This is a genomic window from Ancylobacter koreensis (genome assembly GCF_023016525.1).
Taxonomy (GTDB): Bacteria; Pseudomonadota; Alphaproteobacteria; order Rhizobiales; family Xanthobacteraceae; genus Ancylobacter; species Ancylobacter koreensis.
In genome coordinates this window covers 1-55,690 of sequence record NZ_JALKCG010000009.1, presented here as the reverse complement: position 1 = coordinate 55,690, position 55,690 = coordinate 1, and the positions used below count along the sequence as shown (strand labels likewise).

General features: G+C 68.1%; 54 protein-coding genes, 1 tRNA gene and 2 pseudogenes (1 of these 57 cut by a window edge). 38 read left to right on the top strand and 19 right to left on the bottom strand.

The annotated features are described in order from the left end of the window. Together MWN33_RS17500 and gor are read right to left on the bottom strand one after the other, a co-directional pair. Positions 1-640, bottom strand: partial view of a class II 3-deoxy-7-phosphoheptulonate synthase gene (locus MWN33_RS17500; RefSeq protein WP_247202337.1) — the start only. 746 nt of this gene lie to the left of the window's left edge; only the first 640 of its 1,386 coding nucleotides appear in the window; its start codon is at positions 638-640; its stop codon lies off the left edge, out of view. 247 nt (positions 641-887) lie between these two features. Continuing rightward, positions 888-2,297 (bottom strand): glutathione-disulfide reductase, encoded by a 1,410-nt coding sequence (gene gor, locus MWN33_RS17495; protein WP_247202336.1) that lies wholly within the window; start codon positions 2,295-2,297, stop codon positions 888-890. A gap of 233 nt (positions 2,298-2,530) precedes the next feature. Between gor and MWN33_RS17490 the strand changes: the two genes are divergently transcribed. From MWN33_RS17490 to MWN33_RS17480, 3 genes are all read left to right on the top strand, one after another. Then, positions 2,531-3,496 carry a Bug family tripartite tricarboxylate transporter substrate binding protein gene (locus tag MWN33_RS17490; RefSeq protein WP_247202335.1) on the top strand — a complete coding sequence of 322 codons (966 nt, stop codon included), beginning with the start codon at positions 2,531-2,533 and terminating at the stop codon, positions 3,494-3,496. A gap of 84 nt (positions 3,497-3,580) precedes the next feature. Then, positions 3,581-4,063, top strand: coding sequence for a tripartite tricarboxylate transporter TctB family protein (locus tag MWN33_RS17485; RefSeq protein WP_247202334.1), 483 nt, complete (start codon positions 3,581-3,583; stop codon positions 4,061-4,063). Positions 4,064-4,073: 10 nt separating this feature from the next. Continuing rightward, complete coding sequence (locus tag MWN33_RS17480) at positions 4,074-5,585, top strand: tripartite tricarboxylate transporter permease (RefSeq protein ID WP_247202333.1); 1,512 nt, start codon at positions 4,074-4,076, stop codon at positions 5,583-5,585. Between the two features lie 81 nt (positions 5,586-5,666). On the opposite strand, the gene MWN33_RS17475 is transcribed toward MWN33_RS17480, so the two are convergent. From MWN33_RS17475 to MWN33_RS17465, 3 genes are all read right to left on the bottom strand, one after another. Then, entirely contained in the window at positions 5,667-6,212 is a 546-nt protein-coding gene (locus MWN33_RS17475) for a DUF2059 domain-containing protein (RefSeq protein WP_247202332.1), read from the bottom strand. 24 nt (positions 6,213-6,236) lie between these two features. Continuing rightward, positions 6,237-6,965: a ribose-5-phosphate isomerase RpiA gene (rpiA, locus tag MWN33_RS17470; RefSeq protein ID WP_247202331.1), complete on the bottom strand. Its 729-nt coding sequence runs from the start codon at positions 6,963-6,965 to the stop codon at positions 6,237-6,239. A 102-nt stretch (positions 6,966-7,067) separates the two neighbouring features. Then, a complete protein-coding gene (locus MWN33_RS17465) occupies positions 7,068-7,583 on the bottom strand; it encodes a hypothetical protein (protein WP_247202330.1) in 516 nt (171 codons plus the stop codon). 184 nt (positions 7,584-7,767) lie between these two features. Here MWN33_RS17465 and MWN33_RS17460 point away from each other — a divergent pair, with 184 nt between their 5' ends. The 6 genes from MWN33_RS17460 to MWN33_RS17435 all read left to right on the top strand — a co-directional run bounded on the left by MWN33_RS17460 (position 7,768) and on the right by MWN33_RS17435 (position 14,319). Then, positions 7,768-8,454: an HAD-IA family hydrolase gene (locus tag MWN33_RS17460; protein ID WP_247202329.1), complete on the top strand. Its 687-nt coding sequence runs from the start codon at positions 7,768-7,770 to the stop codon at positions 8,452-8,454. A gap of 90 nt (positions 8,455-8,544) precedes the next feature. Then, positions 8,545-8,619: transfer RNA gene (locus MWN33_RS17455), tRNA-Val, on the top strand. 111 nt (positions 8,620-8,730) lie between these two features. Beyond that, entirely contained in the window at positions 8,731-9,450 is a 720-nt protein-coding gene (locus MWN33_RS17450) for an SOS response-associated peptidase (protein WP_247202328.1), read from the top strand. Between the two features lie 103 nt (positions 9,451-9,553). After that, a complete protein-coding gene (locus MWN33_RS17445; protein ID WP_247202327.1) occupies positions 9,554-11,473 on the top strand; it encodes an acyltransferase family protein in 1,920 nt (639 codons plus the stop codon). Between the two features lie 104 nt (positions 11,474-11,577). Beyond that, positions 11,578-13,527, top strand: a complete 1,950-nt coding sequence (locus tag MWN33_RS17440) for an acyltransferase family protein (RefSeq protein WP_247202326.1) — start codon at positions 11,578-11,580, stop codon at positions 13,525-13,527. A gap of 192 nt (positions 13,528-13,719) precedes the next feature. Beyond that, complete coding sequence (locus tag MWN33_RS17435; protein WP_247202325.1) at positions 13,720-14,319, top strand: L,D-transpeptidase; 600 nt, start codon at positions 13,720-13,722, stop codon at positions 14,317-14,319. A gap of 66 nt (positions 14,320-14,385) precedes the next feature. On the opposite strand, the gene MWN33_RS17430 is transcribed toward MWN33_RS17435, so the two are convergent. Next, complete coding sequence (locus MWN33_RS17430) at positions 14,386-14,766, bottom strand: gamma-butyrobetaine hydroxylase family protein (RefSeq protein WP_247202324.1); 381 nt, start codon at positions 14,764-14,766, stop codon at positions 14,386-14,388. 250 nt (positions 14,767-15,016) lie between these two features. On the opposite strand from MWN33_RS17430, the gene moaA reads away from it, so the two are divergent. The 3 genes from moaA (at position 15,017) to MWN33_RS17415 (ending at position 18,416) form a co-directional block, all read left to right on the top strand. Further along, on the top strand, positions 15,017-16,063 hold the full coding sequence (gene moaA / locus MWN33_RS17425; protein ID WP_247202323.1) for a GTP 3',8-cyclase MoaA: 1,047 nt from the start codon (positions 15,017-15,019) through the stop codon (positions 16,061-16,063). A gap of 144 nt (positions 16,064-16,207) precedes the next feature. Further along, positions 16,208-17,407: an MFS transporter gene (locus tag MWN33_RS17420; RefSeq protein ID WP_247202322.1), complete on the top strand. Its 1,200-nt coding sequence runs from the start codon at positions 16,208-16,210 to the stop codon at positions 17,405-17,407. Positions 17,408-17,483: 76 nt separating this feature from the next. Beyond that, positions 17,484-18,416, top strand: a complete 933-nt coding sequence (locus MWN33_RS17415; protein WP_247202321.1) for a DMT family transporter — start codon at positions 17,484-17,486, stop codon at positions 18,414-18,416. Positions 18,417-18,441: 25 nt separating this feature from the next. Here the strand turns inward: MWN33_RS17415 and MWN33_RS17410 are convergent, their stop codons facing one another. The 4 genes from MWN33_RS17410 to MWN33_RS17395 all read right to left on the bottom strand — a co-directional run bounded on the left by MWN33_RS17410 (position 18,442) and on the right by MWN33_RS17395 (position 23,400). Continuing rightward, positions 18,442-19,542 carry a TRAP transporter substrate-binding protein gene (locus tag MWN33_RS17410; RefSeq protein ID WP_247202320.1) on the bottom strand — a complete coding sequence of 367 codons (1,101 nt, stop codon included), beginning with the start codon at positions 19,540-19,542 and terminating at the stop codon, positions 18,442-18,444. Between the two features lie 130 nt (positions 19,543-19,672). Next, on the bottom strand, positions 19,673-20,770 hold the full coding sequence (locus tag MWN33_RS17405) for a TRAP transporter substrate-binding protein (protein ID WP_247202319.1): 1,098 nt from the start codon (positions 20,768-20,770) through the stop codon (positions 19,673-19,675). A gap of 147 nt (positions 20,771-20,917) precedes the next feature. Continuing rightward, positions 20,918-22,006 carry a TRAP transporter substrate-binding protein gene (locus MWN33_RS17400; RefSeq protein ID WP_247202318.1) on the bottom strand — a complete coding sequence of 363 codons (1,089 nt, stop codon included), beginning with the start codon at positions 22,004-22,006 and terminating at the stop codon, positions 20,918-20,920. A 176-nt stretch (positions 22,007-22,182) separates the two neighbouring features. Then, positions 22,183-23,400 carry an Mrp/NBP35 family ATP-binding protein gene (locus MWN33_RS17395; protein WP_247202317.1) on the bottom strand — a complete coding sequence of 406 codons (1,218 nt, stop codon included), beginning with the start codon at positions 23,398-23,400 and terminating at the stop codon, positions 22,183-22,185. Between the two features lie 266 nt (positions 23,401-23,666). Between MWN33_RS17395 and MWN33_RS17390 the strand changes: the two genes are divergently transcribed. The 3 genes from MWN33_RS17390 (at position 23,667) to MWN33_RS17380 (ending at position 25,995) form a co-directional block, all read left to right on the top strand. Further along, complete coding sequence (locus MWN33_RS17390; RefSeq protein WP_247202316.1) at positions 23,667-24,443, top strand: ABC transporter substrate-binding protein; 777 nt, start codon at positions 23,667-23,669, stop codon at positions 24,441-24,443. 80 nt (positions 24,444-24,523) lie between these two features. After that, entirely contained in the window at positions 24,524-25,246 is a 723-nt protein-coding gene (locus tag MWN33_RS17385) for an ABC transporter permease (protein WP_247202315.1), read from the top strand. Beyond that, positions 25,246-25,995: an ABC transporter permease gene (locus MWN33_RS17380; RefSeq protein WP_247202314.1), complete on the top strand. Its 750-nt coding sequence runs from the start codon at positions 25,246-25,248 to the stop codon at positions 25,993-25,995. Before MWN33_RS17385 ends, MWN33_RS17380 begins: the two co-directional genes overlap by 1 nt. 194 nt (positions 25,996-26,189) lie before the next feature. Here MWN33_RS17380 and MWN33_RS17375 read toward each other — a convergent pair whose 3' ends face one another. The 3 genes from MWN33_RS17375 to cobT form a co-directional block, all read right to left on the bottom strand. Further along, positions 26,190-26,825: a uracil-DNA glycosylase family protein gene (locus MWN33_RS17375; protein ID WP_247202313.1), complete on the bottom strand. Its 636-nt coding sequence runs from the start codon at positions 26,823-26,825 to the stop codon at positions 26,190-26,192. A 121-nt stretch (positions 26,826-26,946) separates the two neighbouring features. Then, positions 26,947-27,465, bottom strand: a complete 519-nt coding sequence (locus MWN33_RS17370) for a thermonuclease family protein (RefSeq protein ID WP_247202312.1) — start codon at positions 27,463-27,465, stop codon at positions 26,947-26,949. Then, positions 27,462-28,484 carry a nicotinate-nucleotide--dimethylbenzimidazole phosphoribosyltransferase gene (gene cobT / locus MWN33_RS17365; RefSeq protein WP_247202311.1) on the bottom strand — a complete coding sequence of 341 codons (1,023 nt, stop codon included), beginning with the start codon at positions 28,482-28,484 and terminating at the stop codon, positions 27,462-27,464. Before cobT ends, MWN33_RS17370 begins: the two co-directional genes overlap by 4 nt. A 123-nt stretch (positions 28,485-28,607) precedes the next feature. Between cobT and bluB the strand changes: the two genes are divergently transcribed. The 4 genes from bluB to MWN33_RS17345 are packed head-to-tail and all read left to right on the top strand — an operon-like array spanning position 28,608 to position 31,013. Then, a complete protein-coding gene (gene bluB, locus MWN33_RS17360; protein ID WP_247202310.1) occupies positions 28,608-29,297 on the top strand; it encodes a 5,6-dimethylbenzimidazole synthase in 690 nt (229 codons plus the stop codon). Positions 29,298-29,302: 5 nt separating this feature from the next. Next, complete coding sequence (gene cobS, locus MWN33_RS17355) at positions 29,303-30,091, top strand: adenosylcobinamide-GDP ribazoletransferase (RefSeq protein WP_247202309.1); 789 nt, start codon at positions 29,303-29,305, stop codon at positions 30,089-30,091. Continuing rightward, positions 30,088-30,288 (top strand): DUF1289 domain-containing protein, encoded by a 201-nt coding sequence (locus MWN33_RS17350; protein ID WP_247202308.1) that lies wholly within the window; start codon positions 30,088-30,090, stop codon positions 30,286-30,288. The genes cobS and MWN33_RS17350 overlap by 4 nt, the downstream gene beginning before the upstream one ends. Beyond that, complete coding sequence (locus MWN33_RS17345; RefSeq protein WP_247202307.1) at positions 30,285-31,013, top strand: retropepsin-like aspartic protease family protein; 729 nt, start codon at positions 30,285-30,287, stop codon at positions 31,011-31,013. Before MWN33_RS17350 ends, MWN33_RS17345 begins: the two co-directional genes overlap by 4 nt. Before the next feature lie 5 nt (positions 31,014-31,018). Here the strand turns inward: MWN33_RS17345 and MWN33_RS17340 are convergent, their stop codons facing one another. Both MWN33_RS17340 and dusA read right to left on the bottom strand, forming a co-directional pair. Next, a complete protein-coding gene (locus MWN33_RS17340) occupies positions 31,019-31,825 on the bottom strand; it encodes a sulfite exporter TauE/SafE family protein (protein WP_343313488.1) in 807 nt (268 codons plus the stop codon). Between the two features lie 29 nt (positions 31,826-31,854). Next, entirely contained in the window at positions 31,855-32,856 is a 1,002-nt protein-coding gene (dusA, locus tag MWN33_RS17335) for a tRNA dihydrouridine(20/20a) synthase DusA (protein ID WP_281493841.1), read from the bottom strand. A gap of 230 nt (positions 32,857-33,086) precedes the next feature. Here dusA and MWN33_RS17330 point away from each other — a divergent pair, with 230 nt between their 5' ends. Further along, positions 33,087-33,260 (top strand): hypothetical protein, encoded by a 174-nt coding sequence (locus MWN33_RS17330; protein WP_247202304.1) that lies wholly within the window; start codon positions 33,087-33,089, stop codon positions 33,258-33,260. After that, positions 33,257-33,859 carry a site-specific integrase gene (locus tag MWN33_RS17325; protein ID WP_343313536.1) on the top strand — a complete coding sequence of 201 codons (603 nt, stop codon included), beginning with the start codon at positions 33,257-33,259 and terminating at the stop codon, positions 33,857-33,859. Before MWN33_RS17330 ends, MWN33_RS17325 begins: the two co-directional genes overlap by 4 nt. On the opposite strand, the gene MWN33_RS17320 is transcribed toward MWN33_RS17325, so the two are convergent. Continuing rightward, positions 33,856-34,944, bottom strand: coding sequence for an LLM class flavin-dependent oxidoreductase (locus MWN33_RS17320; protein WP_247202303.1), 1,089 nt, complete (start codon positions 34,942-34,944; stop codon positions 33,856-33,858). The genes MWN33_RS17325 and MWN33_RS17320 overlap by 4 nt on opposite strands. A 114-nt stretch (positions 34,945-35,058) precedes the next feature. Here MWN33_RS17320 and MWN33_RS17315 point away from each other — a divergent pair, with 114 nt between their 5' ends. The 7 genes and pseudogenes from MWN33_RS17315 to MWN33_RS17285 all read left to right on the top strand — a co-directional run bounded on the left by MWN33_RS17315 (position 35,059) and on the right by MWN33_RS17285 (position 40,547). Continuing rightward, complete coding sequence (locus tag MWN33_RS17315) at positions 35,059-36,069, top strand: ABC transporter substrate-binding protein (RefSeq protein ID WP_247202302.1); 1,011 nt, start codon at positions 35,059-35,061, stop codon at positions 36,067-36,069. Between the two features lie 4 nt (positions 36,070-36,073). Further along, the gene (locus MWN33_RS17310) at positions 36,074-36,946 is read left to right on the top strand and encodes an ABC transporter ATP-binding protein (RefSeq protein ID WP_247202301.1); all 873 of its coding nucleotides are present in this window, start codon (positions 36,074-36,076) and stop codon (positions 36,944-36,946) included. Beyond that, positions 36,939-37,751, top strand: a complete 813-nt coding sequence (locus MWN33_RS17305; protein WP_247202300.1) for an ABC transporter permease — start codon at positions 36,939-36,941, stop codon at positions 37,749-37,751. Before MWN33_RS17310 ends, MWN33_RS17305 begins: the two co-directional genes overlap by 8 nt. A gap of 97 nt (positions 37,752-37,848) precedes the next feature. Then, positions 37,849-38,337, top strand: coding sequence for an RrF2 family transcriptional regulator (locus tag MWN33_RS17300; RefSeq protein WP_247202299.1), 489 nt, complete (start codon positions 37,849-37,851; stop codon positions 38,335-38,337). Between the two features lie 74 nt (positions 38,338-38,411). Next, a pseudogene (locus tag MWN33_RS17295) lies at positions 38,412-39,545 on the top strand (IS3 family transposase). Between the two features lie 52 nt (positions 39,546-39,597). After that, positions 39,598-39,804: pseudogene (locus MWN33_RS17290) on the top strand (cysteine ABC transporter permease); the annotation flags it as partial. Continuing rightward, the gene (locus MWN33_RS17285) at positions 39,801-40,547 is read left to right on the top strand and encodes an amino acid ABC transporter ATP-binding protein (protein ID WP_247202298.1); all 747 of its coding nucleotides are present in this window, start codon (positions 39,801-39,803) and stop codon (positions 40,545-40,547) included. The pseudogene MWN33_RS17290 and the gene MWN33_RS17285, both read left to right, overlap by 4 nt. 68 nt (positions 40,548-40,615) lie before the next feature. On the opposite strand, the gene MWN33_RS17280 is transcribed toward MWN33_RS17285, so the two are convergent. The 3 genes from MWN33_RS17280 to MWN33_RS17270 form a co-directional block, all read right to left on the bottom strand. Next, positions 40,616-41,365 (bottom strand): transporter substrate-binding domain-containing protein, encoded by a 750-nt coding sequence (locus tag MWN33_RS17280; protein WP_247202297.1) that lies wholly within the window; start codon positions 41,363-41,365, stop codon positions 40,616-40,618. Positions 41,366-41,448: 83 nt separating this feature from the next. Then, a complete protein-coding gene (locus MWN33_RS17275) occupies positions 41,449-42,948 on the bottom strand; it encodes a tripartite tricarboxylate transporter permease (protein ID WP_247202296.1) in 1,500 nt (499 codons plus the stop codon). Then, complete coding sequence (locus MWN33_RS17270) at positions 42,948-43,409, bottom strand: tripartite tricarboxylate transporter TctB family protein (protein WP_247202295.1); 462 nt, start codon at positions 43,407-43,409, stop codon at positions 42,948-42,950. Before MWN33_RS17270 ends, MWN33_RS17275 begins: the two co-directional genes overlap by 1 nt. A 90-nt stretch (positions 43,410-43,499) precedes the next feature. On the opposite strand from MWN33_RS17270, the gene MWN33_RS17265 reads away from it, so the two are divergent. From MWN33_RS17265 to MWN33_RS17220, 10 genes are read left to right on the top strand one after another with little or no spacing between them, the layout of a single operon-like run. Beyond that, entirely contained in the window at positions 43,500-44,483 is a 984-nt protein-coding gene (locus MWN33_RS17265) for a Bug family tripartite tricarboxylate transporter substrate binding protein (RefSeq protein WP_247202294.1), read from the top strand. A gap of 20 nt (positions 44,484-44,503) precedes the next feature. Continuing rightward, a complete protein-coding gene (locus tag MWN33_RS17260) occupies positions 44,504-45,838 on the top strand; it encodes an LLM class flavin-dependent oxidoreductase (RefSeq protein WP_247202293.1) in 1,335 nt (444 codons plus the stop codon). Between the two features lie 35 nt (positions 45,839-45,873). After that, positions 45,874-47,022, top strand: coding sequence for an ABC transporter ATP-binding protein (locus MWN33_RS17255; RefSeq protein ID WP_247202292.1), 1,149 nt, complete (start codon positions 45,874-45,876; stop codon positions 47,020-47,022). Beyond that, the gene (locus MWN33_RS17250; protein ID WP_247202291.1) at positions 47,019-48,752 is read left to right on the top strand and encodes an ABC transporter permease; all 1,734 of its coding nucleotides are present in this window, start codon (positions 47,019-47,021) and stop codon (positions 48,750-48,752) included. Before MWN33_RS17255 ends, MWN33_RS17250 begins: the two co-directional genes overlap by 4 nt. A 14-nt stretch (positions 48,753-48,766) precedes the next feature. Next, positions 48,767-50,326 (top strand): FAD-dependent oxidoreductase, encoded by a 1,560-nt coding sequence (locus MWN33_RS17245; RefSeq protein ID WP_247202290.1) that lies wholly within the window; start codon positions 48,767-48,769, stop codon positions 50,324-50,326. 8 nt (positions 50,327-50,334) lie between these two features. Continuing rightward, the gene (locus MWN33_RS17240) at positions 50,335-51,723 is read left to right on the top strand and encodes an LLM class flavin-dependent oxidoreductase (RefSeq protein ID WP_247202289.1); all 1,389 of its coding nucleotides are present in this window, start codon (positions 50,335-50,337) and stop codon (positions 51,721-51,723) included. A gap of 23 nt (positions 51,724-51,746) precedes the next feature. After that, a complete protein-coding gene (locus MWN33_RS17235) occupies positions 51,747-52,820 on the top strand; it encodes an ABC transporter substrate-binding protein (protein WP_247202288.1) in 1,074 nt (357 codons plus the stop codon). A gap of 58 nt (positions 52,821-52,878) precedes the next feature. After that, complete coding sequence (locus MWN33_RS17230; RefSeq protein ID WP_247202287.1) at positions 52,879-54,474, top strand: rhodanese-like domain-containing protein; 1,596 nt, start codon at positions 52,879-52,881, stop codon at positions 54,472-54,474. 20 nt (positions 54,475-54,494) lie between these two features. After that, a complete protein-coding gene (locus MWN33_RS17225) occupies positions 54,495-55,259 on the top strand; it encodes an SDR family NAD(P)-dependent oxidoreductase (protein ID WP_247202286.1) in 765 nt (254 codons plus the stop codon). 53 nt (positions 55,260-55,312) lie between these two features. Continuing rightward, the gene (locus MWN33_RS17220) at positions 55,313-55,639 is read left to right on the top strand and encodes a hypothetical protein (RefSeq protein WP_247202285.1); all 327 of its coding nucleotides are present in this window, start codon (positions 55,313-55,315) and stop codon (positions 55,637-55,639) included. The last annotated feature ends 51 nt before the right edge of the window (positions 55,640-55,690 follow it).

Here is a 55,690-nt window from a genome sequence, read left to right as displayed (position 1 = left end):
GCATGAAGTCGAGCGCCTCGGTGATGCGGTCGGCGAGCGCCTGGTAGCGGCCGGACTGCGGAGAGTCCTTGATGAAGCCGAGCATCCACTGATGCGCGTTGCCAAGGCTCGCATAGCCGCCATTGGCGAAGGCGCGCAGCAGGTTCAGCGTCGCCGCCGACTGGCGGTAGCCCTCAAGCTGGCGGCGCGGATCGGGAATGCGCGATTCCGGCGTGAAGTCGATGTCGTTGATGATGTCGCCCCGGTAGGACGGCAGCTCGACGTCGCCGATCTTCTCCATGGGCGCCGAGCGCGGCTTGGCGAACTGGCCCGCCACGCGGCCGACCTTCACCACCGGCAGCGCGCCGGCATAGGTCAGCACCACCGACATCTGCAGAAAGACGCGGAAGAAATCGCGGATGTTGTCGGCCGAATGCTCGGCGAAGCTCTCGGCGCAGTCGCCGCCCTGCAGCAGGAAGGCTTCGCCATTCGCCACCTTGGCGAGTTCGCGCTTCAGCCGGCGGGCCTCGCCGGCAAAGACCAGCGGGGGAAACGAGGCAAGCTGACGCTCCACCGAAGCCAGGGCTTCGGCGTCCGGATAGTCCGGGACCTGCTGAATGGGCTTGGCCCTCCAGCTTTCCGGCGTCCAGCGTTCAGACATGATTGCCTCCACGAATGTCACGCCGCCGGAGCTCGTCCCCGGCGGGAAAGGCCGGCCTTATACACCCAAGCCCGAGCGCCGCGCCAGTGCACCTCCGCAAGGTCAGGCATGCCGGAAGCGGGGCTCGCCCGACCACATCGTCATCCCGGCCGAAGCGCCGCGCAGAGCCGGCATCGCTCTCCATTCGGGATGCGATCCCGGATCGGCCTTCCGGCCGTCCGGGATGACATTGGAGAGGATTCCGGCCTCAGATCGCCGGCGTCGCCTCGGTCGAGACCTCGGGGATCACCTGATCGCTCGAGGTGTGCTTCGAGCGCAGCGTCACCAGCTCCTCGGAGCTGGAGGGGTGGAGCGCCATGGTGCGGTCGAAATCCGCCTTGGTCGCGTTGAGGTTCATGGCGATGGCCGCCATCTGCACGATCTCGCCGGAACCCTCGCCGATGAGGTGGACACCGAGCACCCGGTCGTCCGCCTGGTCGACCACCAGCTTCATGAACACCCGCGAGGCCCGGCCCGACAGCGTCGCCTTCAGCGGGCGGAAGTCGGTCTTGTAGATGTCGAGCCGCCGCCCCTGCGCGCGCGCCTCGGCCTCGGTCAGCCCGACCACGCCGATCTCCGGCTCGGTGAACACGGCGGTCGGGATCACGTCGTAATTCACCTGCCACGGCTTGCCGCCGAACACCGTGTCGGCGAAGGCGTGGCCCTCGCGAATGGCGACGGGGGTGAGGTTGGCGCGGTCGGTGACGTCGCCGACGGCGTAGATCGAGGGCACGTTGGTGCGGGAATCCGCGTCGACCGCGATGGCGCCGGCCTCGTTGAGATGCACGCCCACCGCGTCGAGCCCCAGCCCGACCGTGTTCGGCACCCGGCCGATGGCCAGCATCACCTCGTCGGCGAACAGGTCGCGCCCGTCGCTGAGGCGGACGCGCTTGCCGCCCTCGATGGCGTCGATCGAGGCGATGGTGGCGTTGAAGGCGAAGCTGACGCCGTTCGCCTCCATCTCGCCGACGATGCGCGCGCGGATGTCCTCGTCGAAGCCGCGCAGCAGCGTGTCGCCGCGATGCACCACCGTCACCTGCGCGCCCAGCCCGGCGAACAGGCTGGCGAATTCGAGCGCGATGTAGCCCGCCCCCTGCACCACGACGCGGGCGGGGAAGCGTTCGAGATGGAAGGCCTCGTTGGAGGTGATGCCGAGGTCGCGGCCGGGAAAGTCGAGCCCGATATTCGGCCGCCCGCCGGTGGCGATCAGGATGGTGCGCGCGGTGACGCGCGTGCCGTCGGCCAGGCGCACCGCGTGCGGGCCCTCGATGACCGCGCGCTGGGGCACGATCTCGACACCCGAGCGGTCCAGATTGGCGCGGTAGGCGCCTTCCAGCCGGGCGATCTCCTTGTCCTTGTTGGCGATCAGCGTCGGCCAGTCGAAGCTTGTGCCCTCGACGTTCCAGCCGAAGCCGGCGGCGTCCTCGAATTCATGGGCGAAGCGGGCGGCATAGACGAACAGCTTCTTGGGCACGCAGCCGCGGATCACGCAGGTGCCGCCGACGCGGTATTCCTCGGCGATGCGGACCTTCGCCCCGTAGCCGGCCGCGATGCGGGCGGCGCGCACGCCGCCGGACCCCGCGCCGATGACGAAGAGGTCGACGTCGAATGGCTCCATGGCGGGCTCCCCAGGCTGGCGGACGGACGGCGGGGCGCGGATCGCCCGGTGGCCGGATGCTGCCCTCGCATGTCGCCCCGTGGCCCGTCCGCGTCAAGCCGGTGCATGGCTGCGATGCGCATTCTCTCATCCATGAGGGGAACTCGACTTGGCCGGCCATGCGCACTAGCTTCCTTGCCGCGTTCAAGCGGCGGCCTGCCTCAAATGCGCCCCGCTCATCCTTGGAGGAAACGATGAATCACATGCTTCGCGGTGCGCTGCTCGCCGCCGCCTTCACCGCTGCGTCGCTCGGCACCGCATCGGCGCAGGTCGGCGACCTCAAGATTATCGCCCCGGCCGCGCCCGGCGGCGGCTGGGACCAGACCGCCCGCGCCATGCAGCAGGTGCTGCAGTCCGAGAAGCTGGCGGCCAATGCGCAGGTCATGAACGTGCCCGGCGCCGGCGGCACCATCGGCCTCGCCCAGTTCGTCAACGGCAGCAAGGGCGACCCGAACGTGCTGCTGGTCGGCGGCTATGTGATGGTGGGCGCCATCATCACCAACAAGTCGCCGGTGAACCTGTCCATGGTGACCCCGATCGCCCGCCTGACCGGCGAGTACGAGGCCATCGCCGTGCCGGCCAACTCGCCGCTGAAGTCGATGGCCGACCTCGTGGCGGCGCTGAAGGCCGATCCGCAGAAGGTGTCCTGGGCCGGCGGCTCGGCGGGCGGCACCGACCACATCACGGCGGGCCTGATCGCCAAGGCCATCGGCGTCGACCCGACCAAGGTCAACTACATCGCCTTCTCGGGCGGCGGCGAGTCGCTCGCCTCCATCCTCGGCGGCAAGGTGACGGTCGGCATCTCCTCGCTCTCCGAGTTCGACGCCCAGGCCAAGGCGGGCAAGCTGCGCCTCCTCGGCGTGTCGAGCGCCGAGCGCCTGCCGGAAGCCAAGGACGTGCCGACCTTCAAGGAAAGCGGCGTCGACGTCGAGATCCAGAACTGGCGCTCGGTCTCGGCCGCCCCCGGTATCACCGAGGAGCAGAAGAAGCAGCTCACCGAGACCATCGGCAAGATGGTGCAGTCGAAGGCGTGGAAGGACCTGCTGGCGCAGAAGGGCTGGGTCGACACCTATCTCTCCGGCCCGGCCTTTGCCGAGCAGCTCGCCAAGGACGTCACGGCCACGCAGTCCGTGCTGAAGGATATCGGCCTCGCCAACTGAGCGGCCGCACCCGACCGACCCTGAACGCTCCCCCGTGGCCGCCGGCTGCGGGGGAGACGTCGTTCCGACACCCGGAGCTGTCCGATGAGCGATCCCACTCCCACCTCCGCCCGACGGCCCGACAAGGCCGGCTTCGTCATCGCCTTCGGCCTCGCCGCGCTGGCGCTTGTCGTTGGCTGGGACGCCTGGCGGCTCGCCAGCGTCAACGCGCATTCGGCCGTCGGCCCGGCGGCCTTCCCCACCATCATCGCCGCCGGCCTCGCCGCGCTGGCGGTCGCCACCGCCGTCGAGGCGCTGCGCGCGGGGCCCGTGGACCGGCCGCGCGACGAGATGGGACCGATGGCCTGGGTGCTCGCCGGGCTGGTCGGGCAGATCGCGCTGCTGCCCTTCCTCGGCTTCTCCATCGCCACCGGCTGGCTGTTCGCCGCCACGGCGAAGGGCTTCGGCCGCGGCCCGGTCTGGGCGCATTTCCTCGCCGGCACGGTCATGTGCTTCATCATCTACGTGATCTTCGCCAAGGGCCTGCAGCTTTCGCTGCCCGCCGGCCCGATCGAGCGGCTCATCTGAGGCAGGCCCCATGGATACGTTCGCCGCTCTCAGCCAGGGCCTGATGGTCGCCCTGCAGCCGATCAACCTGCTCTTCGCCTTCGTCGGCGTCATGCTCGGCACCGCCGTCGGCGTGCTGCCCGGCATCGGCCCGGCGCTCACCGTGGCGCTGCTGCTGCCGATCACCTTCAAGCTCGACCCCGCCGGCTCGCTCATCATGTTCGCCGGCATCTATTATGGCGGCATGTATGGCGGCTCGACCGCCTCGATCCTGCTGAACACGCCGGGCGAGAGCTCGTCCATCGTCACGGCGCTGGAAGGCAACAAGATGGCCCGCGCCGGGCGCGGCGGGCCGGCGCTCGCGACCGCCGCCATCGGCTCCTTCGTCGCCGGCACCATCGCCACCATCGGCCTCGCCCTCGTGGCGCCGACCGTGGTCGACATCGCCATCTCTTTCGGCCCGGAGGACTATTTCGCGCTGATGGTGCTGGCCTTCACGACCGTCTCGGCGGCCTTCGGCTCCTCGGTGACGCGCGGCTTGACCAGCCTGTTCATCGGCCTCTCGCTTGGCCTCATCGGCATCGACCTTCAGAGCGGACAGGCGCGGCTTTCCTTCGGCATCCCCGACCTGCTCGACGGCGTGGAGGTGACGACGCTTGCCGTCGCGCTGTTCGCCATCGGCGAGACGCTCTCGGTGGTCGCGGCCGGCTCCCGCGCGGACGAGATCATCGAGCCGGTGAAGGGCTCGGTGTTCATGAACCGGGAGGACTGGAAGCGCTCCTGGAAGCCATGGCTGCGCGGCACCGTGCTGGGCTTCCCCATCGGCGCCATGCCGGCGGGCGGGGCGGAAATCCCGACCTTCCTGTCCTACGCGCTGGAGAAGCGGCTGTGCCGCAAGCCGGACGAGTTCGGCAACGGCGCCATCGAGGGCGTCGCCGGGCCGGAGGCCGCCAACAACGCGGCGGCGGCCGGCGTGCTGGTGCCGCTGCTCACCCTCGGCCTGCCGACCTCCGCGACGGCGGCGATCATGCTGGCGGGCTTCCAGCAATACGGGCTCAATCCCGGCCCGCTGCTGTTCGTCAGCAATCCCGACCTCGTCTGGGGCCTGATCGCCAGTCTGTTCATCGCCAACGGCATGCTGCTGATCCTCAACCTGCCGCTGGTCGGGCTGTGGGTGCGCCTGCTCGCCATTCCGCGCCCGTGGCTCTATGGCGGCATCCTGGTGTTCGCCACGCTCGGCACGCTGGGGGCCAACCCCTCGCTGGTCGAGCTCGGCATGCTGCTGATCTTCGGCCTGCTGGGATATGTGCTGCGTCGCTACGACTACCCCATCGCCCCTGTCGTGGTCGGCCTCATCCTCGGCCCGCTGGCCGAACAGCAGCTCCGCCGCGCGCTCGCCATCAGCGTGGGCGACCCGACCGTACTGTTCCAGTCGCCGATCGCGCTGGCGCTCTACGCGCTGTCCGCCCTCGCTTTGTTCGGGCCGCTGCTGTTCTTCCTCATTACCGGCCGCAAGGCGCCGGTCGGAGGCGACGAGGACTGAGCCCCGACAACGAACGCCGAACCTGAAAAGCAAAATGCCCGGCGCGAGCCGGGCATTTTCGTATCGGGTATCGGTATGGCGTCAGATGGTGAAGCCGCGCTTCTTCATTTCCTCGCGCACCTTGCCTTCCATCTCGCGGCTGAAGGCGGCGCTCCAGGCCTGGATGCCGGCGAGGCCCGCATCGAGGATCTTGCCGCGGTTCTCCACCAGCTTGCGGCCGACCGCCGAGCGATAGAAGGCCAGCAGGTCCTTCAGCTCGGTCTCGTCGAACTGCACCGCATAGATGCGGGCGAGGATCTGCACGATCTCCTGCCGGCGGTTCTCATATTGCGGGGCGAGCTGCTTGGCGACTTCGCGCAGGTCGCGGATCAGGTCGGGATTGGCCTGCACGAAGCTGCCCGCCGCCTGCTCGATGACGCCGGGAATGAGCGTGTCGAAGCTGCTGCCCTCGCCATTGGCGACCAGCAGCTCATTGGCGAGCTTCAGCCGCTCCGGGCTCACCTGCGCGCCCTTGGCGTCGTTCATCTTGAACGGCGTCTGCTCCTGCGCGAGCGCGGGAAGCGCGCCGGCAAGGGCCGCGAGCGCCAGCGCCGCGCCGGTCAGCCGTCCTGCAATATCAAGCCGCATCAAAGTCTCCCTGACGAATGCTGCTCACGCGCGGTCGAGGACCGTCACGCCGTCGGCGCCCGCGAGAATGACGCGGCTCGCCAGATTGATGAAGAGGCCATGCTCGACCACGCCCGGCACTTCCGACAGCCGCGCGGCGAGCGTGGCCGGGTCGGAAATGCTGAGATAGGCGGCATCGAGGATCAGGTGTCCCTGATCCGTGACGAAAACATGACCGTCCGGCCGCCGACGCAGCGTGAGCAGGCCCTGGCAGCCCGCCGCGCGCGCCGCCTTGTCGATGCTGCGGCGGATCGCGGCGACGCCGAAATCCACCACCTCGATGGGCAGCGGGAAGGTGCCGAGCCGCGCCACCTTCTTGGAGGCGTCGGCGATCACGATCATCTGCTGGGCCGCCGTGGCGACGATCTTCTCGCGCAGCAGCGCGCCGCCACCGCCCTTGATCAGCGAGAAATCCGGGCCGATCTCGTCGGCGCCGTCGATCACGAGATCGAGCACGGGGTGCTCGTCGAGCGTGGCGAGCGGCACGCCGAGGCTCTCCGCCTGCGCGCGCGTCGCCTCGGAGGTCGGCACGCCGACGACTTCCAGCCCCTGCGCCACGCGCTGGGCGAGAAGATCGACGAAATGCTTGGCCGTCGAGCCCGTGCCGAGGCCGAGCTTCATGCCGGAGCGCACATAGTCGAGCGCGCGGGCGGCCGCCTCGCGCTTGAGCGCCTCGGCGGGGGAGAGCGCGTCAGGTGACTTCGCTGCGGTCATGGCGTCGACAAAGCCCGTTGTGGAGTTCTTCCCTGCTGCCTAGCGCCCTTGCGGGCCGCCGACAAGCCCGGCAACGCAAGGCGGCGCCCGGCCGGCGAGGCATCAGCGCGAGGGCGCGGTGCACACCACCGCCGGCTCGACGCCGCCGCCGTCCTTGGGCATGTCGCGCACGTAGCACACGCTCATCTGTCCGGTCTGGGCGTTGACGCGGAAAATGCCGGTCTCGCCGGAATAGCGCGTCGACACGACGTCGTAGGGGCCGGGCTCGCGCGGTCCGGCGCTGGCGTCGGTGCGGAAGCAACGCGTCACGCCCACGAGGCTGCCCTCGGGCCGCTCGAACTGGCAGGCGCTGACCTCGCCGGTGCGCACATTCACCGAATAGATGCGGTTGGCCTGCGCCGAGGGCGGGGAGGCGAACACGAAGGGGCCCGCGGCCGGCGCGCCGGGCGCCCCGGCGGGCGGCGTCGTGGCCGGCGGGCTGGCGGCGGGCGGCGTTGCCGCTGCCGGAGGGCTCGCCGGGGCGTTGTCGGTCGTTCCCTGCGCCAGGACCGGCCCCGCCGCGAGTGCCAGAGCGAGCATCGCCGCGCCAAACCCAATCCCCATGCCGTCGAGCCTCATTCCCAGCACTCCTGTTTGCGCGATACTGACCCGTGCCATTACCACCGACGCTGCCCGTCCGCATGCGCCCGATGGACGCGATACGCTGGACAGGAAAAGCGGCAGGATTGTAGGCCTAGCAAGTCAGTCCCGTCTCGCGGCGGCGGGCTGCCCCCGTTTCCCGTCACCATCCACGGAAATCGTCATGTCAGCAGCCACCCCTCCCGCCGTGATCGCCTTCGACCTCGACGGCACCCTTGTCGACACCGCCCCGGACCTTCTCGACACGCTCGACATCGTGCTCGACGAGGCCGGCGCCGCCCGCCTGCCGCGCGAGGAAACGCGCAAGATGATCGGCGCCGGCGCGAAGGCGCTGGTCAATCGCGGCCTCACCGCCGCCGGCATCGCGGTCGACGGACCCGCCTTCGAGAAGCTCTACGAGCGTTTCCTCGAACATTACGCCGATCACATCGCCGATCATTCGCGCCCCTTCCCCGGCCTTGTCGAGGCGCTCGACACGCTTTCCGCGCGCGGCCACGTGCTGGCGGTCTGCACCAACAAGCTCGAATATCTCTCGCGCCTGCTGCTCGACCGGCTGGAGCTCACCGACCGCTTCGCCGTCATCGCCGGCTCCGACACCTTTCCGGTGTACAAGCCGGACGCCGGCCACCTTCTCGGCACCATCGAGCGGGCCGGCGGCCTGCCGGGCCGCGCCGTCATGGTCGGCGACAGCATGACCGACGTGCTGACCGCGAAGAACGCGCGCATTCCCTCCATCGTGGTGCCGTTCGGCTATACCGAGACGCCCGCCATCGAACTGGGCGGCGACGCCTTCATCGAGCACTTCGACCACCTGCCGGAAACGGTCGAGCGCCTTCTCGGCCGTGGGTGACGTCGCAAGCGCGCTTGACACCTGGGACGGCGGCACACTAAATCCCCGCCGCGATGGACACCGGCGCGGGATTTCCCGCCCCGGACCAGCGGGCGATTAGCTCAGCGGGAGAGCACTCCCTTCACACGGGAGGGGTCGCAGGTTCAATCCCTGCATCGCCCACCATCGTGCTTCCGGATCAGGCACGATGATTTGGGCGCGCGATGCGCGCCTTTTGCGTGGACAGCCGGCGACACGCCTTCTGAAAATCCGCGCGCCGGGCCACTGTGACCGGGCATGTGCAACCTCTACAGCCATAACTCGAACGTGCAGGCGATCGCCGATCTCGTCGGCGCGCTGACGAATCGCGCCGGCAACCTGCCGCCACAGACCGCCATCTTCCCCGACCAGCCGGCGCCCATCGTGCGCACCGCGCCGGACGGCTCGCGCGAACTCGTGCTGGCGCGCTGGGGCATGCCGCCGCCCCCGCGCCTCGGCGGCGCGCCGATCACCAACATCCGCAACCTCGCCTCGCCGCACTGGCAGGGCTGGAACGGGCCGGCGCATCGCTGCCTCGTCCCCTTCACCAGCTTCTCCGAATACGCGCCGGAGCCGGCCCCGCTCACCAAGCGCCGCGACATCGTCTGGTTCGCGCTCAGTGAGGAGCGCCCGCTGGCCTTCTTCGCCGGGCTGCGCACGCGCTGGCACGGCACGCGGGGCACCCGCGCCGCGCCGGTGGAGGGCGAGCACGAGCTGTTCGGCTTCCTCACCTGTGCGCCGAATGCCGTGGTGGCGCCGATCCATCCCAAGGCGATGCCGGTGATCCTTACCACCGCCGAGGAGCGCGAGGTGTGGCTGCGCGCGCCGTGGAACGAGGCCGCCGCGCTCCAGCGCCCGCTGCCCGACGCCGCGCTGATCCTCGTCGCGCGCGGCGCGGCCAAGGACGACCCTGCGCCGCAGGAGACCTCGCCACCGCGCCCACCCGGCAGGGACGAGCGGCAGGGCAGCCTGTTCTGACGCCGGCAGGCGGGCCGGCATCGCCCCCTGCCGCTGCGGCGGCTTCCGCCCTCCCGGCCGGCGTGATAGGCGGGTTTTTCCTTGAGCGAGCCCGCGACCCGCCGTGCACCACCATCTGCGCTACCGCGCCCATATTGACGGACTGCGCGCCATCGCCGTGCTCGGCGTCGTGCTGTTCCATTTCGGCGCGGGCTGGCTGCCGGGCGGCTTCATCGGCGTCGACGTGTTCTTCGTGATCTCCGGCTACCTGATCTCGAAGTCGATATATGCCGACGCGGCCGAAGGCAGCTTCTCCATCCTCGCCTTCTATGAGCGGCGCATCCGCCGCATCGTGCCGGCCTTCGTGGCGGTGACGGCGCTCACCAGCCTGTGCGCCTTCCTGTTCTTCTTCCCCAATCAGCTAATGCTCTATGCGCGCTCGCTGATCTGGGCGGTGCTCGCCTTCGGCAATGTCTATTTCTACCTGCGCACCGACTATTTCGGCCCGGGGGCCGAGGATGCGCCGCTGCTGCATTACTGGTCGCTGGGCGTCGAGGAGCAGTTCTATTTCCTGTTCCCGGCGCTCATCCTCGCCTGCCGCCGCTTCTTCCCGCGCGCGCTGCCGCAGGTGGTGATAGGCCTCCTTCTCGCCTCGCTCCTCGCCTGCGAGCTTATCCGGCCGCACAATCCGGCGGCAGCCTTCTACCTGCTGCCCTTCCGCGCCTTCGAGCTATTGATCGGCGCCGCGCTGGCGCTGCCCGGCATGCGCTTCCCGCAGGACGGGCGGATCGGCGGGGCGGCGGTGGCCGGCGGCGCCGGGCTCATTCTCGCCGGCATGGCGCTGATCACCGAGCACATGGCCTTTCCCGGCCTGCTGGCGCTGGTGCCGTGCCTCGGCGCGGCGCTGGCGATCTGGGGCGGGGAAAGCGCGGCGAGCCTGCCGGCGCGGGGGCTCGGGGCGCGCCCGCTCGTCTTCTTCGGGGCGATCTCCTATTCGCTCTACCTCGTGCACTGGCCCCTCGTGGTCTTCGCCCGGCCGCTGCTGGCCGATCTTCCCGCGCCCGCCTTCCTGATCGGCGGTGTCGCCGCCTCCACCCTGCTCGGCTGGCTGTCCTGGCGCTTCGTGGAGCAGCCGGTGCGGCGCAACCGCGCCGCCTTCACGCGCGGCCGGCTTCTAGCCGGCACGGTGGCGGCCGGAGCGTTGCTCATCGCCTTCGGCACTGTAACCTCCAGCCTGCGTGGCTTCCCCGGCCGGCTCGGCCCGGAAATAGAGCGCGTGCTCGCCTTCGAGCGCTCGCCGCTGCGCGAGATCGTGCGCAACGGCCTGTGCTTCACCGACGACCACCAGCCGCGCGCGGTGTTCCCGCCCGAATGCCTGCCCGAACAGCGCCCGAGCGTGGTGCTCTGGGGCTCCAGCCACATCGCCCAGTTCGTCGGCGCGGTGAAGGCGGAGGCCGAGCGGCGCGGCTATGCGGTCGGCCAGATGACGGGCGCCTCCTGCCTGCCGCTCATCGAGTTCCGCAACACCCCCATGTGCGACGGGCTGAACCGCTTCGCCTTCGACTGGCTGCTGGCGCATCCGCCCTCGGTGCTGGTGATCGGCGGCGATGCGATCATCGCCACCGAACCCTTGAAGACGCTCGCGCGCGACCTTGCCCGCCTGCACGCGCTGGGCACGCGGGTGATCGTGCTGGGCCCCGTGCCGCGCTACCGGCGTCCGCCGCCGCAGGTGCTCGCCGAGCGGCTCTACCGCAGGAATCCGAGCGTGCTGGCCGACGAAAATCTGGAGCCGGTGACGCGCGAATCGGACCGGCTGATGGCCGAATTCTTCGCGGGCAATCCGGATGTCGAATATGTCTCCGTACTCGATGCCATGTGCCCTGAGGGGAACTGCCCGATGATGGTGGATGGCGAGCCGACCGGCTTCGATCACACCCATTTCACCCACCGGGGCGTCGCCTATTACGGCGGCAGGCTCGCCGGCATCGTCTTCGGCGACACCCCCGCGCGCCCCGCGACCGGCACGGCGCCCATGAGCCCGTGAGCCCTCCGCCCCCGTAGCGCCAGGGTCACATGGCGGCTCTAATCGGGCGCTCCCGCGCGCGCCAGCATCGCGGGATGTGCCATGGCTGCGCGGCAGCCGTCATAATGGCGCGAACCCGCCTCTCCTCCGGCCTCCTCCAGCCCCGGTCCATCGTGCATCAACATCTCGCCTACCGCGCCCATATTGACGGCCTGCGCGCCGTCGCCGTCCTCGGCGTCGTGCTGTTCCATTTCGGCGCGAAGTGGCTGCCGGGCGGCTTCGTCGGCGTCGACGTGTTCTTCGTCATCTCCGGCTATCTGATCTCGAAATCGATCTATGCCGATACGGCGGAGGGCAGCTTCTCCATCCTCGGCTTCTACGAGCGCCGCATCCGCCGCATCGCACCCGCCTTCCTGTTCGTGACGGCGCTCACCGCGCTCGCCGCCTGGCTCCTGCTGCTGCCGCAGGAGATGTTCACCTTCGCGCGCTCGCTGCTGTGGTCGACGTTCGGCTTCGGCAACGTCTTCTTCTTCCTTGAGACCGACTATTTCGGCCCGGCGGCGCAGGAGATGCCGCTGCTGCATTACTGGTCGCTGGGCGTGGAGGAACAGTTCTACCTGCTGTTCCCGGCGCTGGTGCTCCTGTTCCGGCGCGGCGGACCGCGCTGGCTGGTCGGCATGGTGCTGGGTCTGCTCCTCGTCTCGCTGGCGGCGAGCCAGCTCGCGCTCGGTACGCACCGCGCGGCGGCCTATTACCTTCTGCCTTTCCGCGCCTTCGAATTGCTGATCGGCTCGGCGCTGGCGCTGCCCGGCGGGCGGGCGCCGCGCAGCGACGTGGAACGCATGGCGGCGGTCGCCGGCGGCTGCGCCATGGTGCTCGGCGCCATGCTGATGCTGAAATCGACCGCGCCGTTTCCCGGCCTGCGCGCGCTCATCCCCTGCATCGGCTCGGCGCTGGTGATCTGGGGCGGCGAAGGCGGTGCGCCGCTGGTCGTGCGCCTGCTCTCGGCCCGCGTGCCGGTCTATATCGGCAGGATCTCCTACTCGCTCTATCTCGTGCACTGGCCCATCGCCACGCTGGGGCGCGCGGCGCTGGACACGGCCGGCATAGCCCCCGTGGCGGCGCCGGTCTTTCTCATCGGCGGCACCCTCGCCTCCCTCGCGCTGGCGGCGCTGTCCTACCGCTTCGTCGAGCAGCCCTTCCGCCGGAACAAGGCGCTGTTCACGCCGCGCCGCATGGTGGGCGGGCTCGTCGCCTGCACCGCCGCGCTGGCGCTGTTCGCACAATGGGGCATCGCCACGCGCGGCCTGCCCTCCCGCTTCGGCCCGGCCATCGAGGCGCTGTCGCCCTATGTCGACTATGACGGCGCGCAGGTCTTCAGCTGGCACCGCTGCTTCACCCCGAGCATGCAGCCCACCCCCGACATCGCCCCCGAATGCTTGCCGACCACCCACCCTTCCGTGATGGTCTGGGGCAACAGCCACATCGCCCATTTCATCGGCGCCATCCGTGAGGCGGCACAGCAGCGCGGCTATGCGGTCGGCGAGATCACCGGGGGCGCCTGCCCGCCGCTGCTGTTCGGCGCGACGCGCGCGGTGCCCTACTGCAAGGCGATGAACGAGTTTGCCTTCGACTGGGTGCTGAAGAACCGGCCCGACATACTGGTGCTGGGCGGCGTGCTCGCCGTGACGCCGGACATCGCCGCGAAGATCGCTGAGATCGCCGCGCTCGGCGTGCGCGTGGTCGTCGTCGGGCCGGTGCCGCTTTACGGCACGCCGGTGCCCACCCTGCTGTCGCGCCGGCTCATCGCCGGCAATGCCGACACCATGGCCGGCGACGACATGCTGCCGCTGACCCGCAATTACGAGGCGCAGCTCGCCGGCCAGCTCGCCGGCAATCCCGACGTCACCTTCGTCTCGGTGCTGAAGACGGCCTGCCCGGCCGGCGACTGCCCGATCGCGATCGACGGCCAGCCGCTGCAATATGACAACACCCACTTCACCCGCGCCGGCGTGGCGTTCTTCGGCCGGCCGGTGGCGGCGGCGATCTTCGGGGAGGCCGCGCCGGCGCGTTGAACGGGCTGCCGGCGGGTTCATCTGTGTCCCGCGCGCCATAGGTCCGCGCAATTTCGTGTCGTCACGGGCTCATGAAGACCGCGTGAAGCATTTCGCCGCATAGTGTCGGCTTGCGGCCATCGACGCAGGGGCAGCGATGGAGCAAGATTTTCCGGCCGTCGGCCCCGGCAGGCGGTGACAATCGTATTTCGTATGGGGCTTTCGATGCGATTCAACACGATGGCGGCCATGGCGCTCGCCGCACTGACGCTGGCGGGGACGGCCCCGGCCATGGCGCAGTCCACCACCCCTTCCTTCTTCGGCTTCTTCCGCCCGTCCGATTTCGGCAACGGAACGGGCAAGGGCTATTCCTCGATCCGCCGGCAGGTGGTGGCCTATAACGGCAAATACGCGCCGGGCACCATCGTGGTGAACACCGCCGAGCGCCGCCTGTACCTCGTGCAGGACAACGGCACGGCGCTGCGCTACGGCATCGGCGTCGGCCGCGACGGCTTCCGCTGGTCGGGCGTGCAGACCATAACGCGCAAGGCCGAGTGGCCGGGCTGGACGCCGCCGGCGCAGATGCTCCAGCGCCGCCCCGACCTGCCGCGCTACATGCCCGGCGGCATCGACAACCCGCTCGGCGCGCGCGCCATGTATCTGGGTTCGACGCTCTACCGCATCCACGGCTCCAACGAGCCGGAGACCATCGGCCAGGCGGTGTCCTCGGGCTGCTTCCGCATGACCAATGACGACGTCACCGACCTCTACAACCGCGTGCGGGTCGGCACCAAGGTCGTCGTGATCAACTGATACGGCCACCGCCATCCCGGACGGCCGCGAGGCCGCTCCGGGGTGCGTACAGGCGCGCCGCCCGCCTCAGTGCCGGCGGACGCTGCCCGCCGCGTCGCGCGAGAGGTTGCGCGAGGCGAGTTCCTGGAGATAGCGCGTCCAGCGCTCCTCCTGCTCGCGCCCGAGCGTGTGCAGGATGTCCCAGGTGTAGATGCCGGTCGAATGACCGTCGTCGAACATCAGCCGCACCGCGTAGTTGCCGACCGGGATCGCCTCATCGACCCGCACCTCGCGCTTGCCGGCGACGAGCTGGCGGTCGGCGGGGGAATGGCCCTGCACCTCGGCGGATGGGCTCTCGACCCGCAGATATTCCGCCGGCAGCGTGAAGGACGACCCGTCCTCGAAGGCGATGGTCAGCGCGCGGCGGTCCTTGTGGAGCTTGATCTCGGTCGGCCAGGCGTCGGTCACGGCTCTCTTCCCTTCCCTTGTGCGCCATCCCACATAAAGGGGCGGGGCGCGTTCGCCAAGGAGGCGCGCCGCGTCCCTGCTCGACGTTCCGTCTTTTCGTGAAGGCACGTCCCTTTTGGCGAAGGCACGTCACGAATGGTTCAGCCGATGGCCCGATAGGCCCCTGCGCCTTGGCACGAGGACCGGCTATCATTAGAAACGTCCTGAATAACCGGCCCCGAGCCGGCAGGCGCAAACGGGAGCGCGCAAGGTGAACACCGACGAAGCCCTGATCGACCGCCTCGACCGCGCCACCCCGCGCGCGCCGCTGGTCGACACCTTCGGCCGGGCCGTCACCTATCTCCGCGTCTCCGTCACCGACCGGTGCGACTTCCGCTGCGTGTACTGCATGGCGGAGCACATGACGTTCCTGCCCAAGCCCGAGCTGCTGACGCTGGAAGAGCTCGACCGGCTGTGCTCGGCCTTCGTCGCGCGCGGCGTGAAGAAGCTGCGCCTGACCGGCGGCGAGCCGCTGGTGCGTCGTGACGTGATGACCCTGTTCCGTTCGCTGGGCCGGCATCTCGATTCCGGCGCGCTCGAAGAACTCACCCTCACCACCAACGGCTCGCAGCTCGCCCGCTTCGCGCGCGAACTCGCCGATTGCGGGGTGAAGCGCATCAACGTCTCGCTGGACACGCTCGATCCCGACCGTTTCCGGGCGCTCACCCGCTGGGGCGATCTGTCCAAGGTGCTCGCCGGCATCGACGCCGCGCAGGACGCCGGCATCCATGTGAAGCTCAACGCCGTGGCGCTGGCCGGCGAGAACGAGGACGAGATCCCCTCGCTCGTCGAATGGGCGCATGGGCGCGGCATGGACGTCTCGCTCATCGAGGTGATGCCGCTCGGCGAGACCGGCTCCGAGCGCGCCGACCAGTATCTGCCGCTCTCCACCGTCCGCGCGCGCCTCGACGAGCGCTGGACGCTGGAGGACATCCCCTTCCGCACCGGCGGCCCGGCGCGCTACGTCTCGATCAGGGAGACCGGCGGGCGGCTCGGCTTCATCACGCCGCTGACGCATAATTTCTGCGAGGGCTGTAACCGGGTGCGCGTCACCTGCACCGGCACGCTCTACATGTGCCTCGGCCAGGAGGACGCGGCGGACCTTCGCGCGCCGCTGCGCGCCTCGGAGGGCGACGAGAAGTTGCACGCGGTGCTCGACGACGCCATCTTCCGCAAGCCCAAGGGCCATGACTTCGTCATCGACCGCCCCGGCCGCGCCCCGGCCCTGCGCCGCCACATGAGCGTCACCGGCGGCTGACGGGAATACTCCCGCCATCTTTGCAATGCATGGCTGCCGCGCGCGGCGGTTTGTTGCTGCGTTGCAATATAACGTGCTTATGCTGACGGGAATCGCGCTGCTATCCAGCGCCGACCTCGCATTCTGACATCGACGGGATTTCCGATGCAGCTTCCGCTGTTGGCCCTCGCCATGGCCTCCTTCGGCATTGGCACCACCGAATTCGTCATCATGGGCCTGCTGCCGGAGGTCGCCGCCGACCTCTCGGTGACGATTCCCGCCGCCGGCCTGCTCGTCACCGGCTATGCGCTCGGCGTCGTCATCGGTGCCCCCATCGTCGCCATCATCACCAATCCGCTGCCGCGCAAGGCGACGCTGATCGGCCTCGCCAGCATGTTCGTGGTCGGCAACCTGCTGTGCGCCATCGCGCCGGACTACTGGTTCCTGATGGGCGCGCGCGTCGTCACCGCCTTCTGCCACGGCGCCTTCTTCGGCATCGGCGCGGTGGTCGCCGCGAGCCTTGTGCCGCCCAATCAGCGCGCCAGCGCCATCGCGCTGATGTTCGCCGGCCTGACGCTCGCCAATGTGCTGGGCGTGCCGCTCGGCACCGCGCTCGGCCAGCATCTCGGCTGGCGCTCCACCTTCTGGGCGGTGGTGATCATCGGCATCTTCGCGGTCAGCGCCATAGCGCTGTGGGTGCCGCGCGACATCCCCCATTCGGCCGGCAACATCCTGCGCGAGTTCGGCGTGCTCCGGCGCCCGCAGGTGGTCCTCACCATGCTGATCAGCGTGATGGCCTCGGCGAGCCTGTTCTCGGTGTTCACCTATATCGCGCCGCTGCTGCGCAACGTGACCGGCCTGCCCGCCCACACCGTGACCTATGTGCTGCTGCTCTTCGGCGTCGGCATCACCATCGGCAACCTGCTCGGCGGCAGGCTCGCCGACTGGCGGCTCATGCCCTCGCTGATGGGCACCTTCATCGGGCTCGCCGCCGTTCTTGTGGCGTTCGTCTTCCTCGCCCCCTTCGCGGTCGCGGCCATCGCCACGGTCTTCGTGTGGGGCATTCTCGTCTTTGCCGTGGTGGCGCCGATCCAGATGCGGGTCGTCGATGCGGCGGTGGGCGCGCCCAACCTCGCCTCGACGCTCAACCAGGGCGCCTTCAACCTCGGCAACGCGGCCGGCGCCTGGGTCGGCGGAGCGGCGATCACGGTCGGGGTCGGCTATGCCGAACTCCCCTGGGTCGGAGCCGCGCTGGCGGTCGGCGCGCTCGGCCTCTGCGTGCTCTCGCAGGCGCTGGAAAGGCGCACTGGCGGCCTCGTGGAGGCGGAAGCCGGCGAGCCGGGCGCGGCCTGCGAGGAATACTGACGCTTCCCGCCTACGGCCGCGAAACCGTCAATTTCGCGGTGCACATCCCCGGCCTCTCCTGCGGAACCCGCCTTCCATGCATGCCTCCAGTGCCAGCCGTCGCGGCATCCTTCTTATGGTCGCGGGCTCGTCGATCTTCTCCAGCAACGATGCCTTCTCCAAGCTCGCGCTGGAGACCATCCCGCCCTCGCAGATCCTCGCCATACGCGGCATCGTCGCGGCGTCGATCCTGCTCGCGGTGCTCGGCTGGAAGGGCCAGCTGCCGGCCCTGCGCTACTGCGCCGACGGCCGGGTGATGCTGCGCGCGCTGGCCGAGGCGCTGGTCGCCATCCTGTTCATCACCGCCATTACCGCGATGTCGATCGCCGACGCCACGGCGATCCTGCAGATCACCCCGCTGCTCACCATGGCGACGGCGGTGCTGTTCTTCGGCGCGCGGATCGGCTGGCGCTACTGGACGGCGGTGTTCGTCGGCTTCGCCGGCGTGACGATGATCGTGAAGCCGGGCTCGTCCGCCTTCGACGCAATGGCGCTGCTGCCGCTCGGCGCCAGCGTCCTCATCGCCTTCCGCGACTTCATCACCGGGCGCATCCGTTCGCACGTGCCGACGCTGGTCGTCACCTTCGCCACCACCATCGCCGGCATGGGCTTCGGCTTCGCCGGCGCCATGGTGGAGACCTGGCACGCCATCGACCTCAAGGTGTTCGCGTATCTCGTCGGCGGCAGCGTCTCGCTGGTGGTCGGGCACATGCTGACCATCGCCGCCTTCCGCGCCGCGGAGCCATCGACGGTCGCGCCGTTCCGCTACGCCGCCGTGGTGTGCGCGGTCGGCCTCAGCGCCGTCGTGTTCCATGACATGCCGGACCTCGTGTCCATAGGCGGCATGGCGCTCATCATGGCGGCCGGGCTCTACACCATGCACCACCATATGAGCGCCCGCGCCACCGTGGCCGCCGCCTCGCCCGCCGCCCGCGAGGCGGCCGTGGAGGAGCGCCGGGAAGCCGCCTGAGCGGCCATCCCCTTCTCCTCGCGGCTCACCCGCGCGAGCGGGCGCGGATCATGTAGCCGTCATAGGGATACTCGCCGACCTGCCACCACAGGTACTCCTCGTTGCGGAAGGCGAGCATGGAATCGTAGATCGTCTTGAACTCGGCGTTCTTGGCGGAAATCTCCGCCATCAGCGCGACGTTCTCCTTGTAGGCGGCGTCCATCAGGTCGGTCGGGAAGGGCCGCAGCTGCGCCCCGCCCGCCACCAGCCGGCGCAGCGCCGCCGGGTTGCGGGCGTCGTATTTCGCCAGCATGTCGGAATTGGCATAGGCCGCCGCCGCCTCGAACGCCGCCTGATAGGGCTTGGGCAGTTCGTTCCAGGCCTGGAGATTGGCGATGAAATGGATGGTCGGGCCACCCTCCCACCAGCCGGGATAATAGTAATAGGGCGCCACCCGGTTGAAGCCGAGCTTCTCGTCGTCCACCGGGCCGACGAATTCGGCGGCGTCGATGGTGCCCTTCTCCAGCGCCGGATAGATGTCGCCGCCGGCAAGGTTCTGCGGCACCAGCCCGAGGCGGGCCATCACCTGCCCGGCAATGCCCGGCAGGCGCATCTTGAGCCCCTTCACGTCGGCGACGGTCTTGATCTCCTTGCGGAACCAGCCGCCCATCTGCGCGCCGGTATTGCCGCCGGCGAAGCCGATCGTGTTGCTTTTGGCGAGGAAGGCGTTCTGCAGTTCCGTGCCGCCGCCATGGTAGAGCCACGCCGTCTGCTGGCGCGCGTTCAACCCGAAGGGCAGCGTGGTGAAGGGCGCGAAGGCGGGGTTCTTGCCGATGTAGTAGTAGAGCGCGGTCTGGGCGACCTCGACCGTATGGTTCTGCACCGCGTCATAGGCCTGAAGGCCCGGCACGATCTCGCCGGGGGCGAAGACGTCGATGGTGAAGCGCTTGTCGGTGGCCTCGCCGACATATTTCGCCAGCAGCAGCGAGGCGCCGTAGATGGTGTCGAGCGATTTCGGGTAGCTCGACGTCAGCCGCCAGCGCACCTGCGGGGCGGTCTGCGCGAGGGCGGGCGCGGCCAGCGTCGTGGCGGCGGCGGCAAGGCCCGCGCCCTTGATCAGGCTGCGGCGGGAGGTCGAACTCGGCATCGGCGTTTCCCTTCTCGTTCTGCGTCTTTCGTCATCCCGGCCGCAACGCAGCGGAGAGCCGGGATCGCGTACCGGATTGGAGAGCGATCCCGGACAGGACTTGCGGTCCTTCCGGGATGACGATCCTTCCCTACCCCCGCGAGCGGGCGCGGATCATGTAGCCGTCATAGGGGTATTCGCCGACCTGCCACCAGAGATATTCCTCGTTCCGGAAGGCGATCTGCGCGTCCATGATCTTCTTGAAGCCGGCGTTCTTGGCGCCGATCTCGGCGATCAGCTCGTTGGAGGCCTGCCACGAGGCGTCGAGGAAGCTCTGCGGGAAGGTGCGCAGCTGCGCGCCCGCCGCCACCAGCCGGCGCAGCGCCGCCGGGTTGAAGGCGTCGTATTTTGCCAGCATGTCGGCATTGGCATAGGCCACCGCCGCCTCGAAGATCGCCTGATAGGACTTGGGCAGCTCGTTCCACTTGGTGCGGTTGACCACGACGTTCATGGTCGGCCCGCCGTCCCACCAGCCGGGATAGTAGTAATAGGGCGCGACCCGTACGAAGCCGAGCTTCTCGTCGTCATAGGGCCCGACCCATTCGCAGGCGTCGATGGTGCCCTTTTCCAGCGCGGCGTAGATGTCGCCCGGCGCGATCTGCTGCGGCACCACGCCGAGCTTGGCCACCACCTGCCCGGCAATGCCGCCGATGCGGAATTTCAGCCCCTTGAAGTCGGCGAGGTCCTTCACCTCCTTGCGGAACCAGCCGCCCATCTGGGTGCCGGTATTGCCGCCGAGAAAGCCGACGAGATTGTATTTCGCCAGGAACTCGTCCTGCAGCTCGCGCCCGCCGCCCTGGTAGAACCACGCGTTCTGCATGCGCGCGTTCAGCCCGAAGGGCATGGTGGTGAAGCAGGCGAAGGAAGGGTCCTTCCCGGTGTAGTAGTAGAGCGGGGTCTGCGCGACCTCGACGGTGCCGTTCTGCACCGCGTCGAGCGCCTGAAGGCCGGGCACGATCTCGCCCGCCGCGAAGTTCTGGATGGTGAAGCGGCCCTGCGTCACCTCGCTCACATATTTCGACACCAGCTCATTGGCGCCGAAAATGGCGTCCAGCACCTTCGGCACGCTGGAGGTGAGGCGCCATTTCACCACCGGCGCATCCTGCGCGAGGGCCGGGGCCGGGAGTCCGGCGGCGGCGGTCGCGGCGAGGCCGGTTCCGGCGGTGCGGAGGAAAGCGCGGCGGGTCATGGGCGGCATCCTGCGAGACGGGCGCGGGATGTTTGCCGCAACGGGCTGCCGGGGGCAACAGCGAAGGGCACGGACCCCGTTGCCCGTGCCCCGAAACGAAAACGGCCGGGCGCATGCCCGGCCGTCGTCACGCTAATCAGCGATGCCTCAGCCGCGCGGGCGGGTGCGGATCTGGAAGCTGTCGAAGGTGTATTCGGCGACCTGCCACCACAGGTTTTCCTCGTTGCGGAACGCCTGCATGGTGTCGATGGCCTTCTTGAAGTCCGGGTTCTTGGCGGAAATCTCGCCCCAGAGCTCGTTGGTCGCCTTGAGGCAGGCCTCCATCACCTCGTTGGGATAGGGGCGCAGCTGCGTGCCGTTCGCCACCAGCCGCTTGATGGCCGGCGGGTTCTGCACGTCGTAGCGCGCCTGCATGATGGTGTTGGCATAGGTCGCGCCGGCGACCAGCGCCGCCTTGTAGTTCTTCGGCAGTTCCTCGAACTTGGCGAGGTTGGCGAAGGCGTGGATGGTCGGGCCGCCTTCCCACCAGCCGGGGTAGTAGTAGTACTTGGCGACCTTGTAGAAGCCGAGCTTCTCGTCGTCATAGGGGCCGACCCACTCGGCGCCGTCGATGGTGCCCTTCTCCAGCGCCGGATAGATGTCGCCGCCGGCGATCTGCTGGGGCACCACGCCGAGCTTGGCCATGACCTGCCCGGCGATGCCGCCGATGCGCATCTTCAGGCCCTGCAGGTCGGCGGTGGTCTTGATCTCCTTGGAGAACCAGCCGCCCATCTGCGTGCCCGTGTTGCCGCAGGGCAGGCCGTAGACGTTGTACTTCTTGTAGAACTCGTTGAAGAGCTCGTTGCCGCCGTTCTGGAACAGCCAGGCGTTCTGCTGGCGGGCATTGAGGCCGAACGGCACCGAAGCCGCCACCGCGAAGGTTGGGTCCTTGCCGACGAAGTAGTACGAGACGGTGTGGCACATCTCGACCGTGTTGTTCTGCACGGCGTCGAGCACCTGAAGGCCGGGCACGATCTCGCCGGCGGCGAAGACCTGGATCTGGAACTTCCCGTCGGTCAGCTCCGAGACCATCTTCGACATGACGTCGGCGCCGCCATAGATGGTGTCGAGCGACTTGGGGAAGCTGGAGGCGAGGCGCCAGCGGATTTCCGGGGCGGACTGGGCGATGGCCGGGGCGGCCACGGCGGTGGCCGCGACGCCGGCGGAGGCGGCGGCAAGAAACTGACGGCGCTTCATGGGCTGTCTCTCTCCTGGGGGATTTCCTCACGGCGCGGTTGGCGCATTGGCGCGCCTCCGCACACGAACTTGGCTGGTTGACGTAACAGGTACGCCAGCGCCGGAAGCCGTGCAACCGCCGCGCGGCTGCGCCTTTCGGCGTAGATTCCCCTTACGCTGCGGCAGTTTGGCCGCGCTCAGCTTTCCACCACGATGCGCGGCGCCGCCCGCGTCGTGCCGCGCCGTCCGGCCAGTGCCTCGCGCACCGAGCCGGCGATGTCGCGGTAGATCTGCGCCTCGTGGCTGTCGGGCTTTGTCGCCACCAGCGGCAGGCCGGCGTCGGAGGCCTCGCGGATCGACAGGTGCAGCGGCACCTCGCCGAGGAAGGGCACGCCGAAGCGCTGCGCCTCGTGGCGCGCGCCGCCATGGCCGAAGATGTCCGAGCGCCCGCCGCAATGGGGGCAGAGGAAGTAGCTCATGTTCTCGACGATGCCGAGCACCGGCACGTTGACCTTCTCGAACATGGCGATGCCGCGCCGCGCGTCGATCAGCGCAAGGTCCTGCGGCGTCGAGACGATCACCGCGCCGGCCAGCGGCACCTGCTGCGCCATGGTGAGTTGCGCGTCGCCGGTGCCGGGCGGCATGTCGACGACGAGAATGTCGAGCGGCGCCCAGTTCACTTCCTTGAGCAGCTGGCTGATGGCGGACATCACCATCGGCCCGCGCCAGATCATCGGCGTCTCTTCCTCGACGAGGAAGCCGATCGACATGACCTTGAGGCCGAAGGCCTGCATCGGCGTGATCATCCGGCCCTGCACGTCGGGGCGGCCCTTGAGCCCCATCAGGCGCGGCACGGAGGGGCCGTAGATATCGGCGTCGAGCAGCCCGACCTTCAGCCCCGAGGCGACGAGGCCGAGCGCGAGATTGGCCGCCAGCGTCGACTTGCCGACGCCGCCCTTGCCCGAGGCCACCGCGATGATGGCGCCGACGCCCGGCAGGCCGGAGCCTTCCTTCTGCGGGTCGGCCGGGGGCTGGGCGTGCGTGTGACCCGCATGCGCGTGCCCCGCGTGGGAATGGCCGGCGTGAGAATGGCCCTGATGGCCGCCCTCCCCCGAGACCCGCACCGGCTGCGCGCCGCCGGCCGGAGCGCTCGCGGGCGCGCTGCCCGCCTTGCGCTCGGCGGTCAGCGCCACCAGCGCCGAGGTCACGCCGGGCGTGCCGCGCACGGTGCGCTCCACCGCCGCGCGCACCGGCTCCCAGGCCTGCGCCTCGCGGGCGTCCACGGTGATCGAGAGATAGACCTTGCTGTCGGACACGAGGATATCGGAGAGCACCCCGGTCTCGGTGACAGGCCTGCCGTCGGGCGCGGAGACCTGCGCCAGCCTCGCCTTCACCTCGTCTGCCGTCACCGCCATGGCCGTCGCGCTCCTCTGGATGGTCGGTCGGTGAGACACCAGACGCCGCCCAGCGTCAACCCGGCGCGCGCCATCGGCCGATCAAACCCGCTTATGGCGGCCTTCCGCCACCATCGGCGGGGCGCCATCGCCCAATTCTCCATCAATTCCGGCGATGACCGTTATTGCATCAGCGGGCGTTGCGCACCGGCGTGCATTAGTGCCAGCATGGGTTGCCGGGAAAAAACAAGAACCGGCCCAGGGCAACCTTTCCAGAGGGGAACAGCATGAGCCTCGTCACCCGCATCGCCGCCGCGGCGATTCTCGTCGCCGCCACGCTGAGCGGCGCCTCCGCCAAGGAATGGAAGACGGTGCGCATCGGCACCGAGGGCGCCTATCCGCCCTTCAACTATATCGAGAACGGCGAGCTGAAGGGCTTCGACGTCGACATCGCCAAGGCGCTCTGCGCGAAGATGAAGGTCGAGTGCACCTTCACCGCGCAGGACTGGGACGGCATCATCCCGGCGCTGCTCGCCGGCAAGTACGACGCCATCGTCGCCTCCATGTCGATCACCGAGGAGCGCAAGAAGCAGATCGACTTCTCGAAGAAGTACTACAACACCCCGGCCAGCTTCGTGGTGCCGAAGAACTCCACCGTCACCGCGACCGACCCCGCCTCGCTCAAGGGCAAGGTGCTGGGCGCGCAGGGCTCCACCATCCATTCCAACTACCTCGAAGACGTCTACGCCAAGGCCGGCGCCGAGGTGAAGCTCTACGGCAAGCAGGACGAGGCCAATCTCGACCTCGCCAATGGCCGCCTCGACGCGGTGCTCGCCGACAAGGTCGTGCTGCTCGAATGGCTGAACACCGACGAGGGCAAGTGCTGCAAGTTCACCGGCGCCGAATACAAGGACCCGAAATATTTCGGCGAGGGCGTGGGCGTCGGCATCCGCAAGGACAATCCCGAGCTCGTCGCCCTGTTCAACAAGGCGATCGACGAGATCATCGCCGACGGCACCTACAAGACGATCAACGACAAGTACTTCCCCTTCAGCGTCTACTGACGTACCGCTCCGCGGCGCCGTTCCGGTGAGGCTCCCGGAACGGCGTTTCCCGCCGACGCTCGTGGAGCGACCCCGCCGTCATGCTGAACCTCATAGAGCTGCTCTCTTTCGGCCCGAACGGCTGGGGCGACGAGATCGCCCAGGGCGCGCTGCTCACCGCCGAGCTCGCCCTTGCCACCCTGCCGGTGGGCATCGCCATCGGCCTCCTCGTCGCGCTGGCGAAGGATTCGGGTTCGCGGGTGCTGCGCGGCCTCGGTAATCTCTACACCACCATCTTCCGCGGCCTGCCCGAGCTGCTGACGCTGTTCATCGTCTATTATGGCGGGCAGATGCTGCTCACACGCATCGCCGGCTATTTCGTCCCCGATGCCCATATCGAGGTGAACCAGTTCGTCGCCGGCGTGGTGGCGCTGGGGCTGGTGCTCGGCGCCTTCTCCAGCGAGGTGCTGCTCGCCGCCATCCGCGCCGTGCCGAAGGGGCAGAAGGAGGCGGCCGCCGCGCTCGGCCTGTCGGGCTGGCGCATCTTCCGGCTCGTGACCTTCCCGCAGCTCTGGCGCGTCGCCCTGCCCGGCCTGTCCAACAATTGGATGGTGCTGCTGAAGGACACCTCGCTGGTCTCGGTGATCGCCATCAGCGACCTGATGCGGCAGACCTCCATCGCGGTGGGGGTGACCAAGCAGCCCTTCTTCTTCTACCTCGTGGCCTGCCTCATCTATCTGGTGTTCTCCGGCCTTTCGAGCGCGGTGTTCACCAATCTGGAAAACCGCGCCTCGCGCGGCTTCAAGCGCGTGGGAGGCCACTGATGGACACGCTCCTGCGCGCCGTCGCCGACGGTTTCCTGTGGTGCATGGGCCTCATCGGCCTCAACGTCGACCTCATGGAACGCTACGGCCTGCGCTTCCTCGACGGCGTATGGGTCACGCTGGCGCTCGTCGGCCTGTCGATCCTGTTCGGTGCCCTGATCGCCCTGCCGCTGGCGGTGGCGCGGGTGGAAGGCGGCAAGTTCCTCTCGCGCGCCTCCTTCACCTATTCCTATTTCTTCCGCGGCACGCCGCTGCTGGCGCAGACCTTCCTCGTCTATTACGGCGCCGGCCAGTTCCGCGAGCAGCTTACCGATATCGGGCTGTGGTGGTTCTTCCGCGACGCGTTCAACTGCGCGGTGTTCACCTTCACGCTCAACACCGCCGCCTATCAGTCGGAAATCCTGCGCGGCGGCATCCAGACCCTGCCGGCCGGGCAGATGGAGGCGGCGCAGGCGCTCGGCCTCTCGCGCTTCAATGCCTATCGCAAGGTGGTCCTGCCGCAGGCCATCGCCATCGGCCTGCGCCCGCTCGGCAACGAGCTGGTGCTGATGATCAAGGCGAGCGCCATCGCCTCGGTCATCACCGTGTACGACCTGATGGGCGTGACACGGCTGGCCTTCTCGCGCTCCTACGACATGGAGGTCTATCTCTGGGCGGCGGCGCTCTACCTCATCATGGTCGAGATCGTCCGCCGCGTCTGGGATGTGCTGGAGCGGCGCCTGAACCGGCATCTGCTGCTGTCACGATAGCCGGCGCGGAACCGTGTCCCGGACAAGCCGCGCCCGGCGCGGCGCCGATCCGGGACCCAGCGAAGGATTCTGCGAAGCGGCGAAACCGCCTCCAGCTTTCGGCGCGTGCCTGCGGCACGTCTCTCCTGGTTCCCGGCGCGGCGCTCCGCCTGCGGCTCCGCTGGGCCGGGAAACCTGCGGCGGCGTCCCGCTTTCTATCGCACCAGCCGCGCCACCTCGGCGCGCAGCACCGGCACCAGCTCGGCCTCGAACCAGGGATGCCTCTTCAGCCAGCCGGTGTTGCGCCAGGAGGGGTGCGGCAGCGGCACGAGGCGCGGGGCCTGCCGCACCTCCCAAATCTCGCGCCAGCGCGCCACCCGCTCGGTCAGCCCGCCCGCCGCGTAGCGCTCCAGCCCGAGCCGCTTCAGGTGATAGGCCTGCGAGGCGGCGCCGACCGCCACCACGAGATCGAAAGGCGCGCGGGCGGCGAAAAGCCGGTCGTGCCAGAGCCCCGCGCATTCCCGGCGTGGCGGCAGGTCGCCTCCCTTGGCGTCCTGACCGGGAAAGCAGAAGCCCATCGCCGCCACCGCGATGCGGTTCTCGTCGTAGAAGGTGTCGCGGTCGACACCGAGCCAGTGCCGCAGTCGCTCACCCGAGGCGTCGTTGAAGGACTGGCCGGAGGCATGCACCTTGGTGCCCGGCGCCTGCCCGGCGATGAGGATGCGGGAGGCGGGACCGACATGCAGCACCGGGCGCGGCGCATGGGGCAGCGGCGCCCCGCGCGGGAGCTCCACGCAGGCCCGGCAGGCGCGGATGGCGGCGAGAACGTCGTCGAGGGTTTCGGCAGGCATAGCGCCTAGATAGGGGCGATGGGACCGTTCGTCATCCCGGAGGGCCGGAGGCCGATCCGGGATCGCGCGGGAACGGGAAACGATCCCGGCTCTCGCTGCACTCGGCCGGGATGACGATGCCTCATTCCGCCGGGCGCGGATGCTTCGCCCGCCAGTCGGCCGGCATGTCGAACGGCCCGCTCCAGATGCCGCGCCCGGCCGCGCGGGCGGCGCGCTCCTCGGCGCGGTAGGCGAGCCCGGTCGCCACCGCCCAGCCCTGCCCGACGAGCCGGGCGCCGATATCGGCTCCGTCCACCGTGCAGACGGCGACGGCACGGCCATAGCGGTCCTCGTCCACCGGGCGGCAGCTCACCGCACCGGCCTCGACGATCTCGCGCAATACCGCCCGCGCCCGCTCGCCGCAGGGCCACATCTTGGACACGGCGCCGCAGCTCTGGTGCAGTTCCGGCGCGTCGAGGCCGTCGAGCCGCACCCGCTCGCCGCCGACCTCCAGGCTGTCGCCATCTGCCACCCGCACGCTGCCGGTCAGCGCCGGCAGGAAGCGCTCCGCGACCAGCGCGAAGGCGACCAGCGCCAGCGCCACCAGCACCGAACCGAAGGTGCTCGGCCGCCAGCCGCGCCGGTATCTGCGCGCGCTCACTCCTCCGCGACGCCCGCCTCGGCGAAGGTCGCCATGCCGCTGTGGCAGGCCAGCGCCGACTTGACGACGCCGATGGCGAGCGCGGCGCCCGAGCCTTCGCCCAGCCGCATGCCGAGGTCGAGGATCGGCGTGAGTTCCAGCCGCTCCAGCACCGCGCGGTGCGCCGGCTCGGCCGAGACATGGCCGGCGAGGCAATGGTCGAGCGCGCGGGGATCGAGCGCCTTCAGCACGGCGGCGGCGGCGGTGACGACATAGCCGTCCAGCACCACCGGCACGCGCTGCAGGCGGGCGGCGAGGATCGCGCCGGCCATCGCCGCAACTTCCCGCCCGCCGAGCTTGCGCAGCACCTCCAGCGGGTCGTCGAGATGGCCCTGCGCACGCGCCACCGCCGCCCGCACCGCCTCGGTCTTGCGGGCCAGCACCTCGCCGGTCGCGCCGGTGCCGGGGCCGACCCAGTCCTCCGCCGTGCCGCCATAGAGGCCGTGGAAGATGGCGGCGGCGACCGTCGTGTTGCCGATGCCCATCTCACCGAGGCACAACAGGTCCGGCTCGCCGGCCAGCGCCTCCATGCCGAAGGCCATGGTGGCGGCGCATTCGGCCTCGGTGAGCGCGTCCTGCTCCACGATGTCGGGCGTCGGCAGGTCGAGCGCGAGGTCGAACACGCGCAGCCCGGCGCCGAACACGCCGCAGATCTGGTTCACCGCCGCCTTGCCGGCGGTGAAGGTGGCGACCATCTGCTTCGTCACCTCGGGCGGATAGGGCGAGACCCCGCGCCCGGCGACGCCATGCGTCGCGGCGAACACCGCCACCGTCGGGCGGTTCACCTGCGGAATCTCGCGGCCCTGCCAGCCGGCGACATGGATCGCGATTTCCTCCAGCCGGCCGAGCGCGCCGGGCGGCTTGACGAGCTGGCGCTGGCGTTCGGCGGCGGCCGCGCGGGCGGTCTCGTCCGGGCCGGGCATCTGGGCGACGAGGTTGCGGATGTCGTCGAAGGGCAGGCCGGTGGCGGAGCGCAGCATGGATATCCCGTCCCTTGAGGTTCCCGGCGCGTCGAAACGGTCGCGCCGGACGCGGCGGCGGGGTAGACCCATGCGGACGGGCGCGCAACCCTTAATTCCCGATGGCGCGCCGGTGGGGGACGCATGGCAACCCGCTCGACGACCGGCGTGACAAGCGGCACCGCACTGGCGGCGACCTTCCCGCCGGCCTTCGACACGCGCTTTTGCGACGCGCTCGACGCGCTGTTCGCCTGGCGGCGCGACGTGCGCCGCTTCGATACCCGCCCGCTCGACGCGGCTGAATATGGCGAGCTGCTCGCCGGCATGAGCCGGGCGCCGAGCGTCGGCCTCAGCCAGCCCTGGCGGCTGGTGCGGGTGCGCGACCCGGCCCGCCGCGCGGCGATCCGCGCCGTGTTCGAGCGCTGCAATGCGGAGGCTCTCGCGCTTCAGCCGCAGGAGCGTGCGGGCCTCTATGCGCGGCTCAAGCTCGCCGGGCTCGACGACGCGCCCGAGCAGCTCGCCGTCTTCGTCGATCCCGACCCGGAGGCCGGCCACGGGCTCGGCCGCGCCACCATGCCGGAAACGCTGGCCTATTCCGCCGTGCTCGCCATCCACACGCTGTGGCTCACCGCCGCCGCGCGCGGCATCGGGGTGGGCTGGGTGTCGATCCTCGATGCGTCCGCGGTCGCCCGCGCGCTCGACGTGCCGGAAAGCTGGCGCCTCGTCGGCCATCTGTGCATCGGCTACCCCGCCGCGCCTTCGAACGTGCCCGAGCTGGAACGCGCCGGCTGGGAGCATCGTCGCCCGCCGGGCGACTTCATCGTCGAGCGTTAGCGGTCATGGCCCTGCCCCTCCTCTCCGACGTGCCGGCGGCACTGCGCTTCCTGTCGCGGCTTCCCGTCCGCCTGCCCTCCGAGCCTACCGAGGACGGCCCGCCCGATCTCGACCGGCTCGGCCCGGCGCTGCCGCTCGCCGGGGCGGTGCTGGGGCTGATCGGCGCGCTGGCATTGGCCGCCGGCCATTGGCTGGGCCTTGGCGGCTTCCTCGCCGCCACGCTGGCGGTCGGCGTGCTGGTGGCGATCACCGGCGCACTGCACGAGGACGGGCTTGCCGACGTCGCCGACGCGCTGGGCGGCTGGAGCGTCGAGCGGCGGCTGGAGATCATGAAGGACAGCCGCGTCGGCAGCTATGGCGTCTGCGCGCTCATCCTCGCCTTCGCGCTGCGCCTCGGCGCGCTGGCGGGGCTCCTGGCGGGCGGCCTGCCCGCCGCCGGCGCGGGGCTCGTCGCCGCCGTGGCGGTGTCCCGCCTCGCCGGCCTGTTCATGCTCGCCGCCCTGCCCTTCGCACGGCCGGACGGGCTCGCCCGCAGCGCCGGCGTGCCGGGCGCGACAAGCCGGCGCACCGCGCTCATCGTCGGGGTCGCCCTCGCCGCGCTCCTCGTGGTGCCGACGCTTGGCGCCCTGCCGCTCGTCGGCGCGCTGGCGCTGGGGGCGGGTGCGTATCTGGGCGTCGTCCGCCTTGCCCGCGCCCAATTCGGCGGGCAGACGGGGGACGTCGCCGGCGCCGCGACCCTTCTCGTCGAGATTGCCTTCCTGATCGGCCTGCTTATCTTCGCGCGGCAGCCGTGAGCGTACCGATTCATATGCCTGTCGCCCTCTCCACACCCTGCGTCTCGATCTGCGCGCTGGATGCGCGCGGACGAATCTGCCTCGGCTGCGGCCGCACGATCGAGGAGATCGGCGCCTGGAGCACGATGAGCGAGACCGAGCGGCGCGCGGTGATGGCCCGCCTTGCCGCCCGCGCCACGACGGAGGCCGCGCGATGAACGCCGACCGTCTCATGTGGATCGTGGTGCTGGGGCTGGCCGGCGGAATCGGGCTCATCTTCTGGGCCTCGCGCGCCGGCAGCGTCGGCGGGCTGAATGCCGGCGAGATCGCCCAGCTCGTCTCCTATGGCGCCATCGGCCTCGTGGTCGCCGCCGGCCTCGTCGCCTCCTTCACCGGGCGGCTCGGCGAGGCGCTGCGCGCCGCCGGCCTGTGGCTGGCGATCTTCGCGGTGCTGGCGGTCGGCTACACCTATCGTTTCGAGCTGCACAGCGTCGCCTACCGGGTACTCGCCGAGCTCGCTCCCGGCTATGCCGTGCCCCTCGCCCATGACGGCCAGCCGGCGGTCGAGGTGGCGCGCGCGCGCGATGGCGACTTCAACGTGCAGGTGGAGATCAACGGCACGCGCCTGCCCATGCTGGTCGACACCGGCGCCTCCAGCGTCGTGCTGACGCCCGAGGACGCGGTGGCGGTCGGCCTGCCGCTGGAGTTCCTGCGCTACGACATTCCCATCGACACCGCCAACGGGCGCGGGCGCGCCGCCGCCGTGGTGCTGGAGCGCATCGAGATCGCCGGCTCCATCACCGAGCGCGACGTGCCGGCCCTGATCGCCAGCCCCGGCACGCTGAAGCACAGCCTGCTTGGCATGAGCTTCCTCTCCCGCCTCGCCAGCTTCGAGATACGCGGCGAGAAGCTGGTGATGCGCGCGAAAGTCGTCGAGCCGTAGGGCGCCTATTCGGCGATGAGCGCGATCACGAAGCGCAGCCCGACCAGCAGCAGATAAAGCCCGAAGCCGACCTCAAGCTGCCGCTTGCTGAAGGCGTGCGCCAGCCGCGCGCCGAGCGGGGCCGCCAGCGTCGCGATGCCGCCGACCAGCACGAGGCCGGGCAGCGAGACATAGCCGAGCGAGAAGGGCGGCAGCGCGTCGAGATGCGGGATGCCGCTGATGATGTAGCCGAGCGTGCCCGGCACGGCGATCAGCGCGCCAAGACCCGCCGAGGTGGCGATGGCGGTGTGGATCGGCACCTTGTAGAGCGTCAGCACCACGGTGGCGATGCCGCCGCCCGAAATGCCGATCAACGGCGCCGAGGCGCCGATGCCGAAGCCGTACAGCGTCATGGCGAGGCGGCCGGGCAGCTGGTCGGCCACCACCCATTTGTCGCGGCCGAACAGCAGCTTCGAGGACATCAGCGCGGCGAAGGCGACGAAGGCGATCTTCAGCACCACGTCAGGCGAGATCGCCGCCAGCGCCGAGCCGGCGACCACCCCGGCCACCACAGGGATCGCCCATTGCCGCAGCACGCCGTCGTCGATCTTAGTGCGCCGCCGGTGCGCCATGAAGGAGCGCAGCGCGGTGGGCACGATAATGGCGAGCGCGGTGCCCACGGAGAGGTGCATGCGCTCGGAATCGTCGACCCCGACCGCGCCGAACACCTCGTAGAGCACGGGCACGACGATCGCCCCGCCGCCGATGCCGAAGAGGCCCGCCAGGATGCCGGTCGCCAGCCCGGCGACCAGCAGTACGCCGGCCAGCCACATCAATTGGTCCAGAGGTATCGACTGCAACATCACGCCACCATGGAACGCCGCTCTTCGGCCCTGCGAACTTCGTCGACGGCCGCGCGCAGCACGTCGAGCCCGGCCTCCGCCTTCACGCCCTCGATGGCGAGGCGGCGCCGGAAGGCGCGCGCGCCGGGACGGCCGGTGAACAGGCCAAGCATGTGGCGCGTAATGTCGTGCAGCCGTCCGCCGGCGGCCAGATGCGCCGCCACATAGGGCTCATAGGCTTCCACGGCGGCGAAGGCGTCCTCATGCGGATCGGCCTCGCCGAAGAACAGGCTGTCGACCCGCATCAGCAGTTCCGGCTGCTGGTAGGCCGCGCGCCCCAGCATCGCCCCGTCGACATGGGCGAGATGCGCCGCGACCTCCTCCAGCGTACCGATGCCGCCATTGATGCTGACGGGCACGCCCGGCAGCCGCGCCTTCAGCCGGTACACGCGGTCATAGTCGAGCGGGGGAATGTCGCGGTTCTCCTTCGGGGAGAGCCCTTCCAGCCACGCCTTGCGGGCATGGACGATGAGCGCGTCGGCGCCCGCCGCCAGCACCGCGTCGGTGAGCGCGTCGAGCGCCGCTTCCGGGTCCTGCTCGTCGACGCCGATGCGGCACTTCACCGTGACGGGGATCGCCACCGCCGCCTTCATCGCCGCCACGCAGTCCGCCACCAGCGCGGGATCGCGCATCAGGCAAGCGCCGAAATTGCCGCCCTGCACGCGGTCGGAGGGGCAGCCGACATTGAGGTTGATCTCGTCATAGCCGCGCTCGGCGCAGATCGCCGCCGCCTGCGCGAGCGCCTTCGGGTCGGAACCGCCGAGCTGCAGCGCCACGGGGTGCTCGACGGGGGAGAAGCCGATCAGCCGGTCGCGGTCGCCGAAGATCACGGCATTGGCCGTCACCATCTCCGTGTAGAGCCGCGCCCGGCGCGACAGCACGCGGTGGAACGCCCGGCAATGCCGGTCGGTCCAGTCCATCATGGGGGCAACGGAGAATCTGAACGAGCGATATTTCGACATTATTTATGAAATTTCAGGGCGTTGGGCCACGTCGTGGGCACGCGATCCCTTGCCACGACACGCTCCGGCTTCCTTCTCGTTCGACGCGTGAACGCACAGGCTGCGCACACGGGCCGTTCGCTTTCACTAAACTAAAATGCGGCTTCTGGAGAGCCCATATCTGCCGGAAGGGGCAGTACGTCAACGAGACGTTCCTGCGCCGCAAGGATGCCGAGGAGTGGGCGCTCGACATGGAGCGTCGCATCGATCGCCAGGAACCCGCTGTCACGCGCAAGTCGCGTGACGCGAAGCGCTTCCGCGATCTCGTCGCGCTTCACCGCCAGGACATGGCTGAAGTGGGGGGCAGGATCGGCCGTTCCAAGGGCTTCTGCCTTACAGCTCTTGACGAGGGCTCGGCGCCCTGAAGATCGCCGAGATCGACCGCGAGCGCCTCATCAAATGCAAGGAGCGGGATCGCCGGCCGACGCAGGACGAACTTGACCGCATCCTCACGGCGCTGGACGAGAACCCTCGGCAAAGCATCCCCGTCGGAAGGATCGTGCGCTTTGCCGCAGCTACGGCCATGCGTCAGGAAGAAATCTGCCGGGTCGAATGGCGTGACTTCGATCTGCGAACGGGGATGCTGCTCATTCGAGATCGCAAGGACCCGCGCAGGAAGGACGGCAACCATCAGCGCATCCCGCTGCTCGATGTGTCGGGTTATGACGCGTGTGAGATCATCGAGGAGCAAGCCCGCTGCTCAAGCGGTCGAGAAGGCCGCATCTTCCCTTACAACGGCCGCTCGGTCGGCACTGCGTTTCGTCGGCAGTGCCAAGACCTCAAGATCGAGGACTTGCATTTCCACGACTTGCGCCGCGAAGGCACCAGCCGGCTGTTTGAGGCAGGTTTCACCATCGATCAGGTGGCGCTCGTGACCGGCCACAAGGACTGGAAGATGCTGCGGCGCTATACGCACCTCAAGCCGGAGGCGCTCCACACTATCCGGGCAGCGAGAGCGTCTTAGTAGACGAGAGAAAGGTTAGGTCGCGACAGCAGAGGCAGCAGCGTTTCTCCCTGCCGCTTGATCTCGCGCAGATAGGGCGTATCGGACAGTATGAACTGAGTAATGCCGAGGTCCTGGTATTTTCGAAGCGAACCGGCGACGTCCTCGGCCGAACCGACCAACCAGGTCGTGCCGGCGCCACCACCGCCGAACTTGCCCGGAGCCGTATAGAGATTGTCGTCGAGCACGTCGCCGCGATGATGCAGGTCGAGCAGGCGCTGCTGACCAACGGCGGCCGGGCCCCTGTGATCCTGCCAGCCGGCGCCTCCGGTTCTGGCCATCTCCGCCACCTTTGCCTCGGCGTCGGCCCAGGCTTGCGCCGTCGTGTCCCGCACCAGCGTCGTGATGCGCAGGCCGAACTCGAGAGGCGGGAGATTCCGGTCCAGCGTGCGGCCTAAGGCCTTCAGACGTTCGATCCGCTCGGCCACGCCGTCGCGCGGCTCCCCCCAAAAGAGTTGGACATCCGCCTCGGTCGCCGCGACGCGTTCGGCCGCCGCGGAGGCCCCGCCGAAGTAGAAGCGCGGGTGCAGCCGGGCGCCGCGCGCGGTGATGCGCGGCTCGACCGTTGCGCCCGCGACCTGGAAGTAGTCGCCACTGAAGGTGACGTCTTCCTCGGTCCAGAGTCGGCGCACCAGCCGCATGAACTCACGCGTGCGCGCGTAGCGTTGCGTGGCATCTCCCTCGCTGTCGCCATAGGCGGCGAGGCTGTCCTTGCCCGAGACGATGTTGAAACGGGTGCGGCCATCCGAGAGTTGGTCAAGCGTTGCCGCCGCACAGGCGAACTGGGCCGGCTGCCAATAGCCGGGACGGATGGCGATCAGGGGCTCGAAACGGGTGGTGCGCGCAGCAAGCGCCGCTGCGACCGTAAAGGTGTCTGGCCGCCCCCAACCGGTACCGATCAACGCACCGCTCCAGCCGTACTCTTCAAGTGCCTTCGCCTGATCGGTCAGGCTATCGAGGCTCCCCGCGTTCGACGCCGGCACGTCGCCGCGATGGCCGGGCTTCACGTCATTGGGGATGTACCAAAGGAAGTCGCTACGGCTCATTACAATCCACGTCCTCTGAGCGCCCGGGGTGTGCGGAGGGCAGTCTTTATAGTCCATTGACTTTATAGAATAAAGCCCAGATTGTCCGTCACCCCTAGTCACGGAGCCTCTCCCATGCGCTATCGCGCCCTGCTCGCTGCCGCCACATTGTCACTCGCGTGGCCCGCCGGGCCAGCTTCCGTTTCCTCCGCCCGCGCGGAAACGGGTGAGCTGCGGATCGCCCAGCAATTCGGCATCGCCTATCTGCCCCTGATCGTCGCCAAGGAGCAGAAGCTGATCGAAAAACACGCCGGAACGGCGGGCGTGAAGGATCTGAAGGTCGAGTGGCTGCGCCTCTCCGGTGCGGCCGCCATGAACGATTCGCTGATTTCCGGGGGCCTCGACTTCGCGACGGCCGGCGTTGCTCCGGCGATCCTCACCTGGGACAAGACGCGCGGCAAAACCGACATCCTGCTGATCGCCGCGCTCGGCTCAATGCCGAATGTGCTGACCACCAACAACCCGAACGTGAAGACAATCAAGGACTTCACCGATACCGATCGCATCGCCCTGCCCTCGGTCAAGGTCGGGTTCCAGCCGATTGTGCTCCAGATCGCCGCCGAAAAGACGTTCGGCCAGTACGACAAGCTCGATCATCTCACCGTGAGCCTGCCACATCCGGATGCGACGGCCTCAATCCTCTCCGGGACCGGCGGCATCACGGCCCACTTCACCTCGCCGCCGTTTTTCGAGCAGCAGTTGCAGAACGACAAGGTTCATGCGGTGCTGAACAGCTACGACGTGCTCGGCGGCCCGCACACCTTCAACGTCGTCTACGGCACGAAGAAGTTTGCGCTGGACAACCCCAAGACCGTCGATGCCTTCGTCGCCGCGCTGGACGAGGCCAATGAGTGGATCAAGGCGAACCCGAAGGACGCCGCCGCCCTCTATATCGCTGCCGAGAAGTCGAAGCTGGATCCCGGTTTTATCGAGGCCATCATCCGGGACCCACAGATCCGCTTTACGACCGTACCGGAGCGGGTGGAGGTGTTCGTCGACTTTGAACACCGCATCGGCCTCATCAAGCAGAAGCCGAGCTGGAAAGAACTGTTCCAGCCGGGCCTGCACGCACGCAATGGGAGCTGAGCCGGTGGGTTGGCTCCCGCCGCAGAACCAGCCGGCGGCCGGTGGCCCGCCGCCGCTGGCGGTGGAGCACGTTACTCTGCGCTACCAAACCGATGCCGGAACGGTCACGGCGGTAGAGGATGTGTCCTTCACCATCGGCGCCGGCGAGCGACTGGCTTTGCTCGGCCCCTCGGGCTGCGGCAAGTCCACGCTGCTGCGCGCCGTGGCCGGCTTCCTCAAGACCAGTTCCGGCGAAATCAGGCTCCATGGCGCGCCGGTGCGCGCGCCGGGACCCGACCGCATGGTGGTGTTCCAGGAATTCGACCAGCTTCTGCCCTGGCGGACGGTGGCGGGGAACATTGCCTTTGCCCTTCGCCGCGCCCGTGGCCTAGGTCGGGCTGAATCGTTTGAACGCGCGCGCGACTGGGCGGGACGCGTCGGTCTCGGCGGCTTTGCCGATGCCTATCCGCACACCTTGTCAGGCGGTATGAAACAGCGCTGCGCCATCGCCCGTGCTTTCGCCGTGCAGCCGGCGATCCTGCTGATGGACGAACCCTTTGCTGCGCTCGACGCGCTCTCTCGGCGGCGCATGCAGGACGAGCTGCTGGACCTGTGCGAGGAGACCGGCGCCACCTGCCTTTTCGTCACCCACGCCATCGACGAGGCGCTGCATGTGGGCACCCGCGTACTGGTCATGACGCCGCATCCCGGCCGGATCGGGGCGGAATATTCCGTGCCCGATGCAGCGCGGCAGCGGGGCACCCCCGATTTCGGACGGTTGGAGATGGAGATCCAGCAGCGCATCTTCGGCGCGGCGCTGCCGGAGGCAAAATCCGCCGCCAGTCTAGCGGCCAGGACGGACGCTCGTCCCCGCCTCGAGGTTACTCACAATGTCTGAAAGCACCCTCTCGACGTCCGCCCGCCCCGCCCCTTTCACCTTGGGACCCCGCGCACGCCGTCTCGTCATCCTCGTGGGACTTGCCCTGATCTGGGAGTCCTATGCCCGCTGGCTGGGAAACTCGCTTCTGCTGCCAAGCTTTCTGGAGACCTTGGTGGCCTTGTGGGAGAACCTGCGCAACGGCGAACTTCCCGAGCGGGTGCGCGCCTCGCTCGGCATCCTGCTCACCGGCTACGGCATCGGCATTGGCGTCGCCGCGATCATCACCGCGCTGGCCGCGCTGAGCCGCTGGGGCGAGAGCCTGCTGGGGCTGCTGACGGCGATGTTCAATCCGCTGCCCGCGATCGCTCTTCTTCCCGTGGCGCTGCTGTGGTTCGGTGTCGGCGCCTCCAGCCTCGTCTTCGTCATCGTCCATTCAGTGCTCTGGCCCTTGGCGCTCGCCTGTCACGCGGGCTTTCGCGCCGTGCCGCCGACGCTGCGCATGGCGGGACGCAACATCGGGCTCACCGGCCCGTCCTATGTCGTCGGGCTGCTGATTCCCGCTGCGCTACCGTCCATCCTGTCGGGACTGCGCCTCGGCTGGGCCTTCGCCTGGCGTACGCTGATCGCAGCCGAAATGGTGTTCGGGGCGAGTGCGCGAGAGGGTGGCCTCGGCTGGTTCATCTTCGTCAACCGCTCTCAGCTCGAAACCGCCAATGTCTTCGCCGGCTTGCTGACCGTGATTCTAATCGGGTTGGCCGTCGAGAGCCTGGTCTTCTCCACGCTCAACCGTCTGACCGTGCAGCGCTGGGGACAAGAAGCCTGAGAGTTGGCGCACCGCAGCAAGGTCCTCTCTGCGTCACCAAACTCGCTCGATTGAACATCTGCCCCATTACTGGCACATCTGGGAGCGCTCGGCATATGTGGTATGCGCCCCAGCAGGCTTTGAGGACGGATCATCTACCCTGACGAACCGGGGCAAGTATCGCCTCAAGGCGGTGCTGCACCTGGCGGCGCAAGCGCCGGGCACCAGTTTGGGCGGACAGGAAATTGCCGACGCCAATAGCATTCCCAAGAAATTCCTGGATGCCATTCTGCTCGATCTGCGCCATGCTGGAATGCTACGCTCGCGCGAGGGGTCGGGCGGTGGCTATACGCTTGCGCGCTCCATCTCCGACATCCGGGTCGGGCACATCATTCGCGTGCTCGACGGGCCCCTGGCGCCAATCGGCTGTGCCAGCAAGAGTGCCTATGTGCCCTGCCAGGATTGCCGCGATGTTGGCTCCTGTGCAGTGCGTATCACCATGACCAAGGTGCAGGACGCGATGTCGGATATTCTCCACCGCATGTGGCGGAAAGACATGATGACCTATGCCGAGAATGCCGACATCGACCTAATGTATCGCATCTGAGCCGGGCCGCGCTGACCTGAGACCCTGATCCTCCTGCAGATTTAGGTAGAGTCCGTCGATCATGGAGACGGACGATGCGAGCCTCACGGTTCACAGAGGAACAGATCATCGGGATGCTGAAGGAGCAGGAGGCGGGCGCTAAGACCGCTGACGTCTGCCGCAAGCACGGCATCTCCTCGGCGACCTTCTACAAGTTCAAGGCTAAGTTCGGCGGCATGGGCGTGTCCGATGCCCGGCGGCTGAAGGCGCTTGAGGAGGAGAATGCGCGGCTGAAGAAGCTGCTGGCGGAACAGATGCTCGACAACGCGATCCTGAGGGATGTCAGCTCAAAATGGTGACGCCCGATGCGAGGCGCAAAGCCGTGGCTCATGCCTGTGCGGCGCACGGGGTGAGCCAGCGTCGGGCGTGCAAGGCGCTGGGCGTCGATCGCACCAGCGTGCGTTACCGCAGCATCCGTTACTACGATGCCAGTCTGCGGGAGGCCATGCGGGCCGTGGCGGGCGAGCGCCGCCGCTTCGGCTATCCCTTGGCCGGCAGGCAATTGCCTGCAATTGCCGTAAGGCGGCGGATCCACATCATGCTGAAGCCAGGGTATCGTCATGAACTAGAAGAAGCTGCGCCGGCTGTATCGGGAGAAGAAGCTTCAGGTCCGCCGCCGCGGAGGACGCAAGCGAGCGCTCGGTACGAGGCGTCCCATCCTGGTGCCGGATCGGATCAATGTCCGCTGGAACCTCGACTTCGTGTCGGATGCCTTCACGGACGGACGGCGTTTCCGGGTGCTGGCCGTGGTCGACGACTTCAGCCGGGAGTGCCTGGCGCTGGTCGCCGACACCTCGCTCTCGGGCCTTCGGGTGACACGCGAGCTGGACGCGGTCATGGCTGTTCGGGGCAAGCCTTCGACCATCGTGTCGGACAATGGCACCGAACTGACCTCGATGGCAGTTCTCAAATGGTGCCAGCAGACTGGCGTCGAATGGCACGACATCGCTCCCGGCAAGCCGATGCAGAACGGCTTCGTCGAAAGCTTCAACGGTCGCTTCCGGGACGAGTGCCTGAACGAGACCCTGTTCTCGAACCTTGGTCAGGCCCGTGCCGCCATCGCCTCATGGAGGGAGGACTACAATGTGAACCGCCCCCATTCAGCTCTCGGCAATCGATCCCCTGCCGAGTTCGCGGCAACAATCGCACTGGAAACCGCGGCCGCCTGAGGCCACAAATCAACCCTCGGACTCTTGTCTAAGCCGGAGGAGAAAAGGGTCTCAGGACACCTCGCTGGCCGCCGCCGTGACAGTGCCGGAGCTGTTCCAGGCGGCGCAGCGCATCGTTGCCACCAGCTATGAGCCGCTGATCATCTATATCGAGGCCGCGCTGATCTATCTGGCGCTGTCTTCGGTGCTCTCCGCCCTGCAGGTGCGGCTGGAGGGCCATTTCGGACGCTATGGCGGCTTCGTGAAAGCGTCGTCATGATTGCGCTCACCGACATCGAGATGAGCTTCGGCGAGCTCTCCGTCCTCAAATCCGTCAGCCTTAGAATTGCCGAGGGCAGTGTCACCGCGCTGATCGGCCCGTCCGGCTCGGGCAAAAGCACGCTGCTGCGCTGCGTGAACCTGCTGGAAATCCCGCAGGCCGGCGAGCTGGTCATTGGCGGGGACCGTGTAACATTCGTGCCCGGCAAGCGGCCGGAGCGCGACGCGATTTTGCGGGTGCGGCGCCAGACCGGCATGGTGTTCCAGAACTTCCAGCTATTCCCGCACCGCACCGCGCTGGGCAATGTCATGGAGAGCCTCGTCACGGTGCTGAAATGGCCGGAGGCGAAGGCCCGGGCCCGCTCGCTGGAGCTGCTCGACAAGGTCGGCCTCGCCCACAAGGCCGACGCCTGGCCGGCGCAGCTGTCCGGCGGCCAGCAGCAGCGCGTGGCGATCGCGCGCGCTCTCGCCCCGGCGCCGAAAGTACTGCTGTGCGACGAGCCGACCTCCGCGCTCGACCCGGAGCTTGCCGAGGAGGTGGTGGAAGTCATCGCGCAACTGGCGCGCGAGGGCACCACCATGCTGATAGCGACCCATGACCTGCGGCTCGCGGCCAATATCGCCGGCGAAGTCGCGTTTCTGGACGGCGGCCACATCGTCGAGACCGGCCCGGCCCGCGCGCTGTTCGCGAATCCGATTAAGGAGCGCACGCGCCAGTTCATCGCGAGCCTGCTGACGCAGTGAGCACTGCAGACCTTCCGGCCCATTAGCGGTGACGCGGTTCCGCCACAACGCGCGCCCGCGCTTCGCCGTCACGCAGCGGAGACGCTCAGTCCCTGCACACGGTGCCTGTGGATCAGTTCGGCGACGAAGCCAGAGCTCTTGGCGGCCTCAATGAACCTCGTGAGGTGGGCGAGCGCCGCGGCTTTCGCCTTTGGCGTACCGATCGCCTGCTGCACCGCCATGAAGCGCCCCGGCAATAGGGTCGACCCGGGAAGCAACGCCTGATCCGCGATCAACCGCGGTCGAAGCCCAGCGAGCGCGTCGAGCCCTTGCTCGGCAAAATCCGCCCGCGCCTGGTCCATGGTCGAGGAGCGCACCAGCGTGGCGCGCCGGATGTTGCGGTCGAGCCAGAGCCCATAGGCGGTGCGCCCCGTCACCGCGATGCGAAGACCCGGCGCATCGACGTCCCCCGTGCTTTGCAACGTTGAGCCTTCGGGGACCAAATAGGTCGCCTCGATCTCCACATAGGATGGGGTGAAGCTGATCACTTCAGCTCGCTGCGGCTCGGCCCCGATCAGCCCGATATCCCATTCGTCGCGCAATGCCGCGTCGGCCAGAAGACTGGGCGACTCGTACGGTACCAATTGCAGCCTGACCCCGAGGTGGTTGGCGATAGCGCCGGCCATGTCGGGCGACACCCCGATCGGCGAACCTTGCGCATCGCGGTTCGAGACCAGCAGAAAGTTCGAGAGATTTATGCCGGCGCGAAGTACGCCGCCAGGGGCAAGAAGGTCGCGCAAGGCGGGGGAGATGGGATCGATGGTCGGGCTGAACGTCATGTTTGGTACTCGGTACTGAACGGAAAGGATCCGGGCAGCATCCTATGCCGGATCGTGACGACGGTCATGGACGTCCGTTCTCCTCACTCCACGAACACCTCCTCGCGACGCTTGCGCACCGAGGGCAGGACCGCCACCACCAGTAGGGCAGCCGTCGCCAGCAGTAGCGTCAGGCTGATCGGCTTTTCGACAAACGTCATCGGGTTGCCGTGCGCGACCAGCATGGCGCGGCGGAAATTCTCTTCCAGCATAGGCCCGATGATGAAGCTGAGCAGCAGGGGCGTCGGGTCGCAATCCAGCCGCGACAACGCGTAACCGAACAGCCCGGCGGCGAACAGCACGACCACATCGAAAGTTGAGTTGTTCACGCTGTAGGCGCCGATGCAGCAGAACAGGATGATCGCCGGCACCAGCCGCCTGTAGGGGATGCGCAGGATCGACACCCAGATGGCGATCAGCGGCAGGTTGATGATCAGCAGCATCGCGTTGCCGATCCACATCGAACACACCAGCCCCCAGAAGAGATCCGGGCGCTGCGTCACCACCTGCGGCCCCGGCGAGATACCATGGATGGTCATGGCGCCGATCATCAGCGCCGTCACCGCACCGGAAGGCATGCCGAGGGTGAGCATCGGCACGAAGGAGGTCTGCGCCGCAGCATTGTTGGCACTCTCCGGGGAGGCGAGCCCTTCGATCGCGCCCTTGCCGAAGCGTTCCGGCGTGCGGGAAATCTTCTTTTCCAGCATGTAGGCGGTGAACGAGGCAAGCAGCGTGCCGCTTCCCGGCAGGATGCCGAGCACCGTGCCAACGCCGGTGCCGCGCAGGATCGGCAGAGCCGAGGCTTTGAGGTCCGCCCATTTCGGCCACAGCCCGGAAATCTTGTTGTGCAGAATGGTGCTGTCGCCCGGCGTCTCCAGCGTGCGCAGGATTTCGGAGATGCCGAACAGCCCCATCGCCAACGGGATGAAATCGATGCCGTCGCGCAGTTCCTGAATGCCGAAGGTGAAACGTGCCTTGCTGGTCTCGACATCGGTGCCGATCAGCCCGAGCGACAGGCCGATCAGTACCATCACCAGCCCGTTCAGCACCGAGCCCTTGCCCATGACGATGACCGCGACGATGGCGAGCACCATCAGCGCAACATTCTCCGCCGGCCCGAACATCAGGCCGAGCTCGGAGAGCGTCGAGGCCGATCCGGCGATGAAGAAGGTCGAGACCGTGCCGGCGAACAGCGAGCCGATGGCGGCAATCGACAGCGCCACTCCCGCGCGGCCCTGCTTGGCCATCTGGTGGCCGTCCAGCGCGGTGATGATACCGGACGACTCGCCGGGCATGTTGACGAGGATCGCCGTGGTCGAGCCGCCATATTGCGCGCCGTAATAGATGCCGGCCAGCATGATGAGAGCGCCAACGGCCGGCAGCTCAAAAGTCACCGGGAGCAGGATGGCGATCGTGGTCGCCGGCCCGATGCCTGGCAGAACACCGACCAGCGTGCCCAACAGCACGCCGATCAGGCACAGCAGAAGATTCTGCCAGGAAAGCGCGACATCGAAGCCGAGCGCGAGATGACCGAGAAGTTCCATCACAGGAAGTTCGGCAGGATCGGCAGAGGCAGGCCAAGCCCATAGGCGAACACCGCCCCGGCAATGGCGGCAAGCGAGCCGGCAAGGATCACGCGCTCCGTCCAGCCATCGCTGTGCTGCGCGAGCGATGAGAAAAACACCGTCGCCGTGGCGCTGGCCAGCAGGCCGATCGGCTGGATCAGCAGCGCGAACGTCAGCACGCCGAAGCTGATGCTGGCTGCCCCACGCCAGTGAATCGGTGCTTCCGGCGCGGCATCGTCCGAGAGCCCGCGCCGGGCAAGCAACGCCTTGATCAGGATGAGCACGGCGACCACGAGCAGGCTGATGGCCACGGCACGGGGAATGAATCCGGGGCCCATGCGCACCGCCGTTCCCACCGGGAGATGGCTGCCGAAAGCCAGCAGAGTCAAGGCAAAGGCGGTGGCGAGGCCGGCGGTGAGAACGTCGCGATTAAGGGGCACTGGCAATCTCCAAACTCATTAGTCCATATTTTCTATCGACAATTGGAAATGTCAATTTAGGATCGTGCCGAATTACGGAGGTTCTCAGCGATGAATGGTGTTTTCAGTCTATTAGCCGGCGCCGCACTGGCACTGACGCTCATCCCCGCTTCCGCCGACGAGGTGGACGTGTCGAAATACCCGCAGTCCCAGGTGCGCATCGTCGTCACCTCGTCGGCCGGCGCCAGCGCCGACGCGCTGACCCGGACGGTGGCCCGCGAGCTCGGAAAAATCTGGGGCAAGGACCCCATCGTCGAGAACGTCGCCGGCTCCAACGGCAATATCGGGCTGGAGCAGATCGCGCAGGGCAAGCCGGACGGACTCTCCATCGTGGTCGGCGGCGACAAGGTGCCGCTCAACGCCATCTTCTTCGGCACGGAGCTGAAGAGCGACCTGATCAAGGATCTTTCGACCGTCACCAAGGCAGTGTCTAATCCGCAAATCCTGGTGGTCCGCCCCTCGCTCGGCGTGAAGAACCTCGATGAATATCTGAAGCTCGCCCGCGAGAAGGACGGAACGCTCACGGTTGGCACGCCGTCCAATGGCGGGGCCCATCACATCGGCCACGAGCTGCTCGGCCAACTCACCGGCACCAAATACACCTTCATCCCCTACAAGGGCGGCGCCCCGGCGGTGACCGACCTGCTTGGTGGCCATATCGACGCGGTGATCATCACACTTGCCGCCGTTACCGAGCATGTGCGCGCCGGCCGACTGGTGCCCATCGGCGTCAGCACCGCCAAGCGCTCGGCTGCCCTGCCCGATGTTCCGACCTTCCAGGAGCAGGGCATCAAGGATTTCAACATCGAGACCTGGCAGGGCTTTTTCGTCTCCGCCAAGACCCCGCGCCCGCTGGTCGAGAAGATTAACCGCGACTTCGTTGCCGCACTGAACGCACCCGAGGTGAAAAGCTTCCTCGAAGGCCAGGGCTTCACCGTCGTCGCGTCAACCGCCGCCGAAGGCGATGCCGCGGTGCGCAGCGATTTCGAGAACTACAGCCGCGCCATCAGGGCCGCCAACATCAAGCTCGATTGAGCGTTCTCAGGACGACTGCCGTGACGAACAAGCACATCCACCTCAACGTCTTCGTGCCGACTACCGGCCATCACGAGGCGTCTTGGCTCTACAGCGGATCACAGCCCGAGCGCCTGACCGATGTCGATTATTACCGCGAGATCGCGGCGATCGCCGAGCGCGGCAAGTTCGACTCGCTGTTCCTCGCCGACCAGCTCGCTATCGGCCGCAGCGTGAAGCATGTGGCGCAAGGCAAGCTGGAGCCCCTGACGCTGCTCTCGGCGCTGGCGGGTTCAACCTCGCATATCGGCCTGATCGCCACCGCCTCCACCACCTATTCGGAACCCTATAATCTCGCCCGGCAATTCGCCTCGCTCGACCATATCAGCGGCGGCCGCGCCGGCTGGAACATCGTCACCTCCTGGTCGGCCGAGGCGGCCGGCAATTTCGGGCTCGACCAGCGCAATTCGCACACCGACCGCTACCGCCGCGCCACCGAATATGTCGAGGTGGTGCGCAAGCTGTGGGACAGCTGGGAGGACGACGCCCGCGTGCTGGACCGCACGCTCGGCATCTATGCCGACACCGCCCGCATCCACGCCATCGGCCATCAGGGCGAGGCGTTCCGGGTCCGCGGGCCGCTCGACATACCGCGCTCGCCGCAGGGCAACCCGGTGCTGGTGCAGGCCGGCTCCTCCGATGAGGGCCGTGGCTTCGCCGCCCGCTATGCCGAGGCGATCTTCACCGCGCAGCAGGATCTCGGCGAAGCGCAGGGCTTCTATGCCGATGTGAAGCGCCGCGCCTTGGCGTTCGGCCGCGACCCGGACGGCATCAAGATCTTGCCCGGCCTGTCGCCGATCCTCGGCTCGACTGAAGCCGAGGCCCGCGCGCTGGAAGAGGAACTCGACGACCTCACCCTGCCCGTGGTCGGCCTCAAGCATCTCTCGCAGCGTTTCGACGGCTTCGACTTCAGCGTCTTCCCACTGGACGAGCGCATCCCGATCGAGGCGTTCCCACGCCCGGAGACGGTGCAGGGTGCGCAGAGCCGCTCGCAGGTCATTCTCAACATCGTCGAGCGCGAAAAGCCGACGCTGCGCCAGTTGCTGCGCCGCCTTGCCGGCGGTCGCGGCCACAAGGTGCTGGCCGGCACGCCGAAAGCGGTCGCCGACCATATTCAGCTCTGGGTCGAGCAGCGCGCGGCCGACGGCTTCAACATCATGCCGGCCTTCATGCCGGGCGGGCTCAGCGCCTTCGTCGACGAGGTCGTGCCGATCCTGCAGGCCCGCGGGCTGTTCCGCCGCGACTACACCGGCCGCAGCCTGCGCGAGCATTACGGCCTGACCCGCCCCGAGAGCCGCTACGCCCGCTCGGCCTGAACCATCCTCAAGACGACGCGTACCCGGAGTTCGCCATGAACTTTTATTCGCCTGCCACCGGCATCGTGCCCGATGCCCCCGTTGCGACCGCTCAGCCTCCGCGGCTGGAATTGCGCGATCTGCGCAAGCGGCTCGGTGATACGGCGGCCGTGAACGGTATCGATCTGCAAGTGGCGCCCGGCGAAAGCGTGGTGCTGCTCGGCCCCTCCGGCTGCGGCAAGACCACGACATTGCGCATGGTGGCGGGCTTCCTGCAGCCGGAAGGCGGCGAGATCCATCTCGACGGCACACTCGCCTCCAACGCCTCCTTCGCGCTGCCGCCGGAAAAGCGGCGCCTCGGCATGGTGTTCCAGACCTATGCGGTGTGGCCGCACAAAACGGTGGCGGAGAATGTCGGCTACGGCCTCGTGGTCGCCGGCGGGAAGCGCGCGGAAATCGACCGCGAGGTCGCTGCCGTGCTCGATCTGGTGCAGCTCGGCGATCTCGCCAGGCGCTACCCCTCGGAACTCTCCGGCGGCCAGCAGCAGCGCGTCGCGCTGGCGCGGGCACTCGCCACCAAGCCGACCCTGCTGCTGCTCGACGAACCGCTCTCCAACCTCGACGCCTCGCTGCGGCAGGAGATGCGCTTTGAGCTGCGAGCGCTGCAAAAGCGCATCGGCATCACCACGCTCTACGTCACCCACGACCAGGACGAGGCGCTGGTGCTCGCCGACCGGGTCGTGGTGATGAACAAGGGCCGCATCGAGCAGGTCGGCACCCCGGAAGAGGTCTACCGCACCCCCGCCAGCCGCTTCGTCGGCAACTTCGTCGGCACCGCCAACCTGCTGGAAGGAACAGTCGTCACGGTGGATCGCGCCGCCGGCCGGGTGTCAGTGGCACTCTACGCCGGCGACATCGCCACGGCGCGCGCATCGGCCGGCTGGCTCGCCACCGCAGCGCCCGGACAGCACGCAACATTGCTACTGCGCCCCGAGGACATCCGTTTCGACCGCCCGGAAAAGCCCGACCAGCAGACCGGCCTCGATGTGCGGTTCGTGTCGGCAGCGTTCCTCGGCAGCCGCTACGAACTTCAGCTCACCGCCAACGACACCCCCTTACGCGTGCAGTCGCGCACGCCCGGCACCTTCACGGACGACCGCGCCCGGCTGTGGTTCCGCCCGGACAGCGCCTGGGTGGTGGCATGAGCAGCGCGACCCTCTTCACCGACGACCCGCATGATGTACAGGACGGGGCCCCGCTGCTGCAGAGACTGTCCGGCATCCAGCCGGTGAAGCTTCTCGTCATCGGCTGTGCAATCTTCATCCTGCTGGCGCTCATCGCCTATCCGCTCGCCTTGCTCATCGGCTACAGCGTCATTGATGCGCAGGGAAACCTGACCTTCGACACGTTCGAGAAGGCGTTCAACCGGCGCGGCATGTGGGCGGCGACGGTGAACTCCACCATGCTGGTCGGCCTGGTGACGGCAGGTGCCTGCGCGCTCGGCATTCCGCTCGCCTGGATCGTGGCGCGCACCGATGCACCCGGCAAGATTCTGGTGACTCTGGCGGCCGGCATCTCCTTCGTCATCCCGTCCTTCATCTCGGTAGTGTCGTGGATTTTCCTCGCCGCGCCGAACTCCGGCTATCTCAACAAGCTGGCCGTCGAGTATCTGGGCTTCACCCAGGCGCCGTTCAACATTATGAGCTTTGGCGGCCTGGTCTTCATCGAGATCATCGGCGTCTACCCGCTGGTGTTCTTCGCGGTCAGCGCAGCGCTCAACAATGTGGACGCCAGCAACGAGCAGGCCGCGCGGGTGCTCGGCGCGGGCCGGCTGCGCACCACGCTCACCATCACGCTGCCTTTAGTGCGGCCGGCGATCCTGTCTGCCGTCATCCTGGTGATGCTGGACGCGCTGTCGTCCTTCGGCGCGCCGGCGGCCATCGGCACGATGGCCAACTTCTCGGTCATCACCACCAAGATCTACGATTTGCTGAAATTCCCTCCGCAGTTCAATTACGCGGCGGCAGTGGCGATGCCGATCATGGTGTTCACCGCCGTCAGCCTGCTGATCCAGAAATACGCCGTGCGGGCGGAAAACTTCCGCACCCTCACCGGCAAGGCGACCTCCGACCAGATCACCACGCTCGGCCGCTGGCGCTGGGTGGCGGCCGGCTTCTGCATCGTCGTGATATTCGCCACCGCCGTGCTGCCCATCGGCGCGCTGCTGCTGCTCTCGGTGCTGTCCTCGTTCGGTGCCGACATTACCCTGAGCAACCTCGTCACCAAGCATTACGCGCTGATCTTCGACCCTGACTTCGTCGCGCGCGGCTCGATCATCAACAGCCTGCTGCTGGCGCTCGCCACCGCGACCGTCTGCGCCGGGCTCGGGCTGGTGCTCGGCTGGGTGGTGGAGCGGGTGAGGTTCTTCGGCCGCGAGGCCATCACCTTCCTGGTCATGATCGCCTACGGCTTTCCCTCCATCGCCTATGCGGTGGGAATCCTGATGGGCTACGTCAACCTGTTCTACGGCACGCTGACGCTCATCCTCATCGCCTATGCCGGCAAGCTGCTGCCGATCGCCTTCGTGCTGGTGCGCAACGGCATCCAACAGCTCTCCACCGACCTGGAGGAGGCCGCGCGCATCTCCGGCGCCGGCTGGCTGCGCAGCGTGCGCGACGTGACCTTCCCGCTGGTGCGCGGCGCGGTCGGCATCGCCTGGGTGCTGGTGTTCTCGCTCAGCCTGCGCGAGCTGTCGATGTCCGCCATCCTCTCTCAGGCGGACACGCAGGTCATGCCCACCGTGGTAATCCAGTTCATCGAGGACGGCGCCATCGAGCTCGCCGCCGCGCTCTCGGTCGTCATCGTCACTGTCAGTCTCTCCATCCTCGGCCTCATCCGCTTCTTCTCGCGGAAGAAGACGGCCGTGGTCAGCTAGCCGGAATGCCCGCCATGCCTGTCAACACATCCACCCCGCCCTTCGACGAAGTCTGGGACGTGCTCGTCGTCGGCTTCGGCTTTGCCGGCGGCGCCTCGGCGATCGCCGCCCATGATGCCGGCGCGCGTGTGCTGCTGATCGAGAAGCAGCCCGATCCCGGCGGCATCTCGATCTGCGCCGGCGGCGGCATTCGCACCATCGTCGAGCGCGACGGCGCCCGCGCCTATCTGCGCGAGACGGTTGGCCCCGACGTGCCGGGTGACGTGCTCGATGCGGTCGCTTCCGGCATGGCCGAGCTGGAGCCCTATTTCCGCGACCTCGCCAAGGTGAACGGCGCCGAGATCGCCGTACACCGCCGAATTGCCAACTACCCGTTCACGGGCAACGACGCCTTCGGCACGGTGGAGGTGCTATCCATCCCCGGCTTCGATGCGCGTACTGAGTACCCGCAGGTGCGGGGCCGGCTGCGCGGGCCGAACGTGTTCAAGCTGGTGCACGACAATGTCCGGGCGCGCGGCATCGAGACACGCCTCGATACGGCCGCCGAACGGCTGATCCTCGGCGCCAACGGGGAAGTGCTTGGCGCCATCATCTGCTCCAATGGCGAGGTGAAGCGCATCGGCACACGGCGCGGCGTCATCCTCGCCTCCGGCGGCTTCGAGGCCGCGCCCGATCTGCAGCGCAAATACTGGCAGATCCGCCCGGTCCTTCCGGTCGCCACGCGTGGAAATACCGGCGACGGCATCCGCATGGCGCAGGCCGCCGGCGCCGACCTTTGGCACATGTGGCACTTCCACGGTTCCTATGGCTTCCGCCACACCGACCCGGCCTATCCCTATGGCCTTCGGGTCAAGAAACTGCCGGATTGGACGCCGCAGCTGCAGGAGCCGGACGTGCGCATGTCCTGGATCGTGCTGGATCGCCAGGGCCGGCGCTTCATGAACGAGTACCAGCCCTATATCCAGGACACCGGCCACCGGCCGCTCGACCAGTATGACGCGCAGTCGCAGCGCTTCCCGCGCATCCCCGCCTTCCTTGTGGTGGATGAGGACGGACGCAAGCTCTACCCGCTCGGCCAGACAGTGATCAATGATCGCTCGGTCGAGCCCTATGAGTGGAGCGACGATAATTTGAAGGAGGTCGGCAACGGCATCCTGAAGCGCGCCGACAGCATCAACGAACTCGCCGCGCTGATCGATGCCGATCCCGCCACGGTCGCGGCGAGCCTCGCGCGCTGGAATGCGGCGGTCGAGGCCGGCACGGACGGCGACCACAACCGCCCGGCTGGCTCGCTGTTCCCCGTGAAGAACCCGCCCTTCTATGTCGGCGAGCTGTGGCCGGTGGTCAGCAACACCCAAGGCGGCCCGGCGCATGACGCCCGCCAGCGCGTACTCAACGCCCATGGCGAGCCGATTCCCGGGCTCTATGAGGCCGGCGAGCTCGGCAGCATCTGGGGCTTTCTCTATCTCGGCGCCGGCAATCTCGCGGAATGCTTCGTCACCGGCCAGATCGCCGGCAAGGACGCCGCCGCACAGCAGCCCGCCGCCCTCCCCTCCGAACTCACAGCCGCCTGAGGTTTCCCATGACCAAGCAGATGGCGCTCGGCGCCTTTCTCTACCCCACCGGCCACCACGCCGCCGCTTGGCGCCACCCGGAGGCGCAGGCCGATGCCGGCATCAACTTCAAGCATTACGCCGAGATCGCGCAGGCGGCCGAGGCCGCCAAGTTCGATATGCTGTTCCTGGCCGACAGCGCCGGAGCTCGCGGCGAGGACTGGGGCGCGCTGGCGCGCTTCTCCACCCATTACGTGGCGCAGTTCGAGCCGCTGACGCTGCTCGGCGCACTGGCGGCCGTCACCGAGCGGATCGGTCTCGTGGCGACCGCCTCCACCACCTATAACGAGCCCTACACGCTGGCCCGCAAATTCGCCTCCATCGACCATATCAGCGGCGGGCGCGCCGGCTGGAACCTCGTCACCTCGGGCAATGAGGGTGAGGCCTATAATTTCGGCCGCGACCGCCATCCCCCGCACGACGAGCGCTACCGCCGCGCTACCGAGTTCCTCGCAGTCACCGAGGGGCTGTGGGACTCATGGGAGGACGACGCCTTCGTCCGCGACAAGGACAGCGGCGTCTTCTTCGATCCCGACAAGGTCTACAGCCTCGATCATCGCGGCGAGTATTTTGGCGTGCGTGGGCCGCTCAACATTCCGCGCTCGCCGCAGGGTTGGCCGGTGCTGGTGCAGGCCGGCTCGTCGGAGGCCGGCAAGGCGTTGGCCGGTGCCTCCGCCGAGGTCGTCTTCACCGCGCAGCAAACCCTTGCCGACGCGCAGGCGTTCTACCGCGACGTGAAGGCCCGCGCCGTCGCCGCCGGGCGTTCCCCGGACGACGTCAAGATCATGCCGGGCATCTTCCCGGTGGTCGGCCGCACCGAGGCGGAAGCACAGGCGAAGTTCGAGGAACTGCAGAACCTCATCCACCCGGATGTCGCGCTCTCCATCCTTGAGCATCGCCTCGGCATCCCGCTGCGCCATCTCCCGCTGGACGGCCCGCTGCCCACCGGCATCCCGGTCACCAATGCCGCGCAGAGCCGGCAGGTGCTGCTGCTGGAACTCGCCCAGCGCGAGGGGCTGTCGATCCTGCAGCTCGGCCTACGGGTCGCCGGCGCGCGCGGCCATTGGCAGGTGATCGGCACGCCGGAGCAGATCGTCGACAAGATGGAGGAGCGCTTCCTCAACGAGGGCGCCGACGGCTTCAACGTCATGCCGCCCTACCTGCCAGGCGGCCTCACCGACTTCATCGAACTGGTGCTGCCCGAACTGCGCCGGCGCGGCCTGTTCCGTACCGATTATGAGGGCCGGACCCTGCGCGAGCATCTCGGGCTCAAGCGCCCCGATCGTCACCACAAGCACACCAAGGCGATCGACGCCGCAGCCGAGCATACGGCTGCGAAAACGTCTGCCGCCGCCTAATCATTTGACCCTAGGAGACTGAAATGCCCCTCAATAAGAGAACCCTGCTTAAGGGCGCAGCCGCCGCGCTGCTAATCGCGGGCTCGCTCGCCACCTCGTTCGCCCCTGCCCGCGCCGACACGCTACCGGAGCGCTTCAAGGACCTCTATGAGGCCGCGAAGAAGGAAGGCTCGGTGGTGTTCTACACATCGTACCGGCAGGAAACGAGCACCCAGGTGCTGGAGTTCTGGCGCAAGAACTTCCCTGATGTGAAGCTCAACATCGTACAGAAGCAGACGCTCGACCTGATCCCTACCATCGAGGCGGAAAAGGCGGCGGGGCGCACCAATCCGGACGTGGTGTTCATCAGCCAGCGCTTCATTCTCGACGACTGGAAGAAGCGCGGCTACCTCACGCCCTACAAGGTGCGCGACTTCGGCAAGATCGGCGGCAACTACAAGGATGCCGACGGCGCCTACCTCGCCACCGCCGCGACGCTGCTGTCCGCCGCCTACAACCCCAAGGCCTTCCCCGACAAATCGGTACTGCCGAAGAAGATCGCCGACTTCCTCGACCCGAAGTGGAAGGGCAAGATCGTGTTCTCCGACCCGCAGTCGGCGGCCTCGCAGCTCACCTGGTTCCAGACGCTTCTGGCCCACAAGATCATCACCTGGGACACCATCAAGGGCTTCGCCAAGCAGGATTTCCTGTTCACGCGCGGCAATGCGGAATCGGTGCGCCTGCTGGTGGCGGGCGAGCGTGATCTGTCGCCGCTGATCTCGTCGCAGAACGTCATCACCGCAAAGGAGAAGGGCCAGAGCATCGAGGCCTACATCCTAGAGGATGGCGTGGTCACCAACGAGAACTACCTCGCCATCTTCAAGGGCGGCCCGAACCCCACGGCAGCCAAGCTGCTGGAAGAGGTGCTGACCAGCGCCGAGGGTCAGGAACTCGTCGCCAATACCGGCTCCTACATCCCGACCCATCCCGACGCGAAGACGCCGGAAGGCCTGCCCAAGCTCGCCGACCTGAAGATCATTGTCGCGGACCAGGATATCGGCGGCGAGGCCTCGACGAAGTTCCTCGAGCAGTTCGACGCGGTCTTCAACCGCCAGTGATTGGCCGCAGGCCCTTCCCGAACGGGAGGCGCCTTTCTCCCACCAGGTTGAGAACAAGATGAGCGCCAACTTTCCCCGCATCGACGCCGCCACCCTGCATGCCACCCTCTCCGGTGACACCGAGATCGCCCTGCTCGACGTGCGCGAGGAAGGCGTGTTCGCCAGCGCGCACATCCTGACCGCCTCGAACACTCCGATCTCCCGCTTCGAGCGCATCGTCCCGGCGCTGGTGCCGCGCCGCGCCACCCCGATCGTGCTGGTGGATGACGAAGAGACGCTGGCCACCCGCGCCGCCGGCCTGCTTCGCGCGCATGGCTATGACGACGTGTCGATCCTGCGCGGCGGCGTACCGGCATGGAAGAGCGCCGGCTTCGAGCTGTTCGCCGGCGTCTATGTGCCGAGCAAGGCCTTCGCCGAGTTCGTCGAGGTGGAGTACGCGACCCCGCATATCGACGCGCACGAACTGCAGGCCCGCCGCGCCGCTGGCGAGGACATCGTGCTACTCGATAGCCGGCCTTATGACGAGTACAACTGGATCACCATTCCCGGCGCCATCGATTGCCCCGGCGCCGAGCTGGTGCTGCGTGCCCGCGAGGTCATTCCGTCCGACGAGACGCTGGTGGTGGTGAATTGCGGCGGACGCACCCGCTCGATCATCGGCGCTCAGATATTGATCGACGCCAGCCTGCCCAACCGCGTGGTGTCACTCAAGGACGGCACACAGGGCTGGCATCTGGCGGGCCTGGACGTCGCGCGCGGCCAGGACCAGATCGCACCAAAGCCCTCTCCCAGAACCCATGACTGGGCACGCAAGGCCGCCGAGGCGCTGGCCACGCGCCTCAACGTGCCGACCATCGGCGCGGCGACGCTCGCCCGCTTCGAGACGGAGCGCGACGAGACCACGCTCTACCGCTTCGACGTGCGCGGCACCGACGAGTACCGTCATGGCCATCGCCCGGGCTTCTTCTCGGCGCCCGGCGGCCAGCTGGTGCAGGCCACCGACACCTATATCGCCGTGCGATCGGCGCGCATTGTGCTGGCTGACAGCGACGGCGTGCGGGCCCGCAGCACGGCGGCGTGGCTCGCGAGGCTCGGCTTCCCCAATGTCTATGTGCTCGACGAGAACGCCCCGACGGGCCGCGTCGAGACCGGCGCCGCACCGGAGATCGTTCTCGGTCTTGATGGAGCCAGCGCCGAGACCGTCACCGCCGCCGAACTCTCCGCGCTTCTGGCGCAGGGCGACATCATCGTGGTGGATATCGCCACCAGCCGGCAGTACCGCGCCGGCCACATTCCCGGCGCGTGGTTCGCCGTGCGCGGCCGGCTGGCGACGGATGCGTCGAAGCTGCCCGCAGCAAAGCTCTACGTCGTCACCTCGCCCGACGAGGTGATAGCACGCCTCGCGGTGGCCGAGCTGGCGCAGGCGACCGGTGCCGTGGTGAAGCTGCTGGCCGGTGGCACCGACGCCTGGAGCAGGGCCGGCCTTCCGCTGGAGACCACGCCGGAGAACCTCGCCTCCCGGACCGATGACGTGCTGCTCAAATCCTTCGAGCGCCGCGAAGACCGTGAGGCGGCGATGCGGGAATATCTGCAGTGGGAACTCGACCTGGTCGAACAAGTGCGCCGCGACGGCACGCTGCAGTTCCGGCTGTGACGCAAAAGGAAATCGAAACGATGAGTTCGCCCCAGAACAAACCTCTCGACGGCAAGGTCGCCCTCGTCACCGGCTCGGCCCGTCGCATCGGCCGCGAAAGCGCACTGCTGCTGGCGTCAGAGGGTGCCCATGTCGTGGTCCACGCCAAGACGTCCAGGGACGAAATCGAGGCGGTGGCCGACGAGATCCGCGCGGTCGGGGGCAGCGCCAGCACGGTGCTCGCCGACATCACCGATGAGTCGCAGGCGCAGGGCCTCGTCGACGAAATCGTCGCGGCCCACGGCCGTCTGGATATCCTCGTCAACAACGCCGCCATCCGGCGCGAGACGCCGTTCGCCGAGATCAGCCTGGCCGCATGGCGCGAGATCAATTCGGTGATCGTCGAGGGCGCCTTCCTCGTCACCCGTGCCGCGATCCCGCACATGGTTCGCCACGGCTTCGGCCGCATCGTCACCATTGGCGGCGTCAGTGCGCATTCCGGCGTGTTCCACCGCGTCCATGTCGCTACCGCCAAGGCGGCACTGGTCGGCTTCACCAAGGCGCTCGCGGTTGAGTTCGGCGAACGTGGCATCACCGCCAACCTCGTCGTCCCGGGGCGCATCGGCGGCAACCGCTCGGCGACCTCGGGCGCCGGCGGCGCGTTCCCGGGCGGCGGTCATCTGCTGGTCGGGCACGAAGGCGAGCCGCGCAACGTCGCCGAGTTCGTGCGCATCCTCGCCCTGCCCGCCGGCAGCTTTACCAGCGGCCAGACCATCCATGTGAACGGTGGAATGTATCTGCCCTAGTCCTTTGATGCCGTCAGCCGACGGCCGGACCGTCGCGCAGGGGAGCGTTTTCTGTGGGTGATTTAGGGATCGACGGGTGGGCGAGGTCTTCGACATCCCTTGGCGACCTCGCCGGGCTACCAGCGACGCCGGCCAGAGACTCCGGGGAAGCCCTTAGCGCTGGCTGGAACCTTGATGAGATCGTCGCGGCGCTGCGGCAGTCGCGCGATGTCACCCACAATATCCGCCATCGCGGGCGCTTGCGCCCGCCGCCCTCCCGCGAGGCGATCACCGAGGCGCTGAAGGGCTTGGCTGCCGCACTGTTTCCGGCGCATTATGGCCAATCCGGGCTGACCTCGGAGACGATTGGCCTGCTGCCGGTTTCGTGGACGCGCAGTTAAGCTAATCCGACGTCCCGCTCGAACTCCATCGGGCTGACGTAGCCGATGGTC

Bases quoted from the DNA above. Each gene is read 5' to 3' on its own strand.
- MWN33_RS17485 (WP_247202334.1), top strand. From the start codon at position 3,581: ATGAGCGATCCCACTCCCACCTCCGCCCGACGGCCCGACAAGGCCGGC.
- cobS (WP_247202309.1), top strand. From the start codon at position 29,303: ATGGCCCTGCCCCTCCTCTCCGACGTGCCGGCGGCACTGCGCTTCCTG.
- MWN33_RS17400 (WP_247202318.1), bottom strand. From the start codon at position 22,006: ATGAAGCGCCGTCAGTTTCTTGCCGCCGCCTCCGCCGGCGTCGCGGCC.
- rpiA (WP_247202331.1), bottom strand. From the start codon at position 6,965: ATGACCGCAGCGAAGTCACCTGACGCGCTCTCCCCCGCCGAGGCGCTC.
- MWN33_RS17440 (WP_247202326.1), top strand. From the start codon at position 11,578: ATGGCGCGAACCCGCCTCTCCTCCGGCCTCCTCCAGCCCCGGTCCATC.
- MWN33_RS17410 (WP_247202320.1), bottom strand. From the start codon at position 19,542: ATGCCGAGTTCGACCTCCCGCCGCAGCCTGATCAAGGGCGCGGGCCTT.
- MWN33_RS17475 (WP_247202332.1), bottom strand. From the start codon at position 6,212: ATGCGGCTTGATATTGCAGGACGGCTGACCGGCGCGGCGCTGGCGCTC.
- MWN33_RS17255 (WP_247202292.1), top strand. From the start codon at position 45,874: ATGAACTTTTATTCGCCTGCCACCGGCATCGTGCCCGATGCCCCCGTT.
- bluB (WP_247202310.1), top strand. From the start codon at position 28,608: ATGGCAACCCGCTCGACGACCGGCGTGACAAGCGGCACCGCACTGGCG.
- MWN33_RS17250 (WP_247202291.1), top strand. From the start codon at position 47,019: ATGAGCAGCGCGACCCTCTTCACCGACGACCCGCATGATGTACAGGAC.
- MWN33_RS17340 (WP_343313488.1), bottom strand. From the start codon at position 31,825: ATGTGGCTGGCCGGCGTACTGCTGGTCGCCGGGCTGGCGACCGGCATC.
- MWN33_RS17235 (WP_247202288.1), top strand. From the start codon at position 51,747: ATGCCCCTCAATAAGAGAACCCTGCTTAAGGGCGCAGCCGCCGCGCTG.
- dusA (WP_281493841.1), bottom strand. From the start codon at position 32,856: ATGTCGAAATATCGCTCGTTCAGATTCTCCGTTGCCCCCATGATGGAC.
- MWN33_RS17390 (WP_247202316.1), top strand. From the start codon at position 23,667: ATGAGCCTCGTCACCCGCATCGCCGCCGCGGCGATTCTCGTCGCCGCC.
- MWN33_RS17385 (WP_247202315.1), top strand. From the start codon at position 24,524: ATGCTGAACCTCATAGAGCTGCTCTCTTTCGGCCCGAACGGCTGGGGC.
- MWN33_RS17225 (WP_247202286.1), top strand. From the start codon at position 54,495: ATGAGTTCGCCCCAGAACAAACCTCTCGACGGCAAGGTCGCCCTCGTC.
- MWN33_RS17305 (WP_247202300.1), top strand. From the start codon at position 36,939: ATGTCTGAAAGCACCCTCTCGACGTCCGCCCGCCCCGCCCCTTTCACC.
- cobT (WP_247202311.1), bottom strand. From the start codon at position 28,484: ATGCTGCGCTCCGCCACCGGCCTGCCCTTCGACGACATCCGCAACCTC.
- gor (WP_247202336.1), bottom strand. From the start codon at position 2,297: ATGGAGCCATTCGACGTCGACCTCTTCGTCATCGGCGCGGGGTCCGGC.
- MWN33_RS17320 (WP_247202303.1), bottom strand. From the start codon at position 34,944: ATGAGCCGTAGCGACTTCCTTTGGTACATCCCCAATGACGTGAAGCCC.
- MWN33_RS17230 (WP_247202287.1), top strand. From the start codon at position 52,879: ATGAGCGCCAACTTTCCCCGCATCGACGCCGCCACCCTGCATGCCACC.
- MWN33_RS17265 (WP_247202294.1), top strand. From the start codon at position 43,500: ATGAATGGTGTTTTCAGTCTATTAGCCGGCGCCGCACTGGCACTGACG.
- MWN33_RS17380 (WP_247202314.1), top strand. From the start codon at position 25,246: ATGGACACGCTCCTGCGCGCCGTCGCCGACGGTTTCCTGTGGTGCATG.
- MWN33_RS17405 (WP_247202319.1), bottom strand. From the start codon at position 20,770: ATGACCCGCCGCGCTTTCCTCCGCACCGCCGGAACCGGCCTCGCCGCG.
- MWN33_RS17245 (WP_247202290.1), top strand. From the start codon at position 48,767: ATGCCTGTCAACACATCCACCCCGCCCTTCGACGAAGTCTGGGACGTG.
- MWN33_RS17345 (WP_247202307.1), top strand. From the start codon at position 30,285: ATGAACGCCGACCGTCTCATGTGGATCGTGGTGCTGGGGCTGGCCGGC.
- MWN33_RS17285 (WP_247202298.1), top strand. From the start codon at position 39,801: ATGATTGCGCTCACCGACATCGAGATGAGCTTCGGCGAGCTCTCCGTC.
- MWN33_RS17490 (WP_247202335.1), top strand. From the start codon at position 2,531: ATGAATCACATGCTTCGCGGTGCGCTGCTCGCCGCCGCCTTCACCGCT.
- MWN33_RS17450 (WP_247202328.1), top strand. From the start codon at position 8,731: ATGTGCAACCTCTACAGCCATAACTCGAACGTGCAGGCGATCGCCGAT.
- MWN33_RS17275 (WP_247202296.1), bottom strand. From the start codon at position 42,948: ATGGAACTTCTCGGTCATCTCGCGCTCGGCTTCGATGTCGCGCTTTCC.
- MWN33_RS17480 (WP_247202333.1), top strand. From the start codon at position 4,074: ATGGATACGTTCGCCGCTCTCAGCCAGGGCCTGATGGTCGCCCTGCAG.
- MWN33_RS17315 (WP_247202302.1), top strand. From the start codon at position 35,059: ATGCGCTATCGCGCCCTGCTCGCTGCCGCCACATTGTCACTCGCGTGG.
- MWN33_RS17465 (WP_247202330.1), bottom strand. From the start codon at position 7,583: ATGAGGCTCGACGGCATGGGGATTGGGTTTGGCGCGGCGATGCTCGCT.
- MWN33_RS17415 (WP_247202321.1), top strand. From the start codon at position 17,484: ATGCATGCCTCCAGTGCCAGCCGTCGCGGCATCCTTCTTATGGTCGCG.
- MWN33_RS17330 (WP_247202304.1), top strand. From the start codon at position 33,087: ATGGAGCGTCGCATCGATCGCCAGGAACCCGCTGTCACGCGCAAGTCG.
- MWN33_RS17395 (WP_247202317.1), bottom strand. From the start codon at position 23,400: ATGGCGGTGACGGCAGACGAGGTGAAGGCGAGGCTGGCGCAGGTCTCC.
- MWN33_RS17435 (WP_247202325.1), top strand. From the start codon at position 13,720: ATGGGGCTTTCGATGCGATTCAACACGATGGCGGCCATGGCGCTCGCC.
- MWN33_RS17240 (WP_247202289.1), top strand. From the start codon at position 50,335: ATGACCAAGCAGATGGCGCTCGGCGCCTTTCTCTACCCCACCGGCCAC.
- MWN33_RS17375 (WP_247202313.1), bottom strand. From the start codon at position 26,825: ATGCCTGCCGAAACCCTCGACGACGTTCTCGCCGCCATCCGCGCCTGC.
- MWN33_RS17280 (WP_247202297.1), bottom strand. From the start codon at position 41,365: ATGACGTTCAGCCCGACCATCGATCCCATCTCCCCCGCCTTGCGCGAC.
- MWN33_RS17420 (WP_247202322.1), top strand. From the start codon at position 16,208: ATGCAGCTTCCGCTGTTGGCCCTCGCCATGGCCTCCTTCGGCATTGGC.
- MWN33_RS17460 (WP_247202329.1), top strand. From the start codon at position 7,768: ATGTCAGCAGCCACCCCTCCCGCCGTGATCGCCTTCGACCTCGACGGC.